Origin of the sequence: Microbacterium sp. CFBP9034 (assembly GCF_034045255.1) — a bacterium.
In the GTDB taxonomy this organism is placed as follows: Bacteria; Actinomycetota; Actinomycetes; order Actinomycetales; family Microbacteriaceae; genus Microbacterium.
In genome coordinates, this window is record NZ_JAXCWC010000003.1 from 1 (window position 1) to 54,158 (window position 54,158).

44 protein-coding genes and 1 pseudogene are annotated in these 54,158 nt (G+C 67.1%); 37 read left to right on the forward strand and 8 right to left on the reverse strand.

All coding sequences use genetic code 11. The annotated features are described in order from the left end of the window. Both SOM19_RS16810 and SOM19_RS16815 read right to left on the reverse strand, forming a co-directional pair. The coding region (locus SOM19_RS16810; RefSeq protein ID WP_320487767.1) for an FAD-dependent monooxygenase at positions 1-607 on the reverse strand (607 nt) is incomplete at its 3' end. Positions 608-694: 87 nt separating this feature from the next. Beyond that, positions 695-1,447, reverse strand: a complete 753-nt coding sequence (locus SOM19_RS16815; RefSeq protein WP_320487768.1) for an IclR family transcriptional regulator — start codon at positions 1,445-1,447, stop codon at positions 695-697. 183 nt (positions 1,448-1,630) lie between these two features. Here SOM19_RS16815 and SOM19_RS16820 point away from each other — a divergent pair, with 183 nt between their 5' ends. Further along, the gene (locus SOM19_RS16820) at positions 1,631-2,932 is read left to right on the forward strand and encodes a C-glycoside deglycosidase beta subunit domain-containing protein (protein ID WP_320487769.1); all 1,302 of its coding nucleotides are present in this window, start codon (positions 1,631-1,633) and stop codon (positions 2,930-2,932) included. A gap of 14 nt (positions 2,933-2,946) precedes the next feature. Beyond that, positions 2,947-4,422, forward strand: a complete 1,476-nt coding sequence (locus SOM19_RS16825) for a C-glycoside deglycosidase beta subunit domain-containing protein (RefSeq protein ID WP_320487770.1) — start codon at positions 2,947-2,949, stop codon at positions 4,420-4,422. Positions 4,423-4,425: 3 nt separating this feature from the next. Here SOM19_RS16825 and SOM19_RS16830 read toward each other — a convergent pair whose 3' ends face one another. Further along, entirely contained in the window at positions 4,426-5,367 is a 942-nt protein-coding gene (locus SOM19_RS16830) for a LysR family transcriptional regulator (protein WP_320487809.1), read from the reverse strand. A 235-nt stretch (positions 5,368-5,602) separates the two neighbouring features. On the opposite strand from SOM19_RS16830, the gene SOM19_RS16835 reads away from it, so the two are divergent. The 10 genes from SOM19_RS16835 to SOM19_RS16880 all read left to right on the forward strand — a co-directional run bounded on the left by SOM19_RS16835 (position 5,603) and on the right by SOM19_RS16880 (position 15,166). After that, positions 5,603-6,904, forward strand: a complete 1,302-nt coding sequence (locus tag SOM19_RS16835; RefSeq protein WP_320487771.1) for an ABC transporter substrate-binding protein — start codon at positions 5,603-5,605, stop codon at positions 6,902-6,904. A 78-nt stretch (positions 6,905-6,982) separates the two neighbouring features. Beyond that, positions 6,983-7,942, forward strand: coding sequence for a carbohydrate ABC transporter permease (locus tag SOM19_RS16840; RefSeq protein ID WP_320487772.1), 960 nt, complete (start codon positions 6,983-6,985; stop codon positions 7,940-7,942). A 1-nt stretch (position 7,943) separates the two neighbouring features. Then, the gene (locus SOM19_RS16845) at positions 7,944-8,780 is read left to right on the forward strand and encodes a carbohydrate ABC transporter permease (RefSeq protein WP_320487773.1); all 837 of its coding nucleotides are present in this window, start codon (positions 7,944-7,946) and stop codon (positions 8,778-8,780) included. A 113-nt stretch (positions 8,781-8,893) separates the two neighbouring features. After that, positions 8,894-9,688: a TIM barrel protein gene (locus SOM19_RS16850; protein ID WP_320487774.1), complete on the forward strand. Its 795-nt coding sequence runs from the start codon at positions 8,894-8,896 to the stop codon at positions 9,686-9,688. Beyond that, a complete protein-coding gene (locus SOM19_RS16855; RefSeq protein WP_320487775.1) occupies positions 9,685-11,208 on the forward strand; it encodes a c-glycoside 3-oxidase CarA in 1,524 nt (507 codons plus the stop codon). Before SOM19_RS16850 ends, SOM19_RS16855 begins: the two co-directional genes overlap by 4 nt. A gap of 88 nt (positions 11,209-11,296) precedes the next feature. Continuing rightward, the gene (locus SOM19_RS16860) at positions 11,297-11,692 is read left to right on the forward strand and encodes a C-glycoside deglycosidase beta subunit domain-containing protein (protein WP_320487776.1); all 396 of its coding nucleotides are present in this window, start codon (positions 11,297-11,299) and stop codon (positions 11,690-11,692) included. Next, on the forward strand, positions 11,689-12,789 hold the full coding sequence (locus SOM19_RS16865; RefSeq protein WP_320487777.1) for a sugar phosphate isomerase/epimerase family protein: 1,101 nt from the start codon (positions 11,689-11,691) through the stop codon (positions 12,787-12,789). Before SOM19_RS16860 ends, SOM19_RS16865 begins: the two co-directional genes overlap by 4 nt. 32 nt (positions 12,790-12,821) lie before the next feature. Further along, entirely contained in the window at positions 12,822-13,874 is a 1,053-nt protein-coding gene (locus tag SOM19_RS16870; protein ID WP_320487778.1) for a sugar phosphate isomerase/epimerase family protein, read from the forward strand. A gap of 9 nt (positions 13,875-13,883) precedes the next feature. Continuing rightward, entirely contained in the window at positions 13,884-14,300 is a 417-nt protein-coding gene (locus SOM19_RS16875) for a C-glycoside deglycosidase beta subunit domain-containing protein (RefSeq protein WP_320487779.1), read from the forward strand. A 5-nt stretch (positions 14,301-14,305) separates the two neighbouring features. Next, complete coding sequence (locus SOM19_RS16880; protein WP_320487810.1) at positions 14,306-15,166, forward strand: ThuA domain-containing protein; 861 nt, start codon at positions 14,306-14,308, stop codon at positions 15,164-15,166. Between the two features lie 67 nt (positions 15,167-15,233). Here SOM19_RS16880 and SOM19_RS16885 read toward each other — a convergent pair whose 3' ends face one another. From SOM19_RS16885 to SOM19_RS16895, 3 genes are all read right to left on the reverse strand, one after another. After that, on the reverse strand, positions 15,234-16,232 hold the full coding sequence (locus SOM19_RS16885; protein ID WP_320487780.1) for a restriction endonuclease subunit R: 999 nt from the start codon (positions 16,230-16,232) through the stop codon (positions 15,234-15,236). Between the two features lie 15 nt (positions 16,233-16,247). Further along, positions 16,248-16,664 (reverse strand): hypothetical protein, encoded by a 417-nt coding sequence (locus tag SOM19_RS16890; RefSeq protein WP_320487781.1) that lies wholly within the window; start codon positions 16,662-16,664, stop codon positions 16,248-16,250. A gap of 65 nt (positions 16,665-16,729) precedes the next feature. Then, positions 16,730-17,986, reverse strand: a complete 1,257-nt coding sequence (locus tag SOM19_RS16895) for an ROK family protein (protein WP_320487782.1) — start codon at positions 17,984-17,986, stop codon at positions 16,730-16,732. 145 nt (positions 17,987-18,131) lie between these two features. Here SOM19_RS16895 and SOM19_RS16900 point away from each other — a divergent pair, with 145 nt between their 5' ends. The 17 genes from SOM19_RS16900 to SOM19_RS16980 all read left to right on the forward strand — a co-directional run bounded on the left by SOM19_RS16900 (position 18,132) and on the right by SOM19_RS16980 (position 40,267). Beyond that, positions 18,132-19,157 carry a Gfo/Idh/MocA family protein gene (locus tag SOM19_RS16900; protein WP_320487783.1) on the forward strand — a complete coding sequence of 342 codons (1,026 nt, stop codon included), beginning with the start codon at positions 18,132-18,134 and terminating at the stop codon, positions 19,155-19,157. Then, positions 19,154-19,903 (forward strand): hypothetical protein, encoded by a 750-nt coding sequence (locus SOM19_RS16905; protein ID WP_320487784.1) that lies wholly within the window; start codon positions 19,154-19,156, stop codon positions 19,901-19,903. Before SOM19_RS16900 ends, SOM19_RS16905 begins: the two co-directional genes overlap by 4 nt. A 107-nt stretch (positions 19,904-20,010) precedes the next feature. Further along, positions 20,011-21,030: a VOC family protein gene (locus SOM19_RS16910; RefSeq protein WP_320487785.1), complete on the forward strand. Its 1,020-nt coding sequence runs from the start codon at positions 20,011-20,013 to the stop codon at positions 21,028-21,030. Between the two features lie 85 nt (positions 21,031-21,115). Continuing rightward, positions 21,116-22,084, forward strand: a complete 969-nt coding sequence (locus tag SOM19_RS16915; protein ID WP_414683667.1) for a fumarylacetoacetate hydrolase family protein — start codon at positions 21,116-21,118, stop codon at positions 22,082-22,084. Next, positions 22,081-23,079, forward strand: coding sequence for a cyclase family protein (locus tag SOM19_RS16920; protein WP_320487787.1), 999 nt, complete (start codon positions 22,081-22,083; stop codon positions 23,077-23,079). The genes SOM19_RS16915 and SOM19_RS16920 overlap by 4 nt, the downstream gene beginning before the upstream one ends. A 36-nt stretch (positions 23,080-23,115) precedes the next feature. Beyond that, complete coding sequence (locus SOM19_RS16925) at positions 23,116-24,252, forward strand: FAD-dependent monooxygenase (protein ID WP_320487788.1); 1,137 nt, start codon at positions 23,116-23,118, stop codon at positions 24,250-24,252. Continuing rightward, on the forward strand, positions 24,249-25,253 hold the full coding sequence (locus SOM19_RS16930; protein WP_320487789.1) for an amidohydrolase family protein: 1,005 nt from the start codon (positions 24,249-24,251) through the stop codon (positions 25,251-25,253). Before SOM19_RS16925 ends, SOM19_RS16930 begins: the two co-directional genes overlap by 4 nt. Continuing rightward, positions 25,250-26,227: a fumarylacetoacetate hydrolase family protein gene (locus tag SOM19_RS16935; RefSeq protein ID WP_320487790.1), complete on the forward strand. Its 978-nt coding sequence runs from the start codon at positions 25,250-25,252 to the stop codon at positions 26,225-26,227. Before SOM19_RS16930 ends, SOM19_RS16935 begins: the two co-directional genes overlap by 4 nt. Positions 26,228-26,355: 128 nt before the next feature. Beyond that, positions 26,356-27,843 (forward strand): MFS transporter, encoded by a 1,488-nt coding sequence (locus SOM19_RS16940; RefSeq protein ID WP_320487791.1) that lies wholly within the window; start codon positions 26,356-26,358, stop codon positions 27,841-27,843. A gap of 19 nt (positions 27,844-27,862) precedes the next feature. Then, on the forward strand, positions 27,863-29,470 hold the full coding sequence (locus tag SOM19_RS16945) for a GMC oxidoreductase (protein WP_320487792.1): 1,608 nt from the start codon (positions 27,863-27,865) through the stop codon (positions 29,468-29,470). A 273-nt stretch (positions 29,471-29,743) separates the two neighbouring features. Next, positions 29,744-30,760, forward strand: coding sequence for a LacI family DNA-binding transcriptional regulator (locus SOM19_RS16950; protein ID WP_320487793.1), 1,017 nt, complete (start codon positions 29,744-29,746; stop codon positions 30,758-30,760). A gap of 171 nt (positions 30,761-30,931) precedes the next feature. Beyond that, positions 30,932-33,121: an alpha-galactosidase gene (locus SOM19_RS16955; RefSeq protein ID WP_320487794.1), complete on the forward strand. Its 2,190-nt coding sequence runs from the start codon at positions 30,932-30,934 to the stop codon at positions 33,119-33,121. Beyond that, positions 33,118-34,020: a carbohydrate ABC transporter permease gene (locus tag SOM19_RS16960; RefSeq protein WP_320487795.1), complete on the forward strand. Its 903-nt coding sequence runs from the start codon at positions 33,118-33,120 to the stop codon at positions 34,018-34,020. The genes SOM19_RS16955 and SOM19_RS16960 overlap by 4 nt, the downstream gene beginning before the upstream one ends. Next, positions 34,017-34,979, forward strand: a complete 963-nt coding sequence (locus SOM19_RS16965) for a carbohydrate ABC transporter permease (protein WP_320487796.1) — start codon at positions 34,017-34,019, stop codon at positions 34,977-34,979. The genes SOM19_RS16960 and SOM19_RS16965 overlap by 4 nt, the downstream gene beginning before the upstream one ends. 60 nt (positions 34,980-35,039) lie before the next feature. Beyond that, positions 35,040-36,410: an ABC transporter substrate-binding protein gene (locus tag SOM19_RS16970; RefSeq protein WP_320487797.1), complete on the forward strand. Its 1,371-nt coding sequence runs from the start codon at positions 35,040-35,042 to the stop codon at positions 36,408-36,410. Positions 36,411-36,575: 165 nt separating this feature from the next. After that, positions 36,576-39,518: a hypothetical protein gene (locus tag SOM19_RS16975; protein WP_320487798.1), complete on the forward strand. Its 2,943-nt coding sequence runs from the start codon at positions 36,576-36,578 to the stop codon at positions 39,516-39,518. Positions 39,519-39,646: 128 nt separating this feature from the next. Continuing rightward, entirely contained in the window at positions 39,647-40,267 is a 621-nt protein-coding gene (locus SOM19_RS16980; RefSeq protein WP_320487799.1) for a hypothetical protein, read from the forward strand. A 120-nt stretch (positions 40,268-40,387) separates the two neighbouring features. Here the strand turns inward: SOM19_RS16980 and SOM19_RS16985 are convergent, their stop codons facing one another. Further along, positions 40,388-41,266, reverse strand: a complete 879-nt coding sequence (locus SOM19_RS16985) for an SMP-30/gluconolactonase/LRE family protein (protein WP_320487800.1) — start codon at positions 41,264-41,266, stop codon at positions 40,388-40,390. A gap of 90 nt (positions 41,267-41,356) precedes the next feature. Between SOM19_RS16985 and SOM19_RS16990 the strand changes: the two genes are divergently transcribed. From SOM19_RS16990 to SOM19_RS17025, 8 genes are all read left to right on the forward strand, one after another. Further along, complete coding sequence (locus SOM19_RS16990; protein ID WP_320487801.1) at positions 41,357-42,385, forward strand: LacI family DNA-binding transcriptional regulator; 1,029 nt, start codon at positions 41,357-41,359, stop codon at positions 42,383-42,385. A gap of 143 nt (positions 42,386-42,528) precedes the next feature. Then, positions 42,529-43,866: an ABC transporter substrate-binding protein gene (locus tag SOM19_RS16995; protein WP_320487802.1), complete on the forward strand. Its 1,338-nt coding sequence runs from the start codon at positions 42,529-42,531 to the stop codon at positions 43,864-43,866. Between the two features lie 69 nt (positions 43,867-43,935). After that, positions 43,936-44,859 (forward strand): carbohydrate ABC transporter permease, encoded by a 924-nt coding sequence (locus SOM19_RS17000; RefSeq protein ID WP_320487803.1) that lies wholly within the window; start codon positions 43,936-43,938, stop codon positions 44,857-44,859. Beyond that, a complete protein-coding gene (locus SOM19_RS17005) occupies positions 44,859-45,791 on the forward strand; it encodes a carbohydrate ABC transporter permease (RefSeq protein WP_320487804.1) in 933 nt (310 codons plus the stop codon). The genes SOM19_RS17000 and SOM19_RS17005 overlap by 1 nt, the downstream gene beginning before the upstream one ends. A gap of 42 nt (positions 45,792-45,833) precedes the next feature. After that, entirely contained in the window at positions 45,834-47,345 is a 1,512-nt protein-coding gene (arfA, locus tag SOM19_RS17010; protein WP_320487805.1) for an arabinosylfuranosidase ArfA, read from the forward strand. 260 nt (positions 47,346-47,605) lie between these two features. Further along, positions 47,606-50,137: a family 43 glycosylhydrolase gene (locus SOM19_RS17015; protein ID WP_320487806.1), complete on the forward strand. Its 2,532-nt coding sequence runs from the start codon at positions 47,606-47,608 to the stop codon at positions 50,135-50,137. An 80-nt stretch (positions 50,138-50,217) separates the two neighbouring features. Next, the gene (locus SOM19_RS17020; protein WP_320487807.1) at positions 50,218-51,243 is read left to right on the forward strand and encodes a LacI family DNA-binding transcriptional regulator; all 1,026 of its coding nucleotides are present in this window, start codon (positions 50,218-50,220) and stop codon (positions 51,241-51,243) included. A 332-nt stretch (positions 51,244-51,575) separates the two neighbouring features. Then, positions 51,576-53,666: a glycoside hydrolase family 43 protein gene (locus SOM19_RS17025; protein WP_320487808.1), complete on the forward strand. Its 2,091-nt coding sequence runs from the start codon at positions 51,576-51,578 to the stop codon at positions 53,664-53,666. A 325-nt stretch (positions 53,667-53,991) separates the two neighbouring features. Here the strand turns inward: SOM19_RS17025 and SOM19_RS17030 are convergent. Continuing rightward, a pseudogene (locus SOM19_RS17030) lies at positions 53,992-54,158 on the reverse strand (4-hydroxybenzoate 3-monooxygenase); the annotation flags it as partial.

A 54,158-nucleotide genomic window follows, 5' to 3' on the forward strand; every position in this document is an offset into this window, starting at 1 on the left:
GCTCATGCGCGCTGGGCGGCGCCTCGCACAGGATGCCGAACCAGGCGAACGGGTACTCGCGGAAATAGCCGTCGGCCGAGGCGCCGCTCACGGCACTCCGCACCACGCTGCGGGACCCGTCCGCGCCGACCACGAACTCGGCCTCGATGCGGAGGTCCTCTCCCTCGGCGGTGGTGGCGAGCACCGTCGGGCGGTCGCCGTCGACCCCTTCGACGCCGACGCCGGTCGTCCCGAACCTGAGGTCCTGCCCTGCGGCCGCCCGGACCGCGATGAGGTCCTTGAGCGCTTCGTGCTGCGGGTACAGCCACACGCTCCGGCCGACGAGGGCCGGGAAGTCGATCCGGTGACCATGACCGTCGAACCGGAGCTCGATGCCGTCGTGGCGGCTGCCGTCGGTGAGCACGCGCGTCGAGGCGCCGGTGCCGGAGAGCACGTCGACGGTTCCCTGCTCCAGGATGCCGGCGCGGATCGTGCTCTCGATCTCGGCACGGTCCCGCTGGTCGATCACCACCGAGTCGATGCCGGCGTCTGCCAGGAGGTGCGAGAGCAGCAGACCCGCGGGACCGGCGCCCACGATCGCGACCCGGGTGCGGACGGTGGTGGGCATGACGTCTCCTTTGACGGGCGGCGGGGACAATCCTCCTGTCCTTGATCCCTGGATCGACGGCCGCTTCTCGTTCAACGGGATCCCGCGTCAGCGTCGGAAGCCCAGCGCCCCTTCGATGCCGCGCGCGGCTGCGTTGAGTTCGGCGAGAGCCGGAGGCACGGGGTCATCGCGCCGCAGCACGCTCGACAGCGCCGCGATCACGGCGCCTGTCTCGTCTCTCACGGGCACCGCGACGCCGGTTGACACCGCCTCGATGTAGCCGGGAGCGATCGCGTGCCCGAGTGATCGCACCTCGGCGAGCTTGCGGCGCAGTGCTGCGGCATCCGTGATGGTGTCCTCGGTGAGGGCGACGAGAGGGCCGCGGACGATGCGCTCCTGCAGGTCGCGCTCACCGTAGGCGAGCAGGACGAGCCCGGACGAGGAAGCGTGCAGGGGAAGCCTGCCCGCGACCCGCGTGATGTTGGCGCCGGAATGAGGGCCGCTGAGGCGCTCGAGGAAGAGCGCCTCGTCCTGTTCAAGGATCGCCAGTTGCGTGTGCTCCCGCACCCGAGCCTGCACGCGCTCCATGAAAGGCAATGCCACCTGCCGCAGCGAGAGCGCCTGGGAGGATCGCGTGGCGAGCTCCCACAACCGCATGCCAACACGGATGCGGCGTTCATCGTCTCGCTCGAGCAGCCCAGCGTCGACTAGTTCGCCGACCATGCGATGGGCGGTGGACGGTGGCAACCCCGCCCGGCGCCCGATCTCCGCCGCCGTCTGCACTGTGCGGGCCGGGGTGAAAGTGTCGAGCACGCGTACGAGGCGTTGCGTGACCGAATCGCCCGACGTCGAATTGGCCATGGCTAATGGTCCCACAGCGGTTTCAGGCTCATGCGGTGGGAACATCCACCTAGACAGGCCAGCCGTCGTCGTGACGGCGTTGGGCATCGTTATGCGCTTATCAGGAATGCTTATGTAGGAACTGGACTGAAGTTGCTAGCCTCGAAGGACGCGACGCCGCGCCTGACCAGAGAGCGAGCACCGATGCTTCTCGAGCACGACCTCATCCAATCCGTCGGATTCCGCAACGTTCGCGAGGGCGACGAGATCAGCGGATTCCAGTTCCGCGTGCGGATGCCCTCCTACCGTGGCATGGCCGCATCCCTCATCGACGGCATCGGTGTGCGCATATCCGGCGTGGTCGACGTCGACCCTGACGTGCCTACGTGGACGCTCCAGGGGAAGACGTACACCCTCGCCGAGCTGTGGGAGAGCGATGGGGTGCGCTGGCAGCTGGAGGAGGCGGCGGTCGTGACCGTCCCCCTCCCGGGAGGGCTGCCCGACGGTATCCACGAGCTGTCGATCGACCTGCGCCTGCGCATGTCCTACATCCCCGAGGAGCACCAGCCCAGTCGCTACGAAGTGACCAAGCACGTGACCCTCGCGCCCGAAGCTGTCGGCGGGCCGTTCACCTACGGCGTCTCGCTGTACAGCTACATGAGCGACTACGGCACCGTGATGGATCTCGAGACGGCTCTGCGCTCGATCGCCGACCTCGGCGCGACGGGTGTCGAGATTCTCGGCGAAGGCCACGTCCCGAACTACCCCGAGCCCGCGCAGGAGTGGGTCGACGAGTGGTTCCGGCTGCTCGCGGCGTACGGGCTGGAGCCGACGAACTACGGCTCGTGGATCGACACCCGCCTTCACTCCAGCGGGGTGAACGGGCGTGACATGACCGTCGACGAGGGGGCGGCCGCGCTGCAGCGCGACCTCCGCCTCGCCAAGCGTCTCGGCTTCCGCTTCGTCCGACCCAAGATCGGGGTGGTCTCGGGCGACCTGGTCCCGCACCCCATCTGGACCGAGGTGGTCGAACGGTCCCTCGCGCTCGCCGAGGAACTCGACGTCGTGATCTGCCCCGAGATCCACTCGCCGACGCCGATCAAGCACGAGGTCGTCGATGACTACATCGACCTGATCCGCCGCACCGGCACCAAGCACTTCGGGCTTCTGCTCGACACCGGAATCTTCCAGGACCGCCCGATCCCGCTGCGCCCCGGCGAGCTGCCCGGCCGTCGTCCGGCATTCCTCGACGGCATCGCGGTCGACCCGGCCGACATCTTCGACATCATCGACCACGTCGTCTTCATCCAGGCCAAATTCCACGACATCGACGACGACCTCGAGGATCAGCAGATCCCGTGGGAGCCGGTGCTGCGAGCGCTGAAGGAGGCCGGGTACACCGGCTACCTGTCCAGCGAGTACGAGGGCGAGCGCACCCCGTGGCGCTCGATCGAACAGGTCCGCCGCCAGCACTCGCTCATGCGCCAGGTCGCCGACCGGCTCTGAACAGGAGAAACGACATGCCCAACGGCCTGATCCACGACGACAGCCTCCGCGCGCACCCCGACGGATTCGCGCTGCGCTTGACGCTGCCCTGGTACCGCAGCCTGTGGCTGTCTTCCGTCACGAGCCTCGAGCTCACCATCGACGGCGAGGCGGTGTCACCGGACCACCTGCGATTCGTGCTCGGGGATCGCGAGTACGCGCTCGACGAGCTGCCTGAGCAGAGCGAGACGCTCTGGTACCTGCAGGAGCACCCGCTCCTCATCGCCCGCCGCGAGCAGAGGGTGTCCCTCGGCGAGAAGCACGAGGTCACCCTCATCGGACAGCTGCGTCTGCCGTACATGCAGATCGCGTCCGGCGAGAACGGTGCTCCCGGCATGTACGTTCCGAACTTCGTGCGCGACCAGCTCACGTTGACCGTGACGGATGCCGATGCCCCTGCCCCGGCGCTGGTGACCGACGTCCCGCCGCCCCCTCCTGCGACCGACGCCGACCCGTTCCAGCTCGGCCTCACGCTCTACTCGGCGAGCGCGGAGTTCCGGGCCGGCTGGTTCGACTTCGACGGCCTTCTTGATCGCGTCGCTGAGCTCGGCATCGGACCGGGGATCGAGATCGTCGCCTCGCAGATGGTGCCGACGTACCCGGTGGTGTCAGAGGAGTTCGTGCGCGACTGGCGTGCGGCGTTCGACAGGCACGGCTTCGCGGCCAACTCCTTCGGCGCGAACCTCGACATGGGGCGCCGACGCGACCGCGACATGACGCCGGACGAGGAGTTCGAGTTCAGCCAGCTCATGTTCCAGGGGGCCAAGAAGCTCGGCTTCCCGCTGGTGCGGATCCAGAGCGCGAAGCCGGAGCTGCTGCGGCGCCTGCTGCCGATCGCCGAGGCGCTCGAGCTGCAGCTCGCCTACGAGATCCACGCGCCACTGGGCCCCAACGCGGAGCCCATCCTCAAGGTGCGCGAGACGTACGCCGAGCTGGACTCCCCGCTGCTCGGCTTCGTCGCCGACTTCTCGTCCACGATGCACGCGATGTCGCCCACGCTGCTGCGTGCGGTCCGTCGTGCCGGGCTCGACGACGCGGCGATCGGGCGTCTCCAGGAGATCTGGGCGACGGACGCCACCATGCGAGAGCGCCAGGATGAGTTCATCGGCTACCTGCGTGGCCGAGACTTCGATCCGGCGCGGCTGGGATCGTTCGCGCACCTCGCCTTCAACATGCACGGTCATGTCGACCCTCGCGAGTGGGCAGACATCATGCCGCAGATCAAACACGTGCACGCGAAGTTCTACGACATCGACGAGCGGGGGCAAGAGCCCGCGATCGACTACCCGGAACACGTCCGCGCCTTCGTCGAAGGGGGATACCGCGGCTACTGGTCGAGCGAGTGGGAGGGGCATGCCTTCGCCGAACTGGGCGAGGTCGACCCGCTCCTCCTGGTGCGCAGGCAGCACGACCTGATCCGTCAGGCGATGCGCGAGCTGCAGCCGTCCTGAGGTTCACGCGATGACGTGGGCGTTCTCCTCGACGATGCGGCCCGCTTCCTCGAACAGCCCGCGCATCCAGGTGTGCTCCGGGTCACGCGTGTGGCTCGGATGCCACCAGAGGGCATTCACGAGTGGCGTCGCGTCGAACGGCAGCGGCACCACCCGGATGCCGCCGATGCGCAGCATGTGCGGCGCCAGTGCCGCCTGCACCAGACCGATGCGGTTCGTTCCGCTGACGAAGTGCCCGACCGACAGGAAGCTCTCGAGCACCACCTCGATGCGCGGCTCCACCCCGAGCTGCTGAACCTGCCGGGCGGCGGACGTGAAGGCGGAGCGCGACTGGTACGTCATCACCCACGGCAGCTCCGACATGTTCTCCATCGTGAGCGCGGTGCCGACGGCGGAGTTGGTGTCGGACACGACCGCGAGCCAGCTGTCGTGCCACAGGTCGAGGAAGGGCAGATCCGAGACGGGCCCATGCGGGATGACCATGCCGTCGGCGGATCGCAGCTTGGTCGCGGCATCCTCGACGATGACGGGATTGTGCAGCATGAAGCGGAATCGCACGCCCGGCGAACGCTCGGCGGCGAGCCGCGAGACGACGGTTCCGAGCGTGACGAAGCCGTAGTCCGACCCGTAGACCGAGAACTCCCGGGTGGATTCCTCCGGACTCCATGTCGCCTGGCTCTCGAACACACGCCGCGCGGCCTCAAGCGCCGTGGTGGTGTGCTCGATGAGTCGCAGCGCGAACGGCGTGAGCTCATAGGTGTTGCCACGGCGGGCGAGGATCTGATCGCCGAAGTGGATCCGCAGCCGCCCGAGCGAGGCGCTCAGAGCGGGCTGGCTGAGATGCAGGCGCTCTGCGGCGCGGGTGACGCTCTTCTCGGTGAGCAGCGCGTCGAGCGCGACGAGCAGATTGAGGTCCAGGCGCGAGAGCAGGGCGTGATCGGTCACCACGACGTGAACCTCCGATGCAAGAGCGGACGATCCACTGTATCAACGGAGGTTATGCGCACGGGGGTCTGTATACGCGGGGTCGATGGTCGTCTTGCTCAGGGCGGGTCGTCCCGGCTTATGCCGCATATCGTAAACCCTTATGTGCGTTTCAGGCACATGATCGGGATACTGGACACACAGCACAGGCGCTCGAATGGACGAGCCGCCGACAACGAAGTCAGAAAGGCTGGACATGTCACAGCACAGTCACACCGCTCTGCGCCGAGGAGCCCTCATCGCGGTCCCCGTCATCGGAGCGCTGCTCCTGGCCGGCTGCTCCGGCTCCGGCGGCGATTCGAACGACTCGGGCGACGAAGGCGCCGCCGAGTTCTCGTTCACGTTCGCGACCTCCAACAACCTCGAGAGCCCGTACGAGACGCTGGCGAACGCCTACATGGAGGCGAACCCCGACGTCACCATCACGACGAACCCGACGCCGAACGACAAGTACGGCGAGACCATCCGCACGCAGTTCCAGGCCGGGAACGCAGCCGACGTCGTGCAGACGACGCCGGGATCCGGCGACGCCCGCGGCGTCATCCCGCTCGCCGAGGCCGGGTTCCTCGAGCCTCTCGGCGAGACCGCGGCATCGCTGATCCCGCAGGGCAGCGAGACGATCTTCGAGATCGACGGCGAGGTCTACGGTCAGCCGATGGACTTCACCATCGCGGCCGTCGTCGCGAGCATGGGCACGGCTGCCATGAACGGACTCGACGAATGGCCGACGAGCGAGGACGAGATGTACGACGCGTGCACCGCGCTCGCCGGTGACGGCAAGTCGCTCCTCGCGCTCGCCGGGGCTGCAGGCCCCAACGCGGGACTCACCGCGCAGGGCATCGCCGCCACGCGCGTCTACGCCCAGGACCCGGACTGGAACGAGCAGCGCGCCGCCGGCGACACGACCTTCGCCGAGAGCGAAGGCTGGGCCGACACCCTGCAGACGGTCATCGACCTGAACGAGGGAGGCTGCTTCCAGGCCGGGGCCGAAGGCGGCGGCTTCGACGCGATCACCAACGGCCTCTCGCAGGGCACGTCGGTCGGCAGCTTCATCCCCTCGGGCTCGGCCGTCGAGATCGCGACTGCGGCTCCGCCGGAGGCCGACTTCAAGGTGCAGCCGTTCCCGCCGGCAGATGGAGGCGACCCCTACATCATCGCGAGCTCGAACTACACGATCTCGATCAACGCCGCGTCGGAGAAGCAGGATGCCGCCGCCGACTTCGTGGAGTGGCTCGCGACGCCCGAGGCGCAGGAGATCTACTACGAGGCGTCCGGCCTCCTGCCCATCTCGAACTACCAGGACCTCGATCTGAGCGAGACCATCTACTCGCCCATCGTCGACCTGCTGGCCGAGGGCTCGTACACGCCGCTGCCGAACAACATCTGGCCGAACCCGGCGGTGTACGAGGCGCTGCAGGTGGGCGTCCAGGGCCTGCTCACCGGTCAGAAGACCGTCGACCAGGTGCTCCAGGACATGGACAGCGCCTGGGGCGAGTGATCACCGTGACCGCCCGGGCGCACCACGCCCGGGCGGTCACTCCCACCTCCGCACGATGACGTACGAACACGAGGAATCATGACCGCGACACTCAACAGCGAGACCGAGGCGCTGATCGTTCCGAAGCGCGATCGTCGCGGCCGTCGTCGCGATGCCGCCAGCCGCCGGCCCGGTCTGCTGAAGTTCGGGTACTGGTGGTGGGCGCTGCCGGGCATCCTGCTCGTCCTCGCCATCCACTACGTCGCCACCGCGATCGGCGGGTTCTTCGCCTTCACCGACTGGTCGGGCATCGGCGACTTCACGTGGATCGGGTTCGACAACTTCATCGCGATCTTCAACGATCCGACCCAGATCGGCGCGGTCACCAACACGCTCTTCCTGGCGTTCGCGTCGGTCATCCTCAGCAACATCGCAGGTCTCGCACTGGCACTCGGCCTCAACCGCGGACTGAAGACCCGCTACGCATTGCGCGTCCTCTTCTTCATGCCGGTGGTGCTGAGCCCGCTCGCGGTCTCGTACGTCTGGAAGTTCATCTTCGATTTTAACGGTCCGATCAACGGCGTGCTCCGCGCGATGGGTCTCGGCGAGTTCGCCAAGGCCTGGGTGGCCGATCCGACGTGGGCGATCTGGACCGTGCTCATCGTCATCGTGTGGCAGAACACCGGCTTCGCGATGGTCATCTACATGGCCGGCCTCGCCGCCGTGCCGATCGAGATCGAGGAGGCGGCGGCCATCGACGGCGCGACTCTGTGGCAGCGCTTCTGGCACGTGACCTTCCCGTCGATCCGACCGGCTGTGGCGATCGCCACGACGCTGGGGCTCGTGAACGGCCTGCGGGTCTTCGACCAGATCATGGCGCTCACCGGCGGCGGGCCGGCGGGAGCGACCGAGACCCTCGCGACCCAGGTGTACAAGGAGTCCTTCGCATTGGGCAACTTCGGCTACGGCGCGGCCCTCGCCCTCGTGCTGACGCTCATCATTCTCGTCTTCGCCGTCATTCAGCAGCGAGTGACCAGCGGCCGTCCCGAGGAGGACTGACATGTTCCGCTATACCAAGCTCACCGGGGTCCGCGAAGTGGTCTTCTGGATCATCGCCGTGATCTTCCTGGCGCCGTTCTACTTCCTGGTCACCACGGCCTTCAAGTCCGACGAAGAGGTGCTGACCACCTCGAACCTCGCCCCGCCGACGAGCCTGGACTTCAGCAACTTCACCGAGGTCCTCACGGCGCAGGGCAACTCGAATGTGATCCAGGGCCTGATCAACAGCATCCTGATCACGGCCGGAAGCATCGTAGGCCTGATCCTGCTGGGGGCGATCACGGGCTACGTCATCGCACGCAGCACTCGCCGCTGGAGCCGGGCGGTGTTCTACCTCTTCCTCATCGCGATCGTGCTGCCGACGCAGCTCGGCACAGTACCGCTGTACATCGGGGCGAGGGCCATCGGCCTCACCGGGTCGATCTGGGGCATGATCATCCTCTACACCGGCATGCTGCTGCCGCTGTCGATCTTCCTCTACGCCGGATTCTTCCGCGGTCTCGGCACCGAGTACGAGGAGGCGGCGACGATCGACGGCGCCTCGCGCACGCAGATCTTCTTCCGCATCGTGCTCCCGCTGATGTCGCCGGCCACCGGAACGGTCGCCATCCTGGCCGGCCTCATCGTGTGGAACGACTTCTTCACGTCGCTCATCTTCCTCGGCGGCTCGGAGAACCAGACGCTGCCTGTCGCGATGTACTACTACATCGGCTCGCTCGTGTCGTCGTGGAACAAGATCTTCGCGATCGTCATCGTGTCGATGATCCCGATCCTGGCGTTCTACCTCTTCGCTCAGAAGCGGTTCATCCAGGGCTTCGCGGGCGGGTTGAAGGGCTGAACCGCATGTATCGATTCGAGGGCGGCCGGATCGTCGAGCACTGGGACGTTCTTCAGCGGGTTCCCGTGCATGCCGCCCACGACCATCCGATGTTCTGACTGGAAGGACCACCCATGTACCAGCTCGCACCCAACATCGAACTGCTCTTCACCGAGGCCGGCGACTATCACGACCGTGTGCGTGCGGCCGCGGCATCCGGATTCGACGCCGTCGAGATGTGGGGGCCGACCGGCGCCGACGCGCCCGCGACGCCCAAGGATTTGCCGGCGCTGAAGGCAGCACTGGAGGAGACCGGACTGCAGCTGACCGCGCAGCTCGCCGAGCCCCGCACCCAGTTCATGATCCCCCCGTGGGACCACTCGGAGTTCTACCGCAAGCTCGACGAGGGTGTCGAGATCGCTCACTTCCTCGGCACCCCGCGGATGGTGGTCGGAAGCGGCACCGGATTCGGCGGATGGAAGCGCCAGGTGCAGCTCGACAAGCTCATCGAGATCTATCAGAAGGCCATCGCCCAGATCGAGGGATCAGGCATCACACTTGTGCTCGAGCCCGTCAACGTGCGTGTCGATCACCCCGGCTCGCTGCTGGATCGCACGAGCGAGGCGGTCTACGTCGCGCGCGGCGTCGACTCCGCGTTCTTCGGGGTGCTCTACGACCTCTACCACTCGACCGTCGAGGGAGAAGACGTCGCGGCCGAGCTGGCGAACGCCGGCGACCTCATCCGCTACGTCCAGCTCGCCGACGCCCCGGGGCGCGGGGAGCCCGGCACCGGCGGGATCGACTGGGCGGCCCGCCTGGGTGAACTCCGCGCGTCGGGGTACGACGGCCCGATCGGCCTCGAGTACTACCCGCAGACCCCCTCGGCGGAGTCGGTGAAGCGGATCGTGGCATTGGCGGCCGCCGCATGAGTGCGCGCTCCTATCCCGATGCCGTCGATGTCGCGATCGTGGGCAGCGGCCCGACCGGGGCCGCGTATGCGCGCATCTTGAGCGAGGAGGCGCCGAGCGCGACGATCGCGATGTTCGAGGTCGGGCCCACCGTGTCGGATCCGCCGGGCGCGCACGTGAAGAACATCGCCGACCCGGCCGAGCGCGCGCGGGCGCAGCAAGCCTCGCAGGGACCCTCGGCGGCAGCGGCGACGGTCAGCAACCCCGGAGCGGTCAAGAGCGGGCAGCGTCTCGCCCGGGCCGGCACCTTCCTGCTGGAGGAGGGGTACCAGCAGCCCGGCGACGACGGCCTGCCCGTCGCCGCGATGTCGAGCAATGTCGGCGGCATGGCGGCTCATTGGACCGCGGCGTGCCCGCGTCCGGGTGGCAGCGAGCGCATCCCGTTCGTGCCCGACCTCGACGAACTGCTCGACGAGGCCGAGCGGCTGCTCGGCGTGACGACCCATGCCTTCGACGGTTCGCCGTTCGGCGACCTGGTGCGCGAGCGCCTGGCGAAGGCCGTCGACGAGGGGCGCGTCGACGGGACGCGCGTGCAGCGGATGCCGCTCGCCGTGCACCGCCGCGAGGACGGCCGACTCGTCTGGTCGGGATCCGACGTGGTGCTCGGCGAGGAGACGCGGGCGAACGAGAACTTCGCCCTCCACGAGGAATCGCTCGTCACTCGTGTGCTGCTCGAGGACGGACGGGCGGTCGGTGTCGAGGTGCGCGACGTGCGCACCGGCGCCACCCACACGGTGCAGGCGCGCTTCGTCGTGGTCGCCGGTGATGCCCTGCGCACGCCGCAGCTGCTGTGGGCCTCCGGCATCCGCCCCGATGCCCTGGGGCGCTACCTCAACGACCAGACCCAGATCGTGTTCGCCGTGCGATTGCGCGATGTGCCTCCGCTGGCAGCCGACGTGCCGGCCGACGGCGCGCTCGCGGAGTACAGCGGCGTCAGCTGGGTGCCGTTCACCGACGAGGTGCCCTTCCATGGCCAGATCATGCAGCTCGACGCCTCGCCGGTGCCCCTCGCCGTCGACGATCCGGTTCAGCCGGGGTCGATCGTCGGCCTTGGCCTCTTCTGCGCGAAGGACCTGCGCCGAGAGGACCGCGTGTCATTCCACGAAGGCGAACGGGATGCCTATGGCATGCCGGCGATCCGGATCCACTACCGCCTGACCGAGGTCGACCAGGCCGTGCTGGCGCGGGCTCGCGAAGAGATCGTGCGCATGGGCGCCGCGATCGGCGACCCCCTCGACCCGCGGCCGTTCACGATGCCGCTCGGCGCGTCCCTGCACTACCAGGGCACCACGCGCATGGGTCGCAGCGATGACGGCGAGAGCGTCTGTGACGCCGACAGCCAGGTGTGGGGAACCGACGGACTATTCGTGGCGGGCAACGGCGTCATCCCGACGGCCACGGCCTGCAACCCGACTCTGACCAGCGTCGCACTCGCCGTGCGCGGAGCCTGGAAGATCGCCGCCGAGTTCTCGGCCGATTGACTTATGTAGGAATCCAACATTACACTGTAGAAATCAAGACAAAGCTGTCGGCGGGATCGTCCCGCCTCACGGAGACGAGGAGGTCCCGGTGATTCCGGACCGCATCATCGAGCAGGGCACGCTGAAGACCGACGGCGCACGCGCGACGGTCGAGGTGCGCATCCCCTGGTACCGAGCCCTTCCCGGCTCCTGCATCGCGGGCGCCGGACTGAAGATCGACGGCGTCGCCGCCGAACCGGAGTCACTCCGGTGGACCATGAACGGTCGCGAGTTCACGTTCGCCGAGCTGGCGACCAACACCGAGGAGTGGTGGTTCCCGCTGGACTCCGCCGTCCTCGCCGGCGTTGTCGCGGTCGCACCGGATGTCGAGCACGAGGTCGAGGTCGATCTCACGCTCTTCATCCCCTACATCGTCATCTCCGAATCCGAGGTGCTCCACATCGAAGAGCACGACAAGAAGACCATGAAGGCGGTGGCGGCATGACCGAGCTCGGCACGCCCATCCAGGGCGTCACCCTCTACAGCTTCACCCGCGCCTTCCACGGCCGCGAATTCGACCTCGAGGGCCTCATCCGCAAGGTGGCGGCCGACGGGTACGGACCCGGTCTGGAGATCATCGGCTTCTCGAGCTTCCGCGGCTTTCCCGACATCGACGACGCGTTCGCGGGCCGGTTCCGCGACCTCGTCGACGAGGTGGGCCTCGTGACGACCTCGCTGGCGGTGAACGCCGACATCGGCATCCACCGCGATCGCCTGCTCGATCAGGACGAGCTCATCGAGTACATGCGCCGGCAGATCGCGGCGGCGGCCAAGCTCGGCTTCCCGATCGCGCGCGTGCAGATCTCGCTCACCCCCGACTCGATGGAGGCGCTGGCGCCGATCGCCGAGGAGCACGGCGTCACTCTCGCACTCGAAGTGCACGCCGACCAGTACGCGTCGCACCCGCGCATCCTCGCTCTCCGCGACCGATACGAGAAGGTCGCCTCGCCCTACCTCGGATTCACGATGGACTGGGGCGCCACCGTCTCGGGCTTCGCTCCGTCCCTGATCGAGGCGTACCGCCGCCGCGGCGCGTCAGAGGAGCTGCTCGCGCAGGTCACCGGGCTCTGGAACGAGTTCTACGAGCAGGGTCCGCCCGCCGATCAGGCTGAGCACGGCCAGCGCTTCGGCCGGTTCATCGGGCTCGCCGCGCAGAACGGCCGCCCCGACCTGGGCATCGACTTCGGCATCAACGGCACCGGCCTGTTCGGTCCCGCGCGGGTCGACGACTGGCTCGAGATCATGCCGTGGATCAGGCACGTGCACGGCAAGTTCTTCGGCATCGACGAGGACGGCGAAGAGCCGTCGGTCCCGGTGCGGGACCTCATCCGCCTGCTCGTCGAGAACGGCTACAAGGGGGCGATCTCGAGCGAGTACGAGGGCTGGCACTGGAACTACTGGCAGAGCCCCTTCGACATCATCGCCGGGGAGCAGGCGGTGCAGCGGGCGGCGGCGGCGGATGCCGGCAGCCGCATGATCACGGATGCGGCCGAGGCCCGCGGCATCCTGTCCACCCACCTCGCTCAGCCCGTGCGCGGCTGATCCCTCCTTTCCCCTAGAGCTCAGGACCAGACATGACTGACAACGACGGCATCGCCGGCACGGGCATCAAGCTCGGGATCACCCTCTACTCGCTCACCTCGGAGTTCGCCGCCGGGCTGTACACGCCCGAGACGCTGATCAAGGCGGTCGCGGACGAGGGCCTCGGCCCCGGCATCGAGTTCAACATCGCGCAGATGCTGCGCACCTACCCGGATGTGGACGACGACTTCGTCCGTCTCTGGCGCGACAGCATGGACCGCTACGGTCTCGAGCCCAGCGCGATCGGCACGAACCTCGACATGGGACGCCGCAAGGAGCGCGACATGACGCCCGACGAGGAGCACGACTTCCTCGCGCGTCAGCTCAAGACCGCGCACACCCTCGGGTTCAAGAAGGTCGTGATCCGCTCGCACGGCAAGGAGCTGCTGCGCAGCCTGCTGCCGCTGGCGGAGAAGTACGACCAGAAGCTCGGCTACGAGATCCACGCGCCGTCCGGGCCGAACAACCCGCAGGTGCTGCAGATGCGCGAGATGTACGACGAGCTGCAGTCCGACCGGCTCGGCTTCACCGCCGACTTCAGCTCGACGATGCACTCGCTGTCACCCACGCTGCTGCGCACGATGCGGCAGATGGGCATGCCCGAAGAGTACTTCTCTGTCATGGACGAGATCTGGCACGAGCCGACGCCGATGCACGTGCGCAACCAGAAGTTCGAGGACTTCCTCACGTCGCAGGACTTCGACTTCGCCCGGCTCGGGCCCTTCACCCGGCTCGCCTTCAACATGCACGGGCTCGTGCCGCCGGAGGAGTGGCTCGACATCATGCCGCAGATCTTCCACGTGCACGCGAAGTTCTACGACATCGACGAGAACGGCGACGAGCCGGCCATGGACATCCCGCGGATCGTGCGGCAGTTCGTCGAGGGCGGCTACCAGGGCTACCTCTCGAGCGAGTGGGAGGGTCACGCGTTCTCGGACCTCGGCGAGTCCGACCCGATCGACCTCGTCAAGAAGCAGCACGCGCTGATGCGCCGCACCATCGAAGAATCCGTCGCAGCCGGCGCCGCCGCCGAAACAGTCAGGTAGGGACAGGCCATGGCCACTCACAACTCGCTCTTCTCCGAGAAGGACGTCCGCCGTCGGGAAGACGGGATCGGCGTCGCCGTCCAGCTGCCCTGGTACCGGAGCCTCTGGCTCTCGGCCGTCGACGATGTCGGGGCATCGGTGAACGGCGTGCCGGTGCCCAAGGAAGACCTGCGGTTCGAGCTGAACGGCACGAGCCACCGCATCGAGGAGCTCCCCGAGCAGTGGGACACGCTCTGGTTCGTCGCCGACAAGCCGGAGGTCGTCATCCCCCTGGACCACGCCCCTGAGGCGGGGGAGAAGCTGACCGTCGAGGTCGTCCTGACGATGCGCCTGCTGTACATGCAGATCATGCCCGGCCAGGACGGCGGACCCGGTCGCTACGTGACCAACCGCGTGCCCGTCGAGCGTGAGGTCGTGCTGGCTTGACCCGGGTGTTGAACGTCCTCATCCTCTCTGGTCACATGACCCGGGAGCACGACAACGAGTTCCGCAGCTTCCGACAGCACAACCAGTGGCTGACGACGCTCCTGGAGGACACGGGCCGCTTCACGGTCCGCATCGTGGAGGACCCGCGCGGGCTGGGCGCTGAGATCATCGACAAGTACGACGCGGTGATCGTCGTCTTCGAGGGCCGGGACGGCTACCACGACAAGGGCGTGGGGTTCGGCGCCGAGACGGATGCCGCGCTGATGCGGTTCGTCTATGAGGACGGCAAGGGGATCGTGTGGTTCCACGGCTCGGCCGTGCAGGAGGACGACTGGGGTTATCCCGAGCAGTACAACGTCATGCGGGGTGCGAAGCTCAGTGTCCCCACGGGCATCCGCCCGCGCCCCTGGGGCGAAGCGCTCCTGCACGTGGCGGACCCGGAGCACCCGATCACGGACGGCATCACGAAGCCGTGGACGGTGACCGGCGACGACATCCTCACGGGCGTGGAGCTGTACGAAGGCGCGCATGTGCTGCTCACCACGTTCGACGACCTCGAGGCGTACGAGAACGCGCCGGTGTGGCCGATGTCGCACTATCCGGTGGCGATCCCGCCTGAGGGACTCTCCGGTCTTCCCGGCATCAACACGCATCAGCCGATCGCATGGGTGAACGAGTACGGCGCCGGGCGCTCCTTCACGATCACCATCGGCCACGACATCGACACGTTCCGCCGCATCGAGTTCATCCGCATGTTCCCGCGCGGAGTGGAGTGGGCGGCCACCGGCGAGATCTCGCTGCAGGGTCCGGACCGTCGCGGCGAGCGGCGGTTCCTGCCCTGGCCGTACTACAACCACGAGGGCTGACCTCGGAGGGTTCAGCCGGCCTCGGGGCGCTCACGGAAGCGCGCCCCGAGGCCGGCTGTTCGTGTGGTCAGTCGGCGCCGGCCGACAGTGCGGCGCGAGCGAGCTCGAGGTGGGCGCGCGTGGTCGCCAGCGGATCGTCGTCGAGCCACTCCTGGCCGCCCCACTCGCTGCAGAGGGTCCCCGCGAAGCCGTGCCGCTGAAGCGCGGCGGCCAGGTCTCGGATGGGCTGCGACACCCGCGCATCGGAGTCGTCCAGGTCCCAGAACTTCAGGTGGGCTGCGGACAGCAGCGGAAGCACCGGAATGACGTCCTCGACGCTGCTGCGGCCGAAGCGCACCAGCAGGTTCATGTAGAGCGTGTGCACGTCCGGGGGTACGGCCCCCGAGCGCAGGGCGTCGACGACGGCGGCGGCGGTCGCGGGGTCCTGCCACTCGTCCCGCAGGCGCCGCACGAGATCGGCCGGCAGGTTCGCGGCCTCGAGCCGCTCGAGGTAGGTCGTCGGCAGAGCCGGCATCAGCATGCTGATGTCCAGCAGCAGGCGCACGTGCGGGCTGTCGATGCGCGCCAGAGTCTCGTACGCCGGCGCCGATGCCGGGTTGCGCGGAGAGCCCTGACCCTGTGCCTCCTCGAAGATTACGAGGTCGAGCTCCTCGAGCAGAGGCACGAGCCGGCCGAGGAGCGCGGGTCCCGCCTGACCGAGCGGCAGGCGCAGGCCGGTCGCACCCATCTCGGCCGTCGCTCGCAGCTGCGGTTCCAGGAATGCATAGCGCTCGTCATCCGAGCGCCTGCGCCCGGTGGGGGTCCAGTCGTCGATGCTTCCGCCGACGATGCTGACACGACCGCCGATGCGCGCGAGCCGCTCGCCGAAAGCCGTGGCCTCCGCCCTCGAGGGCTCCGGGAACGAGCGCCACAGCTGCCCGAGTTCGACCTCGATATGCGTCGTGAGGCATTCTTCGATGAGGGCTGCCGCGACATCGGGCGCGTTGCGCTCCGCGGCGATCACGGTCGGCGTGAGGTTGAAAGCGCTGGCCGAGAGGGTCCAGCCGGTGGGAAGTGCCGGGGTCATCTTCGCTCCGGTTCGTCAGGCGGCGTCGCGCGAGACGGTCGCGACGGTGGTCGGGGCATCCGTTACGAGGGTCCGTGACGCGGTGAAGGGGAGGCGCAGCGGCCCGTCCGGACCGGACTGCAGGTACGGCACGATGAGCTCGAACGCGACGGCGACCTCATGGGCGGCACCGGGTGTCACACGTGTGCGGCCCCGGAGCACGACGCGATCCTGGACGAACCACCATCCCCGTTCGTGGACGAGTGCGTCGGAGGGGATCGACCGGTCGCCGATCTGCGCCAGCAGCGGGCCCGAGGGGACACCGTCGATCTGCACAGCCGGTCCGGCGAGGCTCGCGATCGGGAGCGATCGTATCCAGGGCAGTGACAATCGCAGCACGAAGCCGTCGGATGTCGAGGACAGCGCATCCGCGCGTAGGGCATGGAGCGTCATGGCTCTCCTTCGATCCGTCGCTTATGCGCCGAATCTACACCCTTAGGTAGAAAAGAGGAAGAAGGTTACGCGGTCAACGATGCCGGGGGTTGCTGTTCGGCGAACCAGCGCGGGAAGGTCGCGTCGAAGAGCTGCTCCTTCACCATCTCGACGCCGCCGCGCAAGGGCTCGCTGACGTCGTCGACCGACTGGACGATGCTGAGGTCGCGGGTGGCCAGGGGCAGGGAGAGTTCATAGACCCGCTGTCGCACCTCGGCGAGGAAAACCTCACCGGCCGAGGCCACCGCGCCCCCGATCACGATCACGCTCGGGTTGAACATGTTCACCAGTGCCGCGATCGACTCGCCCACGACGCGGGCGGAGGCCTGGATCAGCGAGATCGCCAAGGCGTCGCCGTTCTCCGCCGCGCGGGAGATGTTCTCGGGCGTGGGCGGGGTGCCGTCCGCTGCCTGGCGGGCGAGCTGACCGCCGGCGCCGACAGCGATCGCCGCTTCGGCGTCTCGGGTGAGCGCCCAGCCGCCCGCGACCGCTTCGAGGCAGCCGATCTTGCCGCACCGGCACTGCAGATCCGATCCGGCCACGTGCACGTGGCCGATGTCTCCTGCCGCACCGTTGGCCCCGCGGTGGATCTGGCCCCGCGAGAGCAGGCCGGCGCCGATCCCGGAGCCGATCTTGCAGTAGATCAGGTCGAGATCGTCCTCGTGGCGGCGGGCTCGCTCTCCATAGGCGAGGAGATTGACGTCGTTGTCGACCCAGACCGGCGCATCGAAGTGCTGCTCGAAGCGACGGCGCACATCGAACCCATTCCATCCGGGCATGATCGGCGGTGCGACCGGACGACCGGTCGCAAAATCCACCGGCCCGGGAAGGCCCACCGCCGCGCCCCACACCGGCAGTGCGTCGTGGCGCTCACGCAGCTCGTCGACCATCGCCAGCGTGGCCTCGAGCGTCTCGGCGGGACCGCGCGAGATCTCCCAGTCGCGGTGGGTCTGATCGATGATGACGCCATCGAGGTCGGAGAGTCCCACGTGGATGTGCAGAGCGCCCAGGGCGCAGATCACGATGTGCCCGCGGTCGGACCGGAATCGGAGAGTGCGCGGGGCACGTCCGCCGGATGAGGGTCCGTAATCGCCGTCGCCGAGGAATCCCATCTCGATCGCCTGGTCGACGCGCTGCGCCACGACGCCGCGACCCAGGCCCGTCACGCGACCGATGTCGGGGCGCGTGGTCGCGTCCCCCGTTCGCACCATGTTGACGATGCGGAGAAGGCTCGTGACCTCGTCCGTCTGAGCGCCGAAGCGCAGTGTCGTTCGCGTCGCCATGGTTGATTCTGACACAACTGTCCGCTTCGCCAGCGCAAGACCGAGCCGTAAAGCGCCATAGTGGTGCAACTTGGGATTCAAATCGACGGAAGTCCGGGTTACGCTCAAGGCCCAACGATCGGAGCCCTGGATGCACAATGTCGGTGTGATCGGCGCAGGACCCGGCGTCTGGGCGCTCCACGCGCCGACGCTCCGGGCGATGGCCGACGACTACCGGATCGTGCACGTGGCGGACGCCGGCGGAGGCCGGGCCGAACGGATCGGGCGAACGCTCGATGCACGCTGGTCCGGGGCCGCGCAGGGTCTGCTCGCGGACCCGGCAGTCGAGATCGTCGCGATCTGCACGCCTCCGGGCACGCACGCCGCGCTCATCCTCGCCGCCGTCGCCGCGGGCAAGCGTGCGATCTTCTGCGAGAAGCCGCTCGCCACCACGACCGAGGAGCTCGACGCCGTGCTCGGAGTCTGCGCGGCGAACGACGTGGTGCTGGTGGTGGGGACCAACCACCTCTTCGATCCGGCCTGGGACCGCGTGAAGCAGCACCTCGACAGCAGCCGCGCCCGAGTGCTCAGCGTGTCCTCGACGCTCGCGCTCGCGCCCAATGACCGCTACCACGCCCTCGTCGCCGGCACGGTGCCTGCCGCTCTGCCGCCGGCACGGCCGCCGATCGACCTCTCGGACCCGATCATGTCCGCCGCCATCGTCCGTCAGCTGCTCATCGGCCTCGCGATCCACGACCTCCCTCTCGTTCGAGACCTGCTTCCCGAACTCGAGAGCGTCGAGTATGCGCGTGGCGTGGCGCCGATCGGGTACGACGTCGGGATCCGGGCAGGCGGAGCGCTCGCCCGGCTGTCGGCCGTCATGCTGCCCGCGGGCGCGGACACCCGGTGGCGCTTCACGATCGTGACCACCCATGATCGTGTCGAGATCGACTTTCCGCCTCCCTTCGTCCATGTCGGCAGTGCCGAGGTACGCGTGCGCGACGAAGCCGGCCGGGTGACGCGGTTCCCCGTCGTCGACGAGGACGGGTATCAGGCGGAGTGGCGCTCGCTGGCGGAGATCCTGCGCGGGCACCGGCCGATGGAGTACGACGAGCTCGAGGCCGACGCGCGCTTCGCGATCGCGCTGGCGGATGCTGCGGCCGACGTCGTGAGAAAAGGCACGGCGCCATGACCCGCATACCGGTGTGGGGAGCGGATGCCGCGTTCCGTGCCGCGATCGCCCAGCTGGCGAATCGCGTCCGCCCGGCCAGCGGGCCCACCGCAGCGGTGTGCGTCGTCGACGGGCGGCAGTCCCCGCACGTCGCAACGGCCGGCCGGCTCGCGCTGATCGTCACCGACGCCGCTCGGGCACCCGATTCGCTGCTCGCCGAGCTGTCGGCAGCCGGCGTCCCGGTGATCGTCCACCGCCCCCGGCTGCGCAGCGACGATGTCGCTGCCGCGGGCGGGGCAGAGAGTCTCTGCTTCCTCAGCGTCGACGTCGTGGCGGCGAGGACCGAGCTGTGGGAGACGACGGTCGACGCCGTCGGGTGGGCCCGATCGCTCGCCGGCGGGCCGCTGGTGCTCCGCCACGTCGCCCGGTCGGCGGAGGCGCTCCTCATCGCACTCGACGGCCCGGGCGGCGTTCCCGTCTCGCTGAGCATCACCCGGCTGATGTCGACCACGCGGCCGTCCCTCCTCGCCGTCGGCGTCGGCGAGCGACGTGTCGAGGTCGAGCTCGACGAAGCCCTGGGCATGCGTGACGTGCGGATCCACGACGCCGACGGCGAGCAGCTGCCGCGCCGGCGCCACGAGGCGGCAGCACGACTCACTCTCCGCCGTGCACTCGCCGCGCTGGACGGAGCCGTCGTCAGCGATCTCGACGACCTCGTGCACGACCGGGAGCTCGCGAACGCGTTCCTTCGGGATTTCGCCTCATAAGCATCGTCGATGCCAGGCATCGACATGATCCGCTTCCCTGATGCCCAACTTCGGCCGGATAGTGGAAGAAGGGTCGGGATCCGCCGCCCCACCGGAAAGGATCGAAGATGATCAAGCTGCTGTCCCACCTGTCGTTCGTCGCGATCACGACGCCGGACATCGAGGCATCCGTCGACTTCTACGTCAACCAGGTCGGCCTCGTCGAGGTCGCCCGCGAGGATGACCGTGTGTACCTCCGCTGCTGGGGGGATTACTACAAATACTCCGTCGTCGTGGTCAAGGGCGACGAGCCGGGCCTCGAGACCATGGCGTGGCGCACGTCGAGCGCCGAGGCGCTCGAAGAGGCGGCGAAGCGCATCGAGGCCGCTGGCGCGCAGGGCGAGTGGTTCGACGGCGAGGGCATCGGCCGCGCATACCGCTTCGTCGGTCCCTACGGCCACAGCATGACGCTGCACTGGGACGTCACGCGTCACCACGACACCGAAGGCGACGCGGCATCCATCTACCCGGATCGCCCCTCGCGCCGCAGCAAGGTGGCGGGTGCTCCTCGCCAGCTGGACCACGTCACGATCGCCACGAGCGACGTCGACGGCTTCGTCCAGTGGTACGTCGACACCCTCGGCTTCCGTTTCATGGCTCGGACCGTCCTCGACGAGGCCCCGATCTCGGTCTTCTCCGTCCTCACCACGAACGAGAAGTCGCACGACCTCGGCGTCGTCCTCGACGGCTCGTCCCGTGCGGGCCGTGTCAACCACTACGCATTCTGGGTCGACACGCGCGAAGAGCTGCTCATCGCCGCCGACATCCTCGGCGAGAACGGCTTTCCGATCGAGTACGGCCCGTCGATCCACGGCATCGGCGAGCAGAACTTCCTGTATTACCGCGAGCCGTCGAGCCTGCGCATCGAGCTCAACACCGGCGGCTACCGCAACTACGTGCCGGACTGGGAGGCGAACACCTGGAAGCCGTCGCAGGGATCGAACAACTTCTACCGGAACAGCGTCATGCCGATGTCGATGACGGAGTCGTTCCCTCCCGCCGACGGTCCCAGCGCGACCGAGGAGGGTGTCCCCGACGAGATCAAGGACGCGCTCCTGAACCCGTATCAGAAGCACGGCCAGGGCTGACACCGCCGCGGGCGGCCCTAGGCTCCTCCTTGCCGGGGCCGCCCGCGACACCATTTCGCACGACGATGAGCGATGGGACGCACAGATGATGACGACCACTGCAGGACCCGAGGCGCCGTTCGCGCTCGCACGCTTCCGAGAGGCGGCGGGCAGCCGGCTCGGCCTGGTGGCGGGGGACCGCATCAGAGGGCTCTCCGAGGAAGACCTGGGCGCCGCCTCGCTCAACGACTTCCTCGCCGACCCGGACTGGGACCGCCTCGCGGCGCTCGCCGAGGCGGAGGGGGAGTGGATGCCGCTCTCGGACGTCACGCTGACGGCACCGGTCGAACCCCGCCAGGTGCTGCAGACCGGGGCGAACTACCGCCAGCACGTGATCGAGCTGGTGGTCGCCGGTCTCACGCAGGACGGCACGCGCACGCCTGATCAGGCGCGCTCGTTCGCCGCCGACATCATGGACAACCGCAAGCGCAACGGCGAGCCCTACTTCTTCATCGGCCTTCCGGCGTGCGTCGTCGGCGACGACGAGACCCTCGCGCTGCCCGGCTACAGCAAGGTGCACGACTGGGAGCTCGAGCTCGCGGTCGTCATCGGGCGTGAGGCGTTCCGGGTGACGAGGGAGGACGCGATGAGCCATGTGGCGGGCTACACGATCGCCAACGACATCACCACGCGCGACTACGTCTTCCGCAAGGACATGAAGGAGATCGGCACCGACTGGTACCGGGCCAAGAACGCCCCGGGATTCCTCCCCACCGGCCCCTTCCTCGTTCCCGCTCGATTCGTCGAGGGCGGCGATCTGAACGTCCGTCTGGAGCTGAACGGCCAGGTGATGCAGGATGGCTCGACCAGCGACCTGCTGTTCGACATCCCGACTCTCGTGTCCGCCGCGTCGCAGACGATGCCGCTGCTGCCCGGTGACCTGCTGCTCACCGGGAGTCCCGCGGGCAACGGTCAGCACTGGAAGCGGTTCCTGCAGGACGGAGACGTCATGACCGGCTCCATCCAGGGACTCGGAACGCAGATCGTGCGCTGCATCGGGGAGGAGGCGCGATGACCACTCCGACGGAGGACCCGGCCGCGCTCGACCGCAGCGACCCGGCAGCGGAGGTGTCGGCCCGCGCCGCAGCCTTCCGCAACTGGGGCCGCTGGGGAGCGGACGACGTCCTCGGCACCCTCAACTTCATCGAACCGGCCAAGCGCGTCGAGGCCGCCGCGCTCGTGACAGAGGGCCGCGTCGTCTCCCTGGCGCAGGCCTTCGACACGAACGGTCCGCAGAAGGGCTGGCGGCGGCGCACCAACCCCGTGCACACGATGACCGACACCGGCACCGACGCCGAACGCGGCAATCAGGGCTTCCCGCACGGGATCGGCGGTGCGGACGATGTCATCGCCATGCCGCTGCAGTGCTCGACGCAATGGGACGGCCTCGGCCACATCTTCGACCACGGCAACGCGTGGAACGGCCGTCGCGCCGGCGACGTGGTGACCAGCGACGGCGACCTCGTCACGGGCATCGAGCACGCGGCATCCGTCATCGTCTCCCGCGGCGTGCTGCTCGACGTCGGGAGGCATCTCCAGCCCGGTTCGGGCGAGCTGCCGGACGGCTACGCGATCACCGTCGCCGATCTCGAGGCGTGCATCGACGCACAGGGCGCGACCAGCGCCGTCGGTCGCGGCGACATCGTGCTCGTCCGCACCGGGCAGTACACGCGCACCCGCCGCGACGGCTGGGGCGACTACGCGGGGGGACCTGCGCCGGGGCTCTCGCTCACCACCGCGGGCTGGCTCCACCGCAGCGAGATCGCCGCCATCGCGACCGACACGTGGGGATTCGAGGTGCGGCCGAACGAGTTCGACGCGCCCGCATTCCAGCCGCTGCATCAGGTCGTCATCCCGAACATGGGGCTGACGATCGGCGAGATGTGGAACCTCGATGAGCTCGCCGAGGCGTGCATCGAGCGGTCGCGCTGGGACTTCCTCCTCTCGGCGGCGCCTCTCCCGATCACGGGGGCGGTCGGCTCGCCGATCAACCCCGTCGCCATCCTCTGACCCATCCGTCCCTCACCAGAACATGGAGGTTCTGACATGACCGCAGTCTCGAAGGTCGCGATCGCCGGTGCCGGCGTCGTCGGACTCGCCGCTGCCATCCAGCTCGCGAAGGGGGGTGTCGAGGTCGATCTGTTCGAGTCCAAGCCGGAGCTCAGCGCGCTGGGCTCGGGCATCTCGCTCCAGGGCAACGCGCTCCGGGCTTTCGACGCGCTGGGCGCGTGGGACGACATCAAGGCGGCCGGCTACCCGTTCGAGGGCCTCACGCTGCGCGCCCCCGGCCCGGACGCTCCGGTCGTCGCCAACCTCCCCGACGTCAAGACCGGCGGTCCGGACTATCCCGCCGCCATGGGGATGCCGCGCCCCGAGCTCGCCCGCATCCTCGTGCGCCACGCCGAGAGCGCGGGCGTAAAGATCCACTTCGGTCGCCGGGTGACGGGGCTCGACGCCCGCGCGAGCGACGCCGTCGAGGTCTTCATCGACGACGAGTCCGTCGGCGTCTACGACCTCCTGATCGGCGCAGACGGGCTGCACTCAGTCGTCCGCGGGCTGGTCGGCATCGACACCGTTCCGGAGCCGAACGGCATGGGCATCTGGCGAACGTTCGTCTCGCGTCCACCCGAGGTTGAGCGGACCGAGCTCTACTACGGCGGTCCGGTGTACATCGCGGGGTACACCCCGACGGGCGAGGACTCGATGTACGCGTTCCTCGTGGAGAAGTCCCAAGACCGCTTCGGGGTGCCCGACGACGAGGCGACGGCCATCATGCTCGAGGAGTCGCGCGCCTACGGAGGCCCGTGGAACTCCATCCGCGCCGACCTCGAGAAGGGCGCCCACGCGAACTACACGTGGTTCACGAAGCACATCGTCGAGGGCGCGTGGAATCGGGGACGCGTGGTGATCATCGGCGACGCCGCCCATTCCTGCCCCCCGACGATCGCTCAAGGCGCCGCCCAGGGGCTCGAGGACGCGGTCGTGCTCACGGAGCTTCTGCTCAGCCGTGACAGCGTCGACCAGTCGCTGTGGGACGCGTTCCACGCGCGCCGGCTGCCCCGCGCGAAGGCCGTTGTCGAGGCATCCGCTCAGTTGGCGCAGTGGCAGATCGACGGTGATCGCGACGCGGACGCCGGCGGGCTCATCTTTGGCCTCGCCCAGCAGATGGCCGTGCCGGCATGATCACCGACGTCCACGCGCACCTGCTGCTGCCCTCCCTGCATGCCGAGGTCGAGCGCCGTGCGCCGGAGCTCGTCGCCGAGGCGGCGGACCTGGAGCGCCGCCGCAACGGCGTGGAGAGCCTGCAGGCATCCGGTGCCATGATCGGCGCCCGCATCCCGCGACTGACCGACGTCGCGGCGCGACTCGCCGCGATGGACGAGCAGGGCGTCGACCGGCAGTGGGTCAGCGTGTCGCCCAACCACTTCTACCCCTGGGCCCCCGAGGGACTGGCGGTGTGGGTGGCGATGGAGACGAACCGGCTCATCGCCGACCACGTCGCCCAGGCACCGGACCGCCTCATCGGGCTCGGAGTGGTTCCGCTGCAGCATCCAGAGCGCGTGGTCGAGTACCTCGACGACGCCGTGCTCGGCCGAGGTCTCGCCGGCGTGGAGATCTCATCCTTCGCGGGCGATGTCGAGCTGTCCGACGAGCGGCTCGAGCCGTTCTGGGCTCGCGCAGCGGAGCTCGGCTGCGTCGTATTCCTGCACCCCTTCGGCTGCAGCCTCGACGAGCGGCTGGACCGCTTCTATCTGTCGAATACCGTCGGTCAGCCGACGGAGAACGCCGTCGCTCTGTCGCACCTGATCTTCTCGGGGGTGCTCGACCGCCATCCCGGGCTCAAGATCGTGGTCGCCCACGGCGGCGGCTATCTTCCCTTCGCCATCGGGCGCTCGGATCGCGCGTGGCACGTCCGCCCCGAGGCTCGACGCTGCGAGCACGCGCCGTCGACGTATCTGCGGCGACTGTGGTTCGACACGGTCGTGCACGACCCGCTCGCCCTGCGGCACCTCGTCGATGCCGCAGGCGCCTCGCGCGTGCTGCTGGGGAGCGACTTCCCGTTCGACATGGGTCTGGATGACCCGGCAGGTTTCGTGCGCTCGGCCGATCTGCCGAGCGACATCACGGCCGGCATCCTCGGCGAGAACGCGGACGATCTCCTCCGCACCCGGGTGCGGGCATGAGGATCGCGCGCTGGATCGACGGCGCCGAGCTCGGGGAGGGGTTCGTCGTCGGTGACGATGTCGTCGCCTTCCCCAATGGGCTCCGCGTGGCCCAGGTGCTCGCGCAGGGCCTGCCGGCGGCGCACCGGCTCCTCGAGCGGGTCGCCGGGGGGCCCGGCGTCGCGCTGGAGTCCGTCCGGCTGATCGCACCGCTGGAGCCCGCATCGATCCGGGACTTCGTCGCCTTCGAGGAGCACGTCGAGGGCGTCAGCGCGGGAGTGGAGGGGACGAGTCACGTCGCGCCGGAGTGGTACGAGGCTCCGACCTTCTACTTCACCAATCCGCACACCGTGCTCGGACCGGGTGAGGCGGTGTCGCCCCCGGTGACCGAGCGGCTGGACTTCGAGCTCGAACTCGCGCTGGTGATCGGAGGAGTCGAGGGGTCTTCCGGGCGGAATCTCACGCCGGAAGAGGCGGGCTCCCACATCTTCGGGTACACGATCATGAACGACTGGTCCGCCCGAGACCTGCAAGCACGCGAGATGAAGGTGCGGCTGGGACCGGCCAAGGGCAAGGATTTCGGCATGTCGCTCGGTCCGTGGATCGTGACGGCCGACGAGTTCGAGTCTCGGCATGACGAGGACGGCTTCCTCCCGCTGCGCGCCGAGGTCTACGTCAACGACGAGCTCATCGGACACGACCTGGTGTCGAACGCGGGCTGGCCCTTCCCGGAGTTCGTCGCGTACGCCTCGCGCAACTCCCGCGTCGTCCCGGGGGACGTGCTCGGCTCAGGCACGGTCGGCAACGGCGGATGCCTCGGCGAACTATGGGGCCGCAACGGCGGTCTCGCTCCACCCCCGCTCGCTCCCGGCGACGTCGTCCGGATGTCGATCGAAGGCATCGGCGAACTGGTCGGCAGCGTGGGGGACATGGTGCCGGGGCCGCCCCTTCCCGCCGCCCGCCCACGACCTCGGCTCCGAACCCGCCGACTTTAGCTCGTTTCAGACGTAAGTGTGCTAGCATGATCGTGACGTCGGGGCCCTCGGGTCCGTCCCCGCTCGCGAGGTCGCGAACAGGGCACACACCGTCGCGTCGATGGTCCGATCGTTCGGGCGACCCACGCATGCAGCTGTCACCTCTGAGGCTCCGCCTCCTCGTCATCTCCCTTCTGTCGGTGTCCTTCCTCGGCGCCCTGGACCACACCGTCGTCTCGACCTCTCTCGCCACGATCGCCGGCGACCTGGGCGCGCTCGAGCAGATGAGCTGGGTGGTGGTGGGCTACACGCTCTCCAGCACCGTGCTGCTTCCGGTGATCGGAAAGCTCGGCGACGCGATCGGTCCGCGGCGGGTGTTCCTCACCTCGCTCGTGGTCTTCCTCGTCGCTTCTGCGCTGTGCGGGTTCGCGCCGAGCATGCCGTGGCTGATCGCGGCGCGGGTGCTGCAGGGCATGGCATCCGCGGGGATCCAGCTGATGTCACAGACGATCATCGGCCACGTGACGACGCCCCGTGAGCGCCCGAGGCACATGGCTGTCATCGGCGCCGCCTTCCCCATCGCGATCCTGATCGGCCCGGTCGTCGGCGGACTCATCACCGAGTACTGGGGCTGGCCGTGGGTGTTCTGGATCAACATCCCGATCGGCGCCGCAGCCCTCGTCCTGGCGATGTTCGCGATTCCCCACATCGAGGCGGCAGCGGTGCGCCGCTTCGACGTCGCGGGCGCGCTCACGTTCACCGTCGCGCTGGTCGCGCTCGTCCTTGCTGTCTCGTGGGTGGCGGACCCGGATGCCGCGGCCGCCGCCGCGGTCGCGTTCGTCGTCGCGCTGATCGCGTTCGCCGCGTTCGTGGTCGTCGAGCTGCGCGCGGCCGAGCCCATGTTGCCGCCCAGGCTCTTCCGCAACCCGACGATCTCTGCCGGGCTCGCACTGTCCGCGATCATCGGGATCGGTCTCTTCTCGGTGACGGCGTACCTGCCCACCTACTTCCAGATGGCCTACCGCACGTCGGTGACGGTGTCCGGTCTCGTGCCCATCGCCACCGTGCTGGGCATGCTGGTCAGCAACCTCGCGACGGGATTCCTGGCGAGCCGTTCCGGGCGCTACCGCGTGTTCGCGATCGGGGGGACGATTCTGGCAGCCCTGGGCCTCCTCGTCATGTCGGTCCTTCCTGTCGGCATGCCGCTGTGGGTGCCGATGCTCGTGATGTTCGGGGTGGGCGTCGGCACCGGCGCCTTCATGAGCCTCATCGTCGCGGTGGTCCAGAGCGCAGTGCCGCGCACCGAGCTGGGCACGGTGACGGCGGCCGTCAACCTCGTCCGCCAGGTCGGGGCGACGGTGACGACCGCCATGATCGGCGGTATGGTCGCCGTCGGCGTTGCGTCACTGCTGCCCGCCTCGCTGGACTCCACGACACTGACCCCGGCGATCGTGCACGCGGCGCCGGCCGCCGTCCAGTCGCAGGTCGCGGCCATCTACACCGCCGTGTTCTCTCCCGTGTTCCTCGGTCTGGCGATCGCGTACGCCATCGGCCTCATCGCGGCGGTCCTCCTGCCCGCCGGCACGCTCGCCTCAGAGCGCGTCGCTCGCGTCGACGCCGAGCCCCTCACCGCTTAGTCCTCGAGAAGGAGACACCATGTCCACAGCTCCGCACGTCGTCATCGTCGGCAGCGGCCCGATCGGATCGGCGTACGCCCGCATCCTCCTCGAGAGTCACCCGACGGCGACGGTGACCATGTTCGAGGCAGGACCGCAGCTCACCGAGGTGCCGGGGGAGAGCGTGCGAAACATCGCCGATCCCGCGGCGAAGGAGCGCGCTCGCGAGATGTCGCAGGGTCCGCAGGCGGGCGAGCACCGGGAGTCGCTCGGCATCCCGGCGGGCGCGGTGGTCGAGGGCATGTTCACCGCTCGTCAGGGCACGCACCTCCTCGACTTCGGCGGCGAGGGATCCGCTCACGCGCCCACGTTCCCCGCCGTGGCGGCGGCGACCAACGTGGGCGGACAGGGTGCGCACTGGACCTGCGCGATCCCGCGCCCGGCGTTCAGCGAGAGGGTCGCCTTCATCCCGGATGCCGAGTGGGACGAGCTGATCGGCACCGCCGAGTCCCTTCTTCACGCGCAGAGCGCGGCGTTCGCCGACTCGGCGATCGGCGGAGCAATCCGGACACTCCTCGACCGGGAGTTCGGCTCCGAGCTTCCGGCGGGCTACGGGGTGGGCACCCTTCCGGTCGCCGGCGACCCGCAGCCCGACGGCTCGATGCGCTGGGCGGGCGCCGATGTCGTGCTCGGCCCCCTCATCGACCCCGCGGATCCGATGTCCCGCCGCTTCACCCTCCGAGACCTGTCCTTCGTGCGGCGCATCGAACGTAATGGGGAGCGGGTGACCGGCGTGGTCGTCGAGGACCTCCGCGCCCGCACGGCGACCACCGTCTCCGCCGACGTCGTGGTGGTCGCGGCGGACGCCTTCCGCTCCCCGCAGTTGCTGTGGGCCTCCGGCATCCGTCCTGCCGCCCTCGGGCGCTATCTCACCGAGCATCACGTGGTGATATCCACCGTCGCGCTGGACGGCGACAGGATGGGCGACCTGGTCAGCGATGACCAGCTCGACGAGGAGCTCGCGCGCCGCGCGCAGCATGCCGCGGACCCGGTCGCAGCCGTCAACCGCATCCCGTTCTCGGAACCGGGCCACCCGTTCTCGCTGCAGGTGATGTACGCCGAGAATCCGCCGTTCCCGCTCGATCCCGCGCACCCTCACGCCGACAACCGCTGGGGCTACGTGAATATGGGCTACGGAGTCCGCAAGCACCCCCGGGTCGAAGACGGTGTGACCTTCTCGGACGAGGAACTCGACTACCGCGGGCTACCCAACATGACGATCGAGTACGCGCTCACAGAGTTGGAGGAGACCGAGATCGCGCAGGCCACCGGTCGCCTGCGCCGCGCTGGAGGTGCGCTCGGTTCGTTCGTCGCGGAGCCGCGTCTGCTGCCGAACGGATCGAGCCTCCACTACATGGGCACGATGCGGATGGGAGAGAGTGACGACGGGACATCGGTCGCGGACCCGTTCTCCCGCGTGTGGGGATTCGATCACCTGATCGTGGGTGGCAATGCCCTTATCCCGACCGCGAACACGATGAACCCGACCCTGACGAGCGTGGCGATCGCCGTACGCGGTGCGCGCGAGATCGTGCGCACATTGCAGGCAGGCCGCCCGGACGCAGAGCCGGGTTCCTCGCGCGCATGAACCACGATCCGGTCGGCACGGCGCTCGCGATGGTGATTGTGGTCGTGCCCTTCGCTGCGGCATTCGTTGCCAGCCTTCAGCCGCGCGCCGCAAAGCTCCGTGAGTCGACGTCCAAGACGCGTCAATCGCTGCCGTCGTCCGAGCGACAGCACGCGTCCACCTGGGACTCTTGGGGAAGACCGATCAAAGAATAGGTCCATCGCTGCCGAGTCTCGAAAGGTCGCGATCCTCAGTGGGCCCCTCGCCGGGCGTGCAAACGTTAGTCTTCACCCAATGGACGCAGTAGAGAAGACTCCCGGGCTGGTGGACGTTGCCGCCGCCGCGGGCGTGAGCCTGTCGACGGTATCGCGCGTGATCACCGGTCGGACACCCGTGAGTGAGCGAACGCGGATCCGGGTGATGGATGCCGTCGAGCGCCTCGGCTATCGCCCGAATGCCGCTGCCCAAGCACTGGTCAGTGGCAGATCCTCGACTGTCGCCGTAATCGCCAAGAACACGCTTCGGTGGGGGTATGCCGCGACGCTGCAGGGGATCGAGGAAGAGGCCAGGGCTGCGGGCTACACCGTCATGATCGCCGTCGTCGAGTCCAGTGAGCCGGAGGAGTTGGGGCGAGCGACAGATCTTGTCTGGTCGCAGTCCCTGGCGGGAGCGATCGTCATCGATTTCGACGCGGTGGGATCGGCGACGATGGCGGCGCTTCCCCACAACATCCCCGTCGTGGCGGCATCCGGCGCGCGAAGCGATGGGATGGGGCGACCGCACGCGTTCCTGGACGATCTCGAGGGAGGTCGTACAGCGACCGAATACCTCCTCTCGCTCGGGCATGAGACGGTCCATCACGTGGCGATCCCCGCCACCAGCGAACACTCTGGCCGTGAATGGGGGTGGCGGCAGGCACTCACCGCCTCGGGCTCTTCGATCCCGCCCGTCATCCGCGCTAGCTACCACCCCGAATCGGGGTACGAGGCAGCGCGGCAGCTGCCCCCGGATGCAACGGCGGTCCTCTGCGGAAACGATGAGCTCGCGATCGGTGTGGCTCGATTTCTTCAGGAGAACGGGCGACGTGTCCCGGTCGACGTCAGCGTCATGGGCTTCGACGACCAGCCATTCGCCGCGATGTGGGTGCCGGCTCTCTCGACCGTCCGTCAGGACTTCGTCGATCTCGGCCGTCGCACTTTCGGTCTGCTTTTGCAGTGGATCCAAGGCGGCGAAGTGCCGCCGGATTCCACCGCGTCACCTCGTCTGGTGATCCGCGAAAGCACAGCGCACCCGCCGAATACCCGTTCCTGACCGGTCTCGGACCTGCGGGTTCCGCGAATTCTGACCAACGTTTGCATTCACCCGCGTCGTCGTGCTAATTTCTGACCAACGTTTGCAGAGTGCTCTCGTTGCTTCGAAGGAGCACTACCCGTGGTGATGTCGCCGCCCCTCCCCGGTATCTCGAATCTGTTCGATACCGAGATGCCACGACGGGTGCGTTTCGCGGCCAATGGAGTGGCGCTGGTGCTGGAGATACCGGCGGATTCGCTGCCGCAAGCGCTGTTCTGGGGCCATGATTCCCTCGCCGACGTCGACCTCGCGGAGCTCAAGCTCTCCTCGGGTCGGCCAAATGCCTCGAACGGTCTCGACGACCCGCGGCCCGTGGCACTGCTGCCGGAGGCGTGGACGGGATGGACCGGGACCGCCGGATTGGACGGTCACCGACTGGGCGAGGCGTGGTCTCCGCAGTTCACACCCGAGTCGGTCGCCATTACGGGAACCGAGGGCCTCGGTGGATCGCTGGTCGTGACGGCGCTCGACGCCGTGGCTGACCTGGCGATGACGCTGGAGGTCGAGATGGTGCCTTCGGGCCTCGTGCGCATGCGAGCCTCGGTGCAGAATCTCTCGCCGGCGCCGTATGTCGTCGATGGACTGCAGCTGGCGCTCCCCGTTCCCGGCTACGCCGACGATGTCCTCGACCTCGCGGGCAGGTGGGCGAAGGAACGCACCCCTCAGCGCAGCCGGTTCCAGGTGGGATCCCACCTGCGTGAAGGGCGGCATGGCCGCACCGGCGCGGACGCCGCCTTCGTCCTCACCGCGGGTGAGTCCGGGTTCAGCTTCGACCGCGGCGAAGTGTGGGGCATGCACGTGGCGTTCAGCGGCAACCACCGCACGATCGCCGAAAGGGCGTTCACAGGTGAGCGCCTGCTGCTGGGGGGAGAGCTCCTGCTGCCGGGAGAGGTCGTCCTCGCCCAGGACGAGTCCTACTCATCTCCGTACATCTACGCGGCGTACGGGCAAGGATTGGACGAGTCCGCGGCACGCATCCATGAGTTCCTCCGCGCGCGGGATGAGCACCCCAGGTCGCCTCGGCCCGTCGTGATGAACGTCTGGGAGGCCGTCTATTTCGATCACGATCGGTCCAAGCTCGCCGACCTCGCGGTGGTGGCGGCTGAGGTGGGCGTCGAGCGATTCGTCCTGGACGACGGCTGGTTCGGCGCGCGCCGCGACGACACCGCCGGTCTCGGTGACTGGCACGTCTCCCGGGATGTCTGGGGCGAAGGCGGGTTCGAGTCCCTCGTGAAACACGTCACGTCTCTGGGGATGGAGTTCGGTCTCTGGTTCGAACCCGAGATGGTCAACATCGACTCCGACCTGGCGCGCCGCCACCCGGAATGGATGCTGCAGGTTCCGGGTCGCCTGCCCCTGGAATTCCGCAATCAGCAGGTCCTCGACATCTCCCACCCCGGAGCTTTCGCCTACATCCGCGACAGCATCGTGGGCCTCGTGCGCGAGCACGGCATCCGCTTCATCAAATGGGATCACAACCGGGACCTCATCGACGCCGGTTCCACCCGCACGGGGCGCGCGGGAGTTCACGAACAGACCCTGGCCACGTACCGGCTCCTCCGCGAGATTCGTGAAGCGTGCCCCGACCTGGAGATCGAGTCATGCTCGTCCGGGGGCGCGCGCATCGATCTCGCCATCCTGGAGCACACCGATCGCGTGTGGGCGTCCGACTGCATCGACGCCCACGAACGTCAGCAGATTCAACGGTGGACCGCTCAGCTGCTCCCCCCAGAACTGGTGGGGAGCCACGTCGGCGCCGAGCAGGCGCACACGACCGGGCGGCGCTTGGACCTTTCGTTCCGCGCGGCAACCGCACTCTTCGGTCATTTCGGCATCGAGTGGGACCTCACGAGCGCCTCTGCTGAAGACCTCGCCGCGCTGACGGAGTGGGTGGACTTCTACAAGTCGGAACGGAATCTCATCCACACAGGTCGCCTCGTCCGCGCAACGAGCGAGGACGAGTCCCTCTGGCTCCACGGCACCGTGAGCCCCGACCGCACCCGCGCGCTGTACTCCGTCAGCCTCCTCGAGCGCCCCGTCACGTGGCCGGCCGGACGGGTGCGGCTTCCGGGTCTTGACGCCGAGACCCTGTACCGCGTCTTCCCGACCGGGCCGCAGGCGTCGGACGACTTCGATCCCAAGATCCACCCAGCGTGGTGGAGCATGCGGGGCCTGACGCTGCCCGGCGCGGTGCTCTCACGCATCGGCATCGAGATTCCCGCGCTGCGCGTCGACCATTCCGTGCTGATCGGCGTCGAGCGCGTGGACAGCGCCATCCACCGCTCGCTCCGTACTCATCGCGAAGGTGGCCTCCGCGCATGACGACGACGACACGCCCCCACCGCTCACGACGTCCACGCAGTGACTTCCGCGTGGCCATGGTCTTCATCGCCCCCGCCGCGATCGGATTCATCGCGTTCTTCCTGATCCCGACCGTGCGGGGTATCTGGTTCAGCTTCACGGACCAGAATCTCGTCGGCTCCGGAGAGTTCATCGGAACAGACAACTACGTGCGGATGGCGGGCGACCCGCTGTTCTGGAACTCGCTCCTCGTGACGATCTACTACGTCTTCATCAACATCACCGTTCAGACAGTGCTCGCCGTGCTCATCGCCGTGCTCATGCATCGCCTCACGCAATCGCTCGTGATCCGGGGCATCATCCTGCTTCCGTACTTGGTCGCAAACGTCGTGGTCGCGCTGGTGTGGTTCTGGATGTTCGATTACTCCACCGGCATCGTCAACGTGGTCATCGACGGGCTGGGGCTGGATCGCGTCGCCTTCTTCGGCGACCCGGCGACCGCGATCCCCACGATCGCCCTCATCAACGTGTGGCGATTCGTCGGCTACACGGCGCTGCTGGTCTTCGCCGGACTGCAGACCATCCCGAAGGAGCTCTACGAAGCGGGAGCACTGGACGGAGCCAGCGAAGCGCGGATGTTCCGATCGATCACGCTGCCTCTGCTGCGACCGGTCCTGGCCCTCGTGCTCGTCATCACCATCGTGGGCTCGTTCCAGATCTTCGACACTGTCGCCGTCACGACCGAAGGCGGACCGGTCAACGCCACCCGCGTCATCTACTACTACATCTACCAACAGGCATTCGAGCGATTCGACCTCGGCTACGCCTCCGCGCTCTCGGTGTTCCTGCTCGTGGCGCTCGCGCTCATCGCCTACGCGCAGCTGAAGCTGCTGCGCTCGAACCAATCGGATCTCGCATGACCGCCACCTTGCCCCCGCGCCAGCGTCGACCCGAGGTCGAGCTCCCCCCGCCGCAGCCATCTCCTCGACCCAAGCGCGGGCGGCCACGCATCAGTGCCGGGCGCGTCTTCGCATGGGCCGGGCTCATCCTCGTGCTCCTGGTGACTCTCTTCCCCTTCTACTGGATGCTTCGCACAGCGCTCTCCAGCAACAGCGCTTTGTACCTGCAACCCGGTAACCCCCTACCGGTGGAGTTCAGCTGGGGTGGTTTCCGTCGGGTGCTCGGCCTTGCGAGTCCGGACGAGATCGCTGCCGACGGCGGCACCAGTGGCACTCTGAACTTCTGGCTGTACCTGCGCAACTCCCTCATCGTTTCGACCACGATCACGGTCGGGCAGGTCTTCTTCAGCTCTATGGCGGCCTACGCGTTCGCTCGCCTGCACTGGCGCGGTCGCGAAGCGGTGTTCTTCCTCTTCCTGACGGCCCTCATGGTCCCGCCGATCTTCGTGCAGCTGCCGAACTTCGTCCTGATCCGCGACCTCGGCCTCCTCAACACGCTCCCGGGCATCATCCTGCCGTTCCTCTTCATGACCCCGTTCGCAGTCTTCTTCATGAGGCAGTTCTTCCTGGGCATCAGTCGCGAGGTGGAGGAGTCCGCGATGATCGACGGCGCCGGGCATTTCCGGATCTTCTTCGGCATCATCGTGCCGATGTCCTGGACGCCCATGCTGACGCTTGGCCTGCTCACGTTCATCACCGCATGGAGCGAGTACTTCTGGCCGCTGCTGGTGGGCCGCGGCGAAGATGCGCGCGTCCTCACGGTCGCGCTCGGGATCTTCCGTTCCCAGACGCCTCAGACGGGGCCCGACTGGGCCGGGCTCATGGCCGCGACCCTCATCGCCGCATTGCCCGTCCTCATCCTGTTCTTCGTCTTCGGACGAAAGCTCATCAACAACCTCGGCTACTCGGGAATCAAGTAGCCCTCACACGTGTGCCGCACCCGTCGGCACCGATCCACCACACAGCCCGAAAGGTCAGCAATGAAGCACCAGAATCGGCCCACGCGCCGGATCATGATCGGCGGCGTCGCCGGAGCCGCCGCGTTCTCCCTCCTCCTGGTCGGCTGCGCACCGCAGTCCGGCGGAGAGGGCGAGGGCGACGTCCAGGAGATCAGCTACTGGCTCTGGGATTCCAACCAGCAGCCCGCCTACCAGCAGTGCGCGGATGCCTTCGCCGAGGACTCCGGTATCAGCGTCAACATCGAGCAGTTCGGCTGGGCGGACTACTGGCAGGGTCTCACCACCGGCTTCGCGTCGGGCAGCGCCCCCGATGTGTTCACCAATCACCTCTCCTACTACCCCGAGTTCGTTTCGCAGGGACAGCTCCTCGGTATCTCCGACCTCATCGAGGAGGACGGCGTCGACCTGTCCCTCTACCAGGACGGCCTCGCCGATCTCTGGCAGGACCAGGAGGGCGAGCGATACGGGCTGCCGAAGGACTTCGATACGGTCGCACTCTTCTACAACGAGCAGATGGCGACCGACGCGGGCGTCACGCCCGAACAGCTCGCCGACCTCGAGTGGAACCCGGAGGACGGCGGTACGTTCGAGGAAGCCCTCGCTGCGATGACGGTCGACGCCAACGGGGTGCGCGGCAACGAAGCCGGCTTCGACAAGTCGAACGTCGCCGTTTACGGCCTCGCGCTTTCTGGAAACGGACTCAACGCCTCCGGCCAGCAGACCTGGGCGCCGTACGCGCTCAGCAATGACTGGTACTTCGGTGACAAGACGCCGTGGACCACAGAGTTCAACTTCGGCGAGCCCGAATTCGCAGACACTCTCGCCTGGTACAGCAGCCTGCAGGACAAGGGGTACATGCCCAGCGTCGACATCGCCCTGTCCGAGCAGGACCCGCTCAACGGGTACCTCGCCGGACGGTACGCCGTCGTCTCCGACGGCTCGTGGATGAACGGCTCGTACCTCGGCCAGGATGATGTCGCCACCAAGGTGGCTCCCACCCCGGTCGGACCCAGCGGTGAACGGGCGACCGTGTTCAACGGCCTCTCGGACGGGATCTGGTCAGGGACGAAGAACCCCGATGCTGCCTGGGAGTGGGTCAAGTACCTCGGATCTGCTGACTGCCAGGACGTGATCGCCGAGTCCGCCGTCGTGTTCCCCGCGATCAAGACTTCCACCGAGAAGGCCACGACGGCCTTCGCGGAGAAGGGCTGGGACATCAGCGGCTTCACCGTCCAGGTGGACGAGGGCACCACCCAGCTGCTCCCCATCGCGGACAACTGGTCCACGGTCAACGACACCATGACCGCCGCGATCGAGTCCTACCTACAGGGCAATGGGGACGCGGCCTCGCTCGCCGCTGCCAACGACGAGGTCAACGCCCTCTTCCAGTAGACCGCGTCGGACACCTGTCCCCTCAGTGGCTCGCTGCCGCTGAGTCATGGGTAGTGGCGGGGTGACACACCGCCCCGCCACTACCGCCTACGCCCGCACAAGCGGTGACGCGATTGCCATCGCCGCGCACACGCAGTCAAACCCAACCCCGAAGGAGTGGTAAGTATGTCCCCACGATCCCCTCTACGCGCGACCGGCATTCTGCTGGCCGGCGTCCTGGTCGCCGGCGGTGGCGCCCTAGCCGCTGTCGCCCCGGCTTCGGCAGCGACTGAAGTCGTCGCCGTCGATTTCTCCGAGTCGACGGGTGCCGTCCACGGCGGTGCGGCGGGCTATCTCTACGGCCTGAGCGACCCCGACGTACCCACCACCTCGGTCATCGCCGGGGCCGGCGTGAAGCACCTCACCCAGATGCCGGAAGGGGGTGAGCAGCATCCGAACGGGGGAGCCTTGACGGTCTCCGACACGTTCTTCCGCGCAGGCGGCGAAGAAATCTACATCAACGTGCAAGACCAGTACCCGCAGTGGGGCTATGCCAACGCGGGTGTGCCGTCGAACACCTACCCCGGTCAGGCGGACTTCCTCGACAAGGTCCGCCATGTCGTACAGAAGGTCGTCGACGCCGTCGAGCCCGAGCACTACGACCGGTACGTCATCACACCCTTCAACGAGCCGGACTGGATCTGGTATGGAAACTGGGGCAGCGCGACCATTCGCGAGCAGTTCTTCGCCGACTGGGATGCCGCGTATCGCCTGATCCAGGAGATCATGCCCGGTGTGCGTGTGGCCGCGACCGGCGAAGCACAGTGGAATCAAACTCGCGTACGCGACTTCCTCACGCACGCGAAGGCGAACAACACGATGCCGCAGATCTTCACGTGGCATGAACTCGACAACAACGACCTTCGTGACTGGCCGGCTCACCTGGCGCAGTACCGCCAGATCGAGGATGACCTTGGGATCGCGGATCTTCCGATCAACATCACCGAGTACGGTGGTCGCCGCGACACCGGTGTCCCTGGTCGGATGATCCAGTGGCTCTCGACCTTCGAGGGCTCGAAGGTCGACGCTCAGATCGCCTACTGGACGTACTCGGGAAACCTCGACGACCATGTGGCGCAGACAAACGGCGGCAACGGAGCGTGGTGGCTGCTCAAGTGGTACGCAGACCTGACAGGAGACACCGTCCGGCTCACCCCACCCGTCGCGCACCAGCCCAGCACGATCCAGGGTATCGCCGCGCTAGACGAAGAGAAGCAGGCAGCTACCGTGCTCGTCGGCGGAGGCGCGACCGACGTCGATCTCGCCTTCACGGGACTCGACTCCGCGACCTTCGGCACCGAGGTCGATGTTCAGGTCAGCCGTACGACGTTCACCGGTCAAGAGGGTTTCGCGGAGCAGCCGCCGATCATCCTCGCGCAGCGCATCCAGCTGGACGCGAACGGCGGAGGAACGGTCACCATTCCGAACAACTACGTGATGGATGCCTACCAGGTCGTCTTCACGCCGGCAGTCGAAGCCGCTCCCGAGGTCAACGCTGCATGGAAGGTGCGTACCGAAGCGGAGTCGACGACTCTCGCAGGCGGCGCATCGATCACGACCCACAACGCGGACCAGCAGGCCACCTCCAATGGCCGTGACGTGCGAGGCTTCGGCAACGCCGCTGCGTCGTCGACGTGGACTGTGGAGGTGCCTGCCGACGGCAAGTATCTGCTGGGTGTGCACTACGGCACTCAGGAGAAGGTCGCGGGCGACACGCTCAACAACAAGGTCGGCCGTCACGCTCTGTTTGTGGATGGCGCTTTCTCGAAGATGTTGCAGTACTCGAGCACGCTGAACTATGTCTACAAGGGTCGCGTCGATGTCCCGGTCGAGTTGACGGCGGGTTCGCACACCTTCTCACTGCGGTCCAGCCAGAATGGGACCACCGCTCTGCCGGGAAGCAACATCGCTCTCGACAAGTACGAACTGACCGATGCCTCATCTCCGGAAGCGGCTGAGTATCGGGGCACGGACGCCCGACTTTCGGGTGACTGGGAGGTCGAGCGTGGCGCCGGCGAGTACGGCGGCAGCGCGATCCTCGGCGACGACGGCACTGCGGCGTTCTACCTGGGTGCGGCGGAGGATGGCTACTACGACGTCACCATCGATTACCGCACGCCCGGAGCGCAGGAGCTGGATGTCACGGTGAACGAGCGTGCCATCGCGGGGATCGCCTCCGACGGCGCTGGCCTCTGGTCGACGACGGCAACCATCCACTTCGCCAAGGGCATCCAGGAGCTCGCGGTGAGCGGAGCCGGCGTGGGAGTGGAAGGAGTCAGTGTGGTGCGAAACCGCGACGCGGACTCCGACGTGTTCCGCATCGAGGCAGAGGCGCCGACTGTGCAGCGGTCTGCGGGTATCACCGTGGAGACACCGGGCGCAGCGTACGGATCGAACGTGAACGGCCAGTTCACTGGCTGGATCCAGGCAGGGCGAACGCTCACCATCCCGCGTCCGGCGGGAATGGAGGCGGGGCAGTACAACTTCCTCGTCAATTACGCGAATGCTCAGCGCCGTGTCGGTCACCCCTACAACACGGATGGCATCACCCGCACCGCTGATGTCACCGAGACCGGCGGATCGTCCTCGGTCACTGGGCAGTTCCGCCACAACTACAGCTTCTACAGCTTCTGGTGGCAGAACGTTCCGATCGAGCTGACGACGAATGACGGCGCGATCGTCGTGGGCAACCCCACCGGCGATGCACCGAACATCGATGCCTTCCAGCTCGCCCGGCTTGTCGTCGCGGTCGACACCACGTCGCGCAATCCTGTTCCCACGCTCGACGTGAGTGCGGTGGCGAGTACACGATGCGTCGCCGGCAAGGTGGTGGTGACCGTGCAGTCGACTAACAACGAGGACCTGCCGGTGTCACTGGCCGTCACCTCGTCGTTCGGATCGAAGACGTTCGCCTCAGTCGCGGGGGGCAAGACCGTCTCGAACGTTCTCACCACTCGCCTGGGTAGCGTGCCGGCGGGGACGACGACCGTGCAGGCCACGGCATCCGTCGGTGGTGAGCCGGTCACGGTCAGCATCGACGCGCCGTACGCCGCGCGGTCCTGCGGCTGACGCTCGTGAGGTGGCCCGCCGTCTCTTCGGCGGGCCACCTCGGCGGGCCACCTCGGCGGGCCAACGTCGCCGGCTTGGTGTCGGTGCGTAAACACTTTCCGCAGTTGAACAGATTTGAAGGAGTTCTCATGAGCAGGCGTGGAGTAATCGCCCGTTGTTCGGCAGCCGCAGTCGGCGGCCTGATGGTCGTCGGGATGGCAGGTGCTGCCATCGCGGACGAGTACGGAGACGAGGAAGTCGTGGTGAGTGTCGAGATCGAGGCACTCCCTCCGGTGGGTGCCTTGACGATGAGCGTCGCGGCAGAGTCGACGACACTCTCGGAAGTCGAGTCCGAGGACGCGGACGTCCGGCAATTCAACGGCACGCTGCCCAAGGTCACCGTGACCGATGATCGGGAATCGGTCCCCGAAGACGTCGGCTGGTACGTCACCGGTCAATCCTCAACGTTCGTAGGCGTAGCCGGCGGAGAGATCGGTGCGGAGCACCTCGGATGGGCGCCGCGCCTGCTCACGGCGAACGATGGAGAGGTCGCGGAGGGCCCCGTCGTCGACACCGTGCTGGACGCACCGCCGAACAACGTGGGACTGGTCGCGGAGGAACTGCTGGCCCTGGCGCTGGACTCGACCGGCGCACGTGTGGCGGGGGAGTGGGAGGCTGACGCCGACTTGTTCCTGAAAACGCCGAAGGGCGTCGCCCCGGACAGCTACTCGGCAACCCTCACCCTGACTCTGTGGGAGGACGCGCTCTAAGAACCGCACCGGACGACCAGCATCGTCAGGGTCGGGACCTCGTGGATGGGGTCCCGGCCCTGATTAGTTCGGGGTCCTGCTCGCTTCGCCGGGGCAACTTGCCGAGTGCCGGCGAAGCCGCTATGGCAATGAACCCGCATAGATGCGGCGCGGTGTGGCGTCGGTCTCCACGCGCCACAGTCGTCCATCGCCGGCGCCCGGCCGGAATCCGGCGCCGAAGTCGGTCACCCAGAGCGAGTTGTCGTCAAAGCACAGGTTCGTCGGATGTGCGCGTTCGTCGAGGTGGATCAGACCGAGATACTCACCGTCGGGACCGAGCACGGTCACCCCGCCTGAAGTCACCGACGCTATGAAGATCCGGCCGTCGTCCGCGACGGCGATTCCATCCGGGATCTCACCCTCCGGAAGCACGGCGATGGTGCGCGGCATCCCTTCGCTGTCGAGCACCCTGACCCGCCGGGTGTAGGACTCGACCCAGCAGAGCCGATCGTCATCGAGGAATGCGAGGCCGTTCGGGTAGCTTCGCCCTACGGGTATGAACGTCCGCCCCCCTTCTGCGCCGAACACGCAGATGCGTGCGTCGGCTCGCGGGTCGTGGGGAGCGAAGGGTTCGCTCGGGTCGGTGACGTACAGCCGGCCGTCCGGCCCGAAGACGAGGTCGTTGGGTGCGCGCAACGGAGTGCGGTCAGCCTCGACCGCGACGGCTTCGACATCGCCGGCGAGGCTGACCCGTTCAATCGACGGAGTGTCTGGGGTGTCCGATCGCCAATCGCCGACCGCGCCGCCGTTCTGAGCTGCATAGAGGAGTCCGTCAGCCCCCAGCGCGATCGCGTTGAACGCGCCTGGCGCGCGTGCCACAACCGAGGGCCCCCTGCCGTTGATACGGGAGATCTGCCCTCTCAGCTGTTCGACGAACGCGATGTCTTCGTGCTCGAGAAGGATGGGCCCCTCGGGAGCCTCCAATCCGGTCAGCACGATCTCGGCGGCCGATCGATTCACGCTCGCAGACTACCGCGGTCGTTTGTGTGAAGAGACGCCGATTGCAACGTTGGAACCGGTCTATAGTTTGCCGAATGAAGGCAGAGGCTTATGTCGATCACGCTGCATGACGTCGCACGCGTCGCCGGCGTGTCCATCAAGACCGTTTCGAATGTCATCCATGACTACCCTCACATCCGGCCCGCGACCCGCCAGCGGGTCGAGGAGGCGATCGTCGAACTCGGATACACGCCCAACCTCACGGCACGAAACCTACGATCCGGACGAACGGGAGCGATCGCGCTGGCCGTGCCTGATCTCAGCCTCAGCTACTTCGCCGAACTGGCGGGGTCAGTCATCCAGGAGGCGGAGAAGGCTGGCGTTGTCGTCCTCGTCGAACAGACCGGTGCTGACCGGCGGCGGGAGCTGGATCTGCTGCGGAGCCCGCGGCTGAAACTCACGGACGGGATGATCTTCAGTCCTCTGGGCATGGGTCAAGAGGACATCGAAGCTCTGAGAGTGCCGTATCCGCTTGTGATCCTCGGAGAGCGGATCTTCGACGGCCCGGTCGATCATGTGACGATGCGCAACGTGGAGGGGGCCCGCGCGGCGACCGAGTATCTGTTGGCCTCGGGCAGGCGGCGAATCGCGGTGGTGGGCGCACACCGGGGCGAAGTGATCGGTTCGGCCGGTCTGCGGCTGAGGGGCTACCAGGAGGCTCTTCTCGATGCAGGTATCCCGGTGGATGAGACGATCATCGGCTACATGCGTGACTGGCATCGAGCGAATGGCGCGCTCGCAATGCGTCAGCTGATCGACAGCGGCGCGAAGTTCGACGCCGTGTTCGGGCTCAACGACACACTCGCCCTCGGCGCGATGCGCGTTCTCCAGGAGGCGGGCCTGCGAGTGCCCCACGACGTGGCCGTCATCGGATGGGATGACATCGACGAGGCGCAGTACTCCATCCCGTCCCTCACGACCGTTGACCCGGGCAGTTCCTGGATCGCTCGCACCGCCGTCCACACGCTGCTGGACCGTGTCGCGCACGCCGACCGACAGGATCCACCCACGTTGCATCTGTCTGACTTCCGCGTTGTGGCTCGGGAGTCCGCGCCGTCCGCGCCTCCGACCGAGGCTTGACAGGCACCCGGAACGAATGACAATGTTCCTCTACAACGTTTACTTTCTAACGTTGTAAAGCGAGAGGCAACGCAGCCCGCACGTGCGCGCCTCGCGTGTCCTATGACAATGGTGTCCGCACCGCGAGAGGAAGATCACAGCCAATGAAGTCCAAGATCATCGCCGGGTTCGGTGTTGCCGCCGTCGCAGCAGCAGCACTGACCGGATGCTCGGCATCCGGCGCCCCAGCAGCGGAATCCTGCACCAACAAGATCGTCAACCCCGATGCCACGGCGGTGTCGGTGTGGGCGTGGTACCCCGCCTTCGAGCAGGTCGTCGACCTGTTCAACGAGACACACGACGATGTGCAGATCTGCTGGACCAACGCCGGCCAGGGCAACGACGAGTACACGAAGTTCTCCACGGCCATCGAGTCCGGCTCGGGCGCGCCCGACGTCATCATGCTCGAGTCAGAGGTTCTCTCCAGCTTCTCGATCCGCGACGCGCTCGTCGACCTCGCGGACTACGGCTTCGACGAGGTCGCCGACAACTACACCGAGGGTGCGCTGAAGGATGTCTCCAGCGGAGACGCCGTCTATGCCGTGCCGGTGGACGGTGGCCCGATGGGCATGCTGTACCGCCAGGACATCCTCGATGAGTACGGCATCACCGCGCCGACGACGTGGGAAGAGTTCGCCGACGCAGCGCAGCAGCTCAACGACGCCGGCGCGCCGGGCGTGCTGGCCAACTTCCCTCCGAACGGCCGCGCTTTCACCCAGGCGCTGTTCGCCCAGGCTGGCTCCGTGCCGTTCGAGTACGACAGCGCCAACCCCACCGAGATCGGCATCGACGTCAACGACCAGGGGTCCAAGGACGTGCTGGCCTACTGGGAGGATCTCTCCGCCAAGGGTCTCGTAGCTGTCGATGAGGCCTTCACCGCCGACTACAACACCAAGCTCGTCGATGGCACGTACGCGATCTACGTCGCAGCGGCGTGGGGTCCCGGCTATCTTCAGGGTCTCGAGGGAACGGACGAGAACGCCGTGTGGCGCGCGGCACCGATCCCGCAGTGGGCGGACGCTGAGCCCGTCCAGGTGAACTGGGGCGGTTCGGCTTTCGCTGTCACCTCGCAGGCGAAGGACAAGGATGCTGCCGCGGTGGTCGCCAAGGAGGTCTTCGGCACCGAGGAAGCGTGGAAGATCGGGATCGAAGAGGCGGCACTGTTCCCGCTGTGGAAGCCGATCCTGGAATCGGACTACTTCCGCGACCTCGAGTACCCGTTCTTCGGCGGTCAGCAGATCAACAAGGATGTCTTCCTCCCGGCGGCGGCAGGCTACAAGGGCTTCACGTTCAGCCCCTTCCAGAACTACGCCTACGACCAGCTTCAGGTGGAGGTCACAGCAGTGGTCGTGGATGAGTCGAAGGACGCGTCCACCGCACTGGATGACCTGCAGACGACGCTCGAGAAGTACGCGACGGAACAGGGCTTCGAACTCAAGTAGGACGCGGGTGGGCCGGCTCCCGGGAGGGGCCGGCCCACCGCTCGCCTGAGTAGCCCTCGAGGAGAATTCATGACTGCCACAGTCGGCACGGCGCCGATCACCCGCCACCGGAAAAGCGGCATTGCACGGCGCCAACGCGTCGGATGGCTGTTCATCACCCCGTTTCTGGTGATCTTCGGGGCGTTCCTGGTGTACCCCCTCGTCTACGCCTTCGGCATGAGCCTGTTCAGCTCGACGCTGGCGACGGGAACGAAGTTCGTCGGTGTGGACAACTACCTGAAGGCCTTCACAGATCCGCTGTTTCTCGGCGGGCTCGGTCGGGTGGCGCTGTTTGCGCTGGTGATGATCCCCGCGCAGCTGCTAGTCGCGCTGGTGGCCGCACTCGTGCTGGACACGCTGGTGACTTGGCTGTCGAAGCTCTCCCGCCTGCTGATCTTCGCCCCGTACGCGATCCCGATCGTCATCGGAGCGTTGATGTGGAGCTTCTTGTACAGCCCTAGATTCGGTCCTGCGGGAACCTTGTTCGATCTATTCGGATTGCCGGCTCCCGACTTCCTGAGCTCTGGGACGATCTTCTTCAGCCTGGTCAACATCGTCACCTGGCAGTGGTCGGGCTACTACATGATCGTCATCTACGCGGCGCTGCGCGCGATCGACCCGTCGATCTACGAGGCGGCTCGCATCGATGGGGCCGGCGGATGGCAGATCGCGACCCGCATCAAGGTTCCGATGATCTCGTCCTCGATGGTCATGGTCATCACCTTCGCCCTCATCGGAACTCTGCAGTTCTTCACGGAGCCCACGGTCCTGCGGAGTGTTGCCTCGGGTGCGCTGCCTGTTGATTACACCCCGAACATGTACGCGTTCGCGTTGGCGTTCAGCTACAGCCAGTTCAACTACGCGGCGACGATCGCGTTCTCGCTCGCCATCGTGGTCTTCATCTTCTCGTTCCTGTTCCTCTTCTTCACGCGCAAGCAGAACGGACTGAAGTGATGGCGATCCCCACCGCCCAGACCGAAACCCGCACTCTTGTGACGTCCGGTTCCGACCGCAATCGACGCTTCGTCGCTTCGACGGCGGGGCGGCATCGTCGACGGATCGGCTCGCACGTCCTCCTGATCGTCATGGCGATCTACTTCGTCATTCCGATCTGGTGGCTGTTCGTCGCCTCGACAAAGAGCACCGGTGCGCTCTTCTCCAGCCCCGCTTTCTGGTTCGATGATCCGGCGCAGTTCTTCACCAATGTCGCGGGACTCTTCGAGCACCAGGGCGGCATCTACTGGAGATGGCTTGCGAACTCGTTCTTCTACGCATTCGTCAGCGGCATCGGCGCCACGGTCGTCGCGGTCCTCGCAGGCTACGGGTTCGCGAAATACTCGTTCCGAGGCCGCGGCTTGATGTTCGCGATGATTCTCGGATCAGTGATGGTTCCGCTTACGGCTCTGGTCATCCCGACCTTCATGCTGCTCAGTCAGTACGGGCTGATCAACACCGCCTGGGCGGTCATCCTGCCGTCACTCCTCAACCCGTTCGGGGTCTACCTGATGCGCGTGTACACCCAGGACTCCGTCCCCGACGAACTGCTGGACGCGGCCCGCATCGACGGCGCGGGGGAGTGGCGCACCTTCACCACCATCGTGGTGCCGCTGCTGCGCCCGGCGATCGTCACCGTGCTTCTCCTCTCCATCGTGGGTACGTGGAACAACTTCTTCCTGCCGCTCGCGGTGCTCACCAGCCCGGACACTCTGCCGGTCACGGTCGGGCTGAACCGCTGGCTGGCGCTGTCGAACGCCGGTGCGGGAGGCGAGCAGGTGTGGAATCTCATCACGACAGGCGCCTTCATCTCTGTGCTCCCCCTACTGCTGTCCTTCCTCTTCCTCCAGCGCTACTGGCAGGGCGGCCTCACGCTCGGCAGCGTCAAGTAATCGCACTCTTCTCCGTCCACTTCTGAAAGGGACCGCACATCCATGCCTGAAGCACGCCTCACCGTCGACCCTGACTCCGTGGTGGGTCCCATCCGCCGCGAGCTGTTCGGCGGCTTCGTGGAGCACCTTGGTCGACACGTCTACGACGGGATCTACGAGCCCGGCCATCCGAGCGCCGACGACGAAGGCTTCCGAGGCGACGTGATCGCACTCATGAAGGAGCTCGGCGTATCGACGATCCGCTATCCGGGAGGCAACTTCGTCTCCGGGTTCCGCTGGGAGGACTCCGTAGGTCCCGTTCGCGAGCGCCCTTCGCGTCTCGATCTCGCCTGGCACTCCACGGAGAGCAATGAAGTCGGTCTGCACGAGTTCCACGGCTGGCTGGATAAAGTCGGCAGCGACCTGATGATGGCGGTGAACCTCGGCACCCGGGGAACCCTTGAAGCGCTCGACCTGCTCGAGTACGCCAACATTCGCGGGGGCACGGCACTCAGCGATCAGCGGGTCGCCAACGGCCGCACCGAGCCGTTCAACGTGCGGATGTGGTGCCTCGGCAATGAAATGGACGGCCCTTGGCAGCTGGGGCACCGCAGCGCAGATGACTACGGCAAGCTCGCCTCCCAGACCGCGAAGGGCATGCGGCAGATCGACCCCGACCTCCAGCTCGTGGTGTGCGGTTCCTCTGGGGCGCACATGCCGACGTTCGGCGAGTGGGAACGCGTCGTCCTCACTCACACCTACGACGACGTCGACCTCATCTCGTGCCACGCGTACTACGAGGAGAGGAACGGCGACCTTCAGAGCTTCCTTGCCTCGGCAGTGGACATGGACGGCTTCATCGACACAGTGATCGCCACCGCGGACCACGTCGGAGCGGTCCGAGGATCGAAGAAGAAGATCGACATCTCCTTCGACGAATGGAACGTCTGGTACATCGAGCGCTTCCACAACGAAGACCGGATCGCCGGCATCGACAACTGGCCCACGGCCCCGCGGCTCCTGGAAGACATCTACTCGGTTGCCGACGCCGTTGTCTTCGGAAGCCTGATGATCTCGCTGCTCAAGCATGCCGACCGCGTGGCGAGCGCGTCACTGGCACAACTCGTGAACGTCATCGCACCGATCATGACCGAGCCGGGCGGCCCGGCGTGGCGGCAGACGACGTTCTACCCCTTCGCCATCACCTCCCGCCTCGCTCGCGGCGACGCGCTGCGCGTCAGGCTGGACACGCCGACGTACGAGACAGCGGCATACGGGGAGGTGCCTCTCGTCGATGCTGTCGCGACACGCGACCCCGAAACCGGACAGAGCGCCGTCTTCCTCGTGAACCGCAGCGTCGAAGAGGCCGTGCAGGTGACGGTTGCGATTTCAGGCCTCGGCGACGTTTCCGTCATCGAAACACACACGCTGGCCGATGCCGACGTCTACGCCAAGAACACGCTCGACGACGTCGAGAGGGTCGCGCCACGAGCGAACGACTCCGCGGCGATCAGCGACGGCGTGCTTCACGTGACGCTGCCGCCCGTGTCATGGACGGCCGTCGCGCTCGGGTGAGGTGAGCCGGGGCGCCGAGCAGCGTCAGCGCGCGGCCGCAGGGCGCGCGGAGGAGTCTCCGTGCGCGGCCGCACGCGCACTACAACGTTGTAAATTACCTCTTGACGCACGCAAGACCAGCGCTCTAGCTTGGCTATACAACGTTGTAATCCGATCCCGGAGAGCGCTCGATGCGAGCGGCACGTTGCTGTGCGGCTCGAGCTGCTGGCACCCCCACCGGCTCCAGACCGACGACGCCGTCGATCGAAGGAGAATCACACATGCACATCGCTCGAATGAAGTCAGCGGGCCTCGCAGCCCTGCTGACACTCGGACTCGGTCTGTCGCTGACCGCTGGTCCTGCCTTCGCTGAGGATCCCGCCCCTGATCCGGCGCCTGCCGGGCAGCTCGCGCTCACCGGCAACGTAAGCGTCCACGATCCGACCATGGCCTACGACGAGGTGACGGGCCTATATGTCGTGGCTGCGACTCACAACTCGATCCGGACAGCTCCCACGATGAACGGACCCTGGACCAGTGTCGGCAGCGTCACGCGGGCGCCGTGGACAACGTCGGTGCCGAACTCGTCCACCCTGTGGGCGCCGCATCTGCAGAAGATCGGCGACACGTTCTACTACTACTACTCCCAGTCCAGCTTCGGGGTCTCCAACTCCGCCATCGGCGTGAAGACGACCAAGACGCCCCACATTCCGAGCAGCTATGTCGACCTCGGCCGTCCGATCGTCACGTCCGGAACCCTCGCGACGGGCCCGATGCCGATCAACTACAACGCCATCGATCCCGTCGTCCAGCAGGACGAGGACGGAGCGTGGTGGATGATCTGGGGGTCATTCTGGGACGGGATCGTCGCCCAGCAGCTCGGCGACGACCTGGTGAGCGTCGTCGGTACTCCGACCCTCCTTGCATCCCGTCGAGCCGACGACAACCCTGTCGAAGGTCCGGCCATCTTCTTCCGCGACGGCTTCTACTACCTGGTGCTGAGCTGGGACAAGTGCTGCGCAGGCGCGAGCTCCACGTACAAGGTCGCGGTCGGTCGCTCGGAGAGCATCACGGGTCCGTACGTGGATCAGGCGGGCGTCCGACTGGATCAGGGCGGCGGAAGTGTGATCCTCGATACCCGCACATCCGCTCCCGGCGTGACACCAGCAGGCCTGTACCGCGCCCCCGGCGGAGCCGACGTGTACACCGAGGATGACGTGAACTACCTCGTGTACCACGCGTACCTGCCCAACAACACGCTCGGGATCCGACCCATGGAATGGCGGGACGGCTGGCCCTACTTCTCAGAGACTCCCGGATCGAGCTACAACATCGCTGACGGTGACCACGTGCGCCTCGTGAGCGAAGCAAAGAATGCGGGGGCGAACAGCGCTCCCCGAGTTGCCGGACCCACCGGTTTCGGCTCCGCGATCCAGCTCAACGGCACAAGCCGCGTCGGGTACGTCGACATGCCAGACGGGATCGTCAGCGACCTCGACGGAGACTTCACGATCTCGACCTGGGTGAAGCGGGGAACCACCCAGGGCAATGACTGGGCGCGGATCTTCGACTTCGGCTCCAGCTCCGACAACTTCATGTTCATGACGCCCGCCTCGGGGGCAGCGCCCACCGGGCTCAGGGTTGACGCGCGAACCGCCAATGGTGTCAGCCAGACGATCCCCGGGTCGGGCAACAGTGTGTCCGTGAGCACGGCGTGGACGCATGTCGCCGTCTCGGCGTCCGGCACCACCGGAAAGCTCTGGGTCAACGGGCAGCTGGTGCGCGAGAACACCAACTTCACGCAACGCCCTGCCGACTTGGGATTCACCCTGAACAACTGGATCGGCCGCTCGCAGTTCAGTGCCGATCCCGGCTTGAATGCGTCGGTCGACGACTTCAACATCTTCAGTCGACAACTGTCCGCTGCCGAGATGATGGCTATGACGACCGCTCCGGGCGGTGGTGCAGAAGTGGGAGGCGGAGACGTCGCGTGGTACCGCTTTGACGAAGCCGGCGGCAATTCGGTCATCGACAGCTCCGGGTCCGACAACGGCGCAACCGCGATCGTGCCTGCCGCCACCGGAGACGAGCTGCAGAATCCCGTAGCGGGAACCCAGTGCCTGACCGCCAGCGCGACCGCGCTCGCCCAGGCGGCGTGTGTCGACGGTGCCGCCGACCAGAGCTTCCGCGTGGACGAAGCCGACGGTGGCAACTACCGCCTCGTGAGCAGAGCCGACAGGGCGGATCGCTGCGTCAGCCTGGCTGACGACTCCGGTGAGCCAGGAACGCCGATCGAGTTGGCCGCATGCGAGGCTGCGAACTCGCTCCAGGAGTGGTTCATCGAAGACACCGGCCACGGGTTCCTCCGCTTCTCGTCGCCCGCCACCAACCTCGCCCTGGAGATCGCCAATGTCGACGGAGTGATCGGTGCCGACATCGTAGGTGCCGTCCGCGCGATCCGCCCGATAGCCAACCTGGATCCGCCCCAGCAGTGGCAGGCCCAGCACGTGGCGGCTCCACAGCACGAACTGGCGCTCACCGCTGTGGCGGCCACGCGCTGCGTCGCCGGCAAGGTCGCCCTGACGGTCAAGGAGACCAACGCAGACGACCGTCCCGTTCGGCTCACCGTCACCTCGGCTTACGGTGCGAAGGATGTCGCGAACCTCGAGCCGGGCAAGAGCGTGTCGCAGGTGTTCTCCACTCGGCAGCAGTCAGTTCCGGCCGGAACCGCGAACATCGCGGTCGCACCTGTAGCCGGCGGGCCCGGCGGTCACACGGTGACCGTCGCATATCCCGCGACCGACTGCAGCTGACGCGGGGATCGGGCGCTGGGTTGTTCCCAGCGCCCGGTCCTCATCCAGCGTGATTGCACAGAGAGCGACAGATGAATCAAATGACGGCCAAGGGTTCGCGGAGACCGAGCATCTACGACGTCGCCACCCTTGCGGGTGTCTCTCACTCCACGGTTTCCCGCGTGCTCAATGACCAGCCGCACATCAGCGACTCGGCCCGGCAGCGGGTGCTGGACGCCATCGAACAAACCAACTTCATGCCCAGCTCCATCGCGCGGGCCCTGGCCAATAAACGCGCCAAACGCATAGGCGTCGTCCTCGATACATCGCTCCAGTACGGGCCCAATAGCACGATGCGAGCGCTGGAGAGCGCGGCACGCGCCAGCGGCTACGCCATCACCGCGTACTCCGTGGGGGACGAGGACGGTGTCCTCGGGATCGATGCAGGTGTGGACGAACTCCTCGCCTACGGCGTGGACGCACTCTGCGTGATCGCCCCGCGGCTCTCGTCCCTCGAGTCACTGCGGCAGCGGGCTACCGGCGTTCCTGTACTCATCATGAAGTCCGACCCAGACGCTGACATGCACACCGCCGCGGTGGATCAGCGGGCCGGAGCGATGATGGTCATGAAGCACCTGCTCGACCTCGGCCACCGGTCCATCGCGCATATCGCCGGGCCCCTCGACTGGTACGACGCGAGGGCCCGGGAAAGGGCCTGGCGTGAGGCTCTGGCTGCGGCGCTTGTGACGCCCGTCGAGCCCGTGATCGGCGACTGGTCGTCCGCGTCCGGCTATGAGCTGGGCCGATCCCACGACTTCGGCGAAGCAACTGCCATTTTCGCGGCCAACGATCAGATGGCACTCGGTGCCATCCACGGGCTGATGGACCGGGGGCTACGGGTGCCCGAGGACGTCAGTGTTGTCGGCTTCGACGACCTCCCCGACTCCCGCCACTTTCTGCCGCCTCTGACGACAGTCCGACAGGACTTCGCTGCGCTGGGCGCGCTGGCAGTGGAGTTGCTGGTCGCGGCCATCGAGGAGAGTCCCGTGCCGGATCGAACGATGATCACACCTCAGCTGAGTGTGCGCGCGTCAACCGCTCCTCCCCCGAGCGGTTCCGATCCCTAGTTGGCGGTGACGGCAATGCCGTCTCCTATGCCCGGATCTAGCCGGTGTGAGCGCTAACTGTTAGCTTTGAGATCGCTCGGCTCTCGCCAGATCGGGCAGCGGCCGCGATGGAGGGGTTGACGCTCCACGCGGTTGGAAACCTGTCGTTTTCACACAATCAACCGTGAACTGGAGCAGAAATGGCGAATCCGATCATCCCTCCCCGTGCAGCGAGGAGAGGGTCCAATAAACGAGCTCTCCCCCGTTTGATGGCGGTCGGGATTGCGAGCGCCCTGTGCGTGGGAATGTTTGCTGCATCCCCGGCCCTGGCAGAGACTTCGGCGCTGGGCAAGATGCCGGCCACATCGGGCCCGGCTGCCGAGGCCGTAGCGCCGCCCGCGTCGGACGACACCGACTATGAGCGCTACGTCTTCGCGTCATTCCACGGGGGCGATGACGGCGGTCGAAATGGCGAGCAGATCTGGATCAGCGCGTCGAAGGCCAACGATCCACTGAACTGGTACGAGCTGAATTATGACGAGGGAACGTCGGTGTCGCAGCCGATCCTGCAAACCGTGAATCCGCCCCAGGGTCAGACGGGCCTGCGGGATCCGTCGTTGATTCGCTCGGCCGACGGCGAGAGCTTCTTCCTCCTGGCGACGGACCTGAAGACCTATCAGGACGGCCAGTCGTGGTCGTATCGCCAGTCGAAGGGCTCGCGCAATCTCGTCGTCTACGAGTCGGACGATCTCGTGGAGTGGTCGGAGCCGCGATTCGTGAAGATCGAGGACGACCACGCCGGCAACGTCTGGGCGCCGGAGGCCTTCTATGACGAGAGCAGGGGCGAGTACATCGTGTTCTGGGCGTCGAACCTCTACCCCGACGAGAACATCGACACGCGCAACACGTCCCAGATCTCGTACAACCGCATCCGGATGGCGACGACCAAGGACTTCCTGACCTTCTCCGAGCCGACCACCTGGGTCAACCTTGACCGGTCCACCGGCCGACAGGGCTGGGGAATGATCGACTCGACGATGATCGCCACCGACGACAAGATCTACCGCCTGACCAAGGACGAGAACGGCTTCCGCGTCCTGCTGCAGTACATCGATTCCCTCGAGGACCTGCACGACACTTGGGGCGCGCCTGAGGCCACGCCGTACGCGGTCAACAAGAACCCCATCACACCGCTGACCGAAAGCTCGAACGACTGGACCATGGTCGGCAACCCGAACGGCTCGAGCAAGTGGCAGATCCCGGGCCTCTCCGGGGGCAACCTCGAAGGTCCTCTCGTGTTCAAGGACAACGTCGAGGACATGTACTACGTGTTCATCGACTACGCCTCGGGCGGCGGGTATGTGGCCTGGCGGTCGGACTCGATGGACAAGGCACCCAACGAGTGGGAGTACCTCGGGCAGTCCTGGTGCAACACCACCGGGCTCTCGCGAACCTGTGACGCGGTGTCGGAGACGTCGCCGTACTGGTCGCTGCCGGTGAGCCCCCGTCACGGATCGGTGCTGCCGGTGACGCTGGACGAGTGGGAAGGTGTCATGTCGCACTACAACTCCCCGGTCCACGTGGAGGCAACCGTAGTCGACGCGGACGGCACGGCCATCACCGAGGACGAGTGGGTGAACGAACTGCCCGACCTCGAAGTGGACTGGACGGACTTCAACGACACCGGCCTCGCACCCGCCTGGCTCCGCCTGGTCGAGGGCCACAACGGCGGCCCACGAGTCGTCGCTGACGAGACGATCACCTCCGGAATCGCGCAGGGCATGAAGGTGGACCTGAACGCTGTCGAGGGGACGAACTGGGCTCAGCTCGAGTATCGAGATGCCTCGCTCGGGGGCGATGCCGTCATGCTGTGGACCACGGATGTGGCGTACAAGCTGGACACCACCGCTCCGAACATCGACGTCCATGTTGACGGCTGGAATCTGACGGTGTCGGCGACCGACCCCGCGCCGGCCAACGGTGCTGAGAACTCGGGTCTGGCCTCGTGCGAACTCCGCGTCGGCGACGGGTCCTGGGCGCCCTGCGAAACCACCACGACCCTGCCTCCCGCGATCCTCGATCGGACTGTGATCGTCAGGGCGATCGACAATGCGGGCAACGAGTCGAGTGAGACGGCTGTGGTGGAAGGCACCGGCGTCGACGTCTCCGTCGCGGTCGACTTCCGCTGCGTCGGCAAGAAGGTCATGCAGGTCGTCTCGGTGAGCAATGGCGAGGCCGTTCCCGTCTCGGTCACCGTCGACTCTCCTTACGGATCGCGGCCGGTCCCTTCGCTGGGAGCAGGCAAGACCAGGACTCAGCTGTTCGCAACGCGTCTGGAGAGCATCCCGAACGGTTCGATCGCCATCACAACCGAGGCGACGATCGACGGAGAGAGCGTCAGCATCGATGACGTCGTCGAGTACGACGCCGCATCCTGCCGCTGACCCTAGGCGCCTCGGAAGGAAGGGCGCGTCGCCGGTCGCCCGGCGACGCGCCCTTCTTGGGCTGGAGGACGACCGCCGCGGGCGTCAGTGGGTCTGCCTACCGTTCGGCCACCCCAACGGGAGCACCATGAACGCGGGAAAAGTCGTAGAAAGAAGCATCGCATCGCTGCGCACCCGCGAAAGGTGGAGATCCGCGGAATGACGCGGAGGGTGCACCTTCGCGCACCCTTGAAAGGTGATCCCATAAGGGTTCAGATCCCACCGTCACCGCCAGAAAAACCCTGAGCCCATTCATCAGGGATTTTTCTTGCGCAGGCGCATCCCATCATCCCGCGAGCGGCCAGCCCGTGTACGCCTCGGCAAGGAAGGTGCGCCCGGCGTCGGACTCGACCACCGATCGCAGCTCGCCCAGCTGGCGGCGCCGGTCGAAATCGCTGGCCACGGGGGCGACGTGGAGCATGCTCGTCATCCACCACGAGAAGTGCTGGGCCT

Coding starts and splice junctions, on each gene's coding strand:
- SOM19_RS16960 (WP_320487795.1), top strand. CDS start 33,118: ATGACGACGACGACACGCCCCCACCGCTCACGACGTCCACGCAGTGAC.
- SOM19_RS16850 (WP_320487774.1), top strand. CDS start 8,894: ATGTACCAGCTCGCACCCAACATCGAACTGCTCTTCACCGAGGCCGGC.
- SOM19_RS16845 (WP_320487773.1), top strand. CDS start 7,944: ATGTTCCGCTATACCAAGCTCACCGGGGTCCGCGAAGTGGTCTTCTGG.
- SOM19_RS16995 (WP_320487802.1), top strand. CDS start 42,529: ATGAAGTCCAAGATCATCGCCGGGTTCGGTGTTGCCGCCGTCGCAGCA.
- SOM19_RS16990 (WP_320487801.1), top strand. CDS start 41,357: ATGTCGATCACGCTGCATGACGTCGCACGCGTCGCCGGCGTGTCCATC.
- SOM19_RS16975 (WP_320487798.1), top strand. CDS start 36,576: ATGTCCCCACGATCCCCTCTACGCGCGACCGGCATTCTGCTGGCCGGC.
- SOM19_RS16925 (WP_320487788.1), top strand. CDS start 23,116: ATGACCGCAGTCTCGAAGGTCGCGATCGCCGGTGCCGGCGTCGTCGGA.
- SOM19_RS16950 (WP_320487793.1), top strand. CDS start 29,744: ATGGACGCAGTAGAGAAGACTCCCGGGCTGGTGGACGTTGCCGCCGCC.
- SOM19_RS16980 (WP_320487799.1), top strand. CDS start 39,647: ATGAGCAGGCGTGGAGTAATCGCCCGTTGTTCGGCAGCCGCAGTCGGC.
- SOM19_RS17020 (WP_320487807.1), top strand. CDS start 50,218: ATGACGGCCAAGGGTTCGCGGAGACCGAGCATCTACGACGTCGCCACC.
- SOM19_RS16840 (WP_320487772.1), top strand. CDS start 6,983: ATGACCGCGACACTCAACAGCGAGACCGAGGCGCTGATCGTTCCGAAG.
- SOM19_RS16915 (WP_414683667.1), top strand. CDS start 21,116: ATGATGACGACCACTGCAGGACCCGAGGCGCCGTTCGCGCTCGCACGC.
- SOM19_RS16970 (WP_320487797.1), top strand. CDS start 35,040: ATGAAGCACCAGAATCGGCCCACGCGCCGGATCATGATCGGCGGCGTC.
- SOM19_RS17000 (WP_320487803.1), top strand. CDS start 43,936: ATGACTGCCACAGTCGGCACGGCGCCGATCACCCGCCACCGGAAAAGC.
- SOM19_RS16930 (WP_320487789.1), top strand. CDS start 24,249: ATGATCACCGACGTCCACGCGCACCTGCTGCTGCCCTCCCTGCATGCC.
- SOM19_RS16815 (WP_320487768.1), bottom strand. CDS start 1,447: ATGGCCAATTCGACGTCGGGCGATTCGGTCACGCAACGCCTCGTACGC.
- SOM19_RS17015 (WP_320487806.1), top strand. CDS start 47,606: ATGCACATCGCTCGAATGAAGTCAGCGGGCCTCGCAGCCCTGCTGACA.
- SOM19_RS16910 (WP_320487785.1), top strand. CDS start 20,011: ATGATCAAGCTGCTGTCCCACCTGTCGTTCGTCGCGATCACGACGCCG.
- SOM19_RS16865 (WP_320487777.1), top strand. CDS start 11,689: ATGACCGAGCTCGGCACGCCCATCCAGGGCGTCACCCTCTACAGCTTC.
- SOM19_RS16940 (WP_320487791.1), top strand. CDS start 26,356: ATGCAGCTGTCACCTCTGAGGCTCCGCCTCCTCGTCATCTCCCTTCTG.
- SOM19_RS16825 (WP_320487770.1), top strand. CDS start 2,947: ATGCCCAACGGCCTGATCCACGACGACAGCCTCCGCGCGCACCCCGAC.
- SOM19_RS16965 (WP_320487796.1), top strand. CDS start 34,017: ATGACCGCCACCTTGCCCCCGCGCCAGCGTCGACCCGAGGTCGAGCTC.
- SOM19_RS16820 (WP_320487769.1), top strand. CDS start 1,631: ATGCTTCTCGAGCACGACCTCATCCAATCCGTCGGATTCCGCAACGTT.
- SOM19_RS16870 (WP_320487778.1), top strand. CDS start 12,822: ATGACTGACAACGACGGCATCGCCGGCACGGGCATCAAGCTCGGGATC.
- SOM19_RS16905 (WP_320487784.1), top strand. CDS start 19,154: ATGACCCGCATACCGGTGTGGGGAGCGGATGCCGCGTTCCGTGCCGCG.
- SOM19_RS16875 (WP_320487779.1), top strand. CDS start 13,884: ATGGCCACTCACAACTCGCTCTTCTCCGAGAAGGACGTCCGCCGTCGG.
- arfA (WP_320487805.1), top strand. CDS start 45,834: ATGCCTGAAGCACGCCTCACCGTCGACCCTGACTCCGTGGTGGGTCCC.
- SOM19_RS16920 (WP_320487787.1), top strand. CDS start 22,081: ATGACCACTCCGACGGAGGACCCGGCCGCGCTCGACCGCAGCGACCCG.
- SOM19_RS16890 (WP_320487781.1), bottom strand. CDS start 16,664: ATGACGCTCCATGCCCTACGCGCGGATGCGCTGTCCTCGACATCCGAC.
- SOM19_RS17025 (WP_320487808.1), top strand. CDS start 51,576: ATGCCGGCCACATCGGGCCCGGCTGCCGAGGCCGTAGCGCCGCCCGCG.
- SOM19_RS16945 (WP_320487792.1), top strand. CDS start 27,863: ATGTCCACAGCTCCGCACGTCGTCATCGTCGGCAGCGGCCCGATCGGA.
- SOM19_RS16895 (WP_320487782.1), bottom strand. CDS start 17,986: ATGGCGACGCGAACGACACTGCGCTTCGGCGCTCAGACGGACGAGGTC.
- SOM19_RS16835 (WP_320487771.1), top strand. CDS start 5,603: ATGTCACAGCACAGTCACACCGCTCTGCGCCGAGGAGCCCTCATCGCG.
- SOM19_RS16935 (WP_320487790.1), top strand. CDS start 25,250: ATGAGGATCGCGCGCTGGATCGACGGCGCCGAGCTCGGGGAGGGGTTC.
- SOM19_RS16955 (WP_320487794.1), top strand. CDS start 30,932: ATGCCACGACGGGTGCGTTTCGCGGCCAATGGAGTGGCGCTGGTGCTG.
- SOM19_RS16885 (WP_320487780.1), bottom strand. CDS start 16,232: ATGACCCCGGCACTTCCCACCGGCTGGACCCTCTCGGCCAGCGCTTTC.
- SOM19_RS16855 (WP_320487775.1), top strand. CDS start 9,685: ATGAGTGCGCGCTCCTATCCCGATGCCGTCGATGTCGCGATCGTGGGC.
- SOM19_RS17005 (WP_320487804.1), top strand. CDS start 44,859: ATGGCGATCCCCACCGCCCAGACCGAAACCCGCACTCTTGTGACGTCC.